We start from the raw sequence: 57,671 nt of genomic DNA, 5'->3' as shown, positions 1-57,671 counted from the left end.
GTGTACACCCAAAGCCTTTGCAACAGCCTGAGACGATTTATCCTGCAAATAATGATATTTTAGTATTTTCGTAAAGTACCCAGCCAACGACCCCATCACTACCACAAACGGATTAGACTTGGGATTCGCAGCGAAATAATCTACAATTTGAATCGCCTTCAGCGAATCCCGCTTGCCCAATGCAGCATTGAGTTCAAAAATATTAAAATCCTTACTAATTCCAATATTCCGTTCAATGTCGGCAGATGAAATTTCACTTTCTTTGGGCACATTAAGCATTAATTTCTCGAGCTCGTTCGCTATTTTGGACAAGTCGGTACCGAGGTATTCCGCCATCAAAGCAGCAGCTTGAGGATGTATACGCCACCCCTCCTGTTGCAATCGGTCAACAATCCAGGGAGCGACTTTATCATCATACAACTTAGCGGACTCCAACACCACYCCTCTTTTATCAATCGCTTTATAAAGTTTCGTACGTTTATCAAACTTACCATGTTTAAAAGCAATAACTAATATCGTAGACGGTGTTGGATTACCAACATACTTTGCAAATAGGTCGTCATCAGACTTCCACTTAAGCGCCTGCGCCTCTTTAACAATAATCAATTGGTATTCGCTCATCATCGGATAGCGTTTTGACGCGTTTACTATCGTCGAAAAATCAGTATCCTTTCCATAGAGGACAGTTTGATCAAACCCCTTCTGTGCGTCATTTAAGACCGAATTTTCTAACGCGTCGCTGATCAAATCTATGTAATACGCTTCCTCGCCATGCAATAAATACACCGGCTTATATTTCCTATTCTTGATATCGCTTAACGTACTATTAATATTCATGGATAGGCGAAATTAATGATTTATGTGCAATTATCGCACATTTCTTTTTGAATCTCAAATGATTTATACATTACTAAATTTTAGTAACTTTGTAGCATGTTTAAGCCGATTCCATTAAATTTGCCAGCTTATCCCCTTAAGTTAACTCGAAATGAAGAGAAGGTTTTCGTTTTTGATATACTTAGAAAGAAAAATCTTATTTTAACGCCAGAAGAATGGGTAAGACAGCATTGGATCCATTATTTACATCAGCATAAAAAATACCCAAAATCGCTGATGAAAATAGAGGGAGGTCTTCAGCTAAACAGTTTACAAAAAAGAAGTGATTTATTGATATACGACAATACTGGAGTTAAAATTCTTTTAGCAGAATTTAAAGCGCCTCATGTTAAAATTACGCAAGACACGTTTCAACAGATTGCGAATTACAACAGTATTCACAAAATTCCGTTATTAGTGGTAAGCAATGGATTAGAACACCATTATTGTAGGATAGATTTTGAAAAGGGGTCTTTTGAATTTATAGAAGAATTACCAAATTACATTGAATAGACAATAATAGTTGAATTATTGATAAAATAAAATATATATTAGTCTTTGAATTTACAAAAGTAAAATAGCAAAATGAATATAGATAAAAACGAATTCAGAAAGTATGCAATTAAGCATCATAGAATAGGCAGTCAGCACGTTGACGGTTTTATTTCTCGTTTAGAAACAAATATCCCGACGAATTTGACACCTTACATCGTCGAAGAAAGACAATTAAACGTAGCACAAATGGATGTCTTTTCCCGTTTGATGATGGATAGGATTATCTTTTTGGGAGACGGAGTGAATGACCAGGTAGCGAATATTATACAAGCACAATTGTTATTCTTACAATCCACCGATGCACAACGTGACATCCAAATCTACATCAACTCTCCTGGAGGAAGTGTATATGCAGGATTGGGTATATACGATACGATGCAATATATCGCACCCGATGTCGCGACGATCTGTACAGGTATGGCTGCATCCATGGGCGCGGTATTACTGGTTGCGGGAGCAAAAGGAAAACGCGCTGCATTAAAGCACTCACGTGTGATGATCCACCAACCTTCCGGCGGTGCCCAAGGCGTAGCGTCAGATATGGAAATCAACCTACGTGAGATGTTGAAATTGAAGGAAGAACTGTATACTATTATTGCGGAGCATTCCGGTCAATCCTACGAGTGGGTAGAGAAATCGTCAGATCGCGATTATTGGATGAGAGCTACCGAAGCAAAAGAATTTGGCATGATCGACGAGGTATTAGCACCTAAAAAAGAAAGTAAGTAAATTAAAATGAGTAAAAATAACAGAGATATACAATGCTCCTTTTGTGGTATTAACAAGAATGAAGCGCAGATGCTCATTGCTGGGGATGGAGCACATATCTGTGATCGATGTGTGACACAAGCAGGTGAGATTTTGGCTGAGGAGTTAAATCAGCGCAAAAACAAATCTTTGCAATCCACGCTGAAACTTATCCGTCCCTTAGAGATCAAACAGCATTTAGATCAATATGTAATCGGTCAGGATGATGCGAAGAAAGTCATTTCAGTAGCGGTATATAATCACTACAAACGACTAAATCAAAAGGTGACATCCGACGAGATAGAGATTGAAAAATCAAATTTAATCATTGTCGGAGAAACAGGAACGGGAAAAACATTACTGGCTAAAACAGTGGCCAAGATATTAAATGTACCTTTTTCTATCGTAGATGCCACCGTATTAACGGAAGCAGGATATGTAGGAGAAGATGTGGAGAGTATTTTGACTCGCCTTCTTCAATCCGCAGACTACGACGTCGCCGCCGCCGAAAGAGGCATCATCTACATCGATGAAATCGATAAGATTGCACGTAAAAGTGACAACCCGTCGATCACTAGAGATGTTTCCGGAGAAGGTGTACAACAGGCTTTGTTGAAGATCCTCGAAGGAACAAATGTTAACGTACCTCCTCAGGGCGGTCGCAAGCATCCCGATCAAAAGATGATTTCTGTCAACACCAGTAACATCTTATTTATTTGCGGAGGCGCATTCGACGGTATTCAAAAGAAAATCTCCAATCGTTTGAGAACCCAAACCGTCGGTTATAAAATGAAGGAAGAAGATGAAATCATAGATTTGAACAATCTTTACAAATACATTACTCCGCTTGATTTAAAGACCTTCGGTTTAATACCTGAATTAATAGGTCGTCTTCCGGTACTTACCTATCTTAATCCGCTGGATAAAGAAACCATGTTAAGTATTCTGACGAAACCGAAGAATGCATTAATTAAACAATATGTGAAATTATTTGAATACGAAGATGTTGAGTTAAAATTTGACGACGAAGTATTCGAATTTATTGTAGACAAAGCATGGGAATTCAAATTAGGAGCCCGTGGTCTTCGAAGTATTTGCGAAGCAATCATGTTGGATGCCATGTTTGAAATACCCACGTCAAAAGAAGAAAGTGAGGAGCATACACTGCATATTACGCTCGACTATGCGAAACAGAAATTTGCAAAGTCAGATATCAAAAAATTGCAAGTTGCTTAAAAAAATCCCTCACACAATGTGAGGGATTTTTTGTTATTAATAGAGTTAACCTTTTTATATTAAGATCTATGGCAAAGAAACAATTAGTCGATACCCCTATTACTCCCGGATTAAAATCCAAAAAAGATATTGTTAACAATTGGTTACCTCGATACACCGGAAGGCCGCTTGAAGAGTTTGGAGATTATATACTATTAACAAATTTTTCAAAGTATATTAAAATGTTTTCAGCGATGAACGAGGATGCCCCCATTTACGGTGAAGACAAAGTCATGCAGTCTTGTTCGTTTGGAGGCATCACCATCATTAATTTCGGCATGGGAAGCCCGATGGCTGCGACCGTCATGGATCTTCTTTCGGCAATCGCCCCAAAAGCTGTTCTATTTCTAGGCAAAACAGGTGGGTTAAAGAAAAAAATTGCCGTAGGCGAACTTATTATTCCAATTGCAGCGATCCGTGGAGAAGGAACCTCTACCGACTATTTCCCAGCAGAAGTACCATCCCTACCTGCATTTGCCTTACAAAAAGCTATTTCTACTACCATACGTGATCACTCAAGGGATTATTGGACTGGTACGGTTTACACGACAAACAGGCGAGTATGGGAGCATGACAAGGCATTCAAAAAATACTTAAAATCCATCCGTGCTATGGCGGTCGACATGGAAACTGCCACTATATTCAGTGTAGGATTTGCCAATAAAATACCTACTGGAGCATTGCTACTCGTTTCCGACCAGCCCATGATTCCAGAAGGTGTAAAGACGGCAGAGAGCGATGTAACCGTTACAGCCAAATATGTCGAAACGCATCTCACCATTGGCATTGATGCATTGAAACAATTAATCAACAATGGCTTAACCGTAAAACACCTAAAGTTCTAAAAATCTCATCGTGCCTGATACAAGACCAAAAGCCATAAAGGCTCTTGATGGCCAACAAAAAGACACTTTCAGAAAAAAAAGTACTTTTGTAATAGACAAACGAAACAGCGAAATACAATGTGGTATAATAACATTCTTGAAACGATCGGCAACACACCCTTGGTCAAGTTGAACAAGGTAACGAGACAGCTAAAAGGCACCATATTAGCCAAGATTGAAACCAGCAATCCCGGTAATTCCATTAAAGATCGTATGGCGATCAAGATGATTGAAGATGCCGAAAAAGCTGGCCTATTAAAACCAGGAGGTACTATTATAGAAGGTACTTCGGGAAACACCGGCATGGGACTGGCTATGGCTGCTGTCGTCAAAGGATATCGCTGTATTTTCACCACCACTGATAAACAATCCAAAGAAAAAATTGATGCTTTAAGGGCCTTTGGTGCAGAAGTGATCGTCTGTCCGACCAATGTAGACCCCGAAGATCCGCGTTCTTACTATTCAGTCTCCAGTCGGCTGCAAAAAGAAATACCAAACGCATGGAAAGCCAACCAATATGACAATCCATCCAATTCATTGGCCCACTACGAACAAACAGGTCCTGAAATATGGACGCAAACAGAAGGTAAAATCACCCATTTGGTTGCAGGCGTGGGTACAGGTGGTACCATTTCAGGTGTCGCAAAATATTTAAGAGAACAAAATCCAGAAATTAAAGTTTGGGGGATCGACACCTATGGTTCGGTTTTCAAAAAATACAAGGAAACCGGTATTTTCGACAAAAATGAAATTTATCCCTACATCACTGAAGGTATTGGAGAAGACTTCCTCCCTGAAAATGTAAACTTCAGTTTAATCGATATTTTTGAAAAAGTAACCGATCAAGACGCCGCATTAATGACTCGTGATCTTGCGCGCAAAGAAGGAATTTTTGCTGGGAACTCTGCGGGCGCTGCAGTAGCAGGTTTATTACAACTCGGATCATCCCTTAAAGAAGAAGACGTTGTGGTTATCATATTCCACGATCATGGCTCACGCTATATGGGGAAAATGTACAACGAAGACTGGTTGCGTGAGCGGGGCTTCCTCGAGGATGAAAAACTTACCGCAAAAAGTATATTGAAAAAAAGAGGTGAACAAGCTATTGTGACTGCCGACGTCGCGCAATCCGTAGTAGAAACCTTTAATTTAATGAAGACACTGAATATTTCTCAGATCCCTGTCACACAGCAGGGAATGGTGATCGGAAAAGTTACCGAATCCGACATTCTATCTTCCCTGTTGGAAAATCCCATGCTCAAATCTTCTCCTGTAGAAGCCATTATGAGTAAGCCTTTTCCTTTTGTCGATTTAAACACATCGATCGATAAGATCTCCTCTTTAATCAATAAAGATACACAAGCTGTACTCGTCGAAGATGCCTATGGAAAAATCAATATTATCACGCAATACGATATCATCAACGCAATATCCGAATTCTAACTTATCCCCAATTTGCCCATGAGTCCACGTTGAGTCCACATTGACTGCACATTGAGAGCACATCTTCGGCATAATAAGGTAGATTCATTGCGTTTCCAAGTTCCACACATTCGGCTTTCATAGGCCAGCTAGTCAGAGCTTGACATCAAACTAGTCTCCGGGATTGCCAAACGACAAGATTAGCAAAACTTTTGTCGTAACACTTGCATCTATTGATTTCAAAACATATATTTGCAAGGTACTTCGATAGTAGTACACCTAATCAACACCTCAATAAGTAGGTCTTGGTTTATAAAGAAGTGGCGAGAGACTGGCTCAATGACCCACTGGCAACCTACAAATAAAGATTTGAAAAGGTGCCAATTCCTGTCCAATGCAATACCGCTTTGGAGCATATAAATGAAATGAGACTATGACATTAACATTCAAGAATCAATTTACAATTGTTGCGTATAGTAATCCTAAACGCACACAACGTTCGTTAACTCCTGTCTATACGTTATGTTTTATGCGAATGCGCTAGTCGTCGCATCAGATTAATATCCTTATACAGTAAGCTTATTATCGAGGCAATACGACGACCAACACATCACATATAAATTCATAATATTTAGATAACATAAACCAAACATTAAAATGGCAGATAACAAAAACTTAAAATTCGAGACCCTACAGATTCATGCAGGACAAGAAGTTGACCCTACTACCGGCGCTAGGGCTTTACCCATTTATCAAACAACATCATATGTATTTGAGAATGCAGAACATGGGGCAAATCTCTTTGCATTAAAACAGTTCGGAAATATCTATACCCGCATCATGAATCCCACCACGGATGTATTCGAAAAACGCATCGCAGCGTTAGAAGGTGGAGCATATGCTGTGGCTGTAGCTTCCGGGCAAGCAGCTCAATTTATAGCATTGAATAATATATTAGAAAGTGGTCAAAACTTCGTAGCTGGCGCTAACCTATACGGAGGTACCTACAACCAATTTAAGGTAGCCTTTAAAAGATTAGGTATCGAAGCACGGTTTGCAGACGATAGCGATGCGGACAACATCGAAGCTTTGGTAGATGACAAAACCAAAGCGATCTTCGTTGAAACAATCGGCAATCCAAGTTATAATATTCCAGATTTCGAACGTATAGTAGCTGTCGCAAAAAAACATGACCTCCCGTTGATCGTCGATAATACATTCGGAGCGGGTGGATATCTATTCAAACCCTTAGAACATGGCGCACATGTAGTCGTAGAGTCAGCCACAAAATGGATCGGTGGACATGGTACCAGTATCGGTGGTGTTATCATCGATGGCGGAAATTACAATTGGGGTAATGGAAAATATCCTCAATTCTCCGAGCCTTCTGAGGGATACCATGGTTTAGTCTTTTCCGACGTATTCGGTGAGGGCGGTCCATTCGGCAATATCCAATTCGGTATTCGCGCCCGTGTAGAAGGATTAAGGGATTTTGGTCCAGCCCTATCTCCATTTAACTCTTTCTTATTGGTACAAGGACTGGAAACTTTATCACTCCGTGTTCAAAGACACGTGGACAACGCATTAGAAATAGCACAATGGCTTGATACACATCCTCAAGTCGAAAAAGTTAGCTATCCTGGCCTCAAACACCACCCATATCACCAAAATGCACAAAAGTATCTAAAAAATGGATATGGAGCAGTGCTATCCTTTACGGTGAAAGGCGGTGCGGAGAAAGCGAATGAATTTATTGATGCGCTAGAGCTTATTAGTCATTTGGCAAATGTTGGAGACGCTAAATCCTTGATCATTCACCCGGCAGCCACCACACATCAACAATTATCAGACGAGGCAAAACACAAAGCAGGTGTAATAGCAGGTCAATTACGTTTGTCAGTAGGGATCGAACATATCGATGATATCAAAGCTGATCTAGAACAAGCATTTGAAAAAATCAAGTAGTCCATTGGACTATTTGATTACCATATTTTGGAACAAAAATTAAAAACGGTATAAAATTAGAATGGGTAAAAAGCTAACTATTGGCATGTTTGGATTTGGTGTAGTAGGACAAGGACTATATGACATTATTAAAACCAAAAATTTAAATTTAGAAATTAAAAAATTTGTGATCAAAAATGCGGACAAAAAACGCACACTCCCAGCGGAATTGTTCACAACAGATGCGAATGCTGTTTTAGACGATCCAGAAATCAATACCGTAGTAGAATTAATTGACGATGCAGATGCCGCATTTGAATTAACTGTCCGAGCGCTTCGTTCTGGAAAAAATGTCGTTTCAGCAAATAAGAAAATGATCGCTTCACATCTAGAAGAACTAACGGAAATCCAACACGCAACCGGAACTTCTCTTTTATACGAAGGAGCCGTTTGTGGTAGTATTCCGATCATACGAAATTTAGAAGAATATTACGACAACGAGCTCTTACATTCCGTATCCGGCATATTCAATGGATCATCGAATTACATTCTGTCCAAAATCTTTAACGAAAATCAAAGCTATGACGAAGCACTTAAAAAAGCGCAGGAATTAGGCTTTGCGGAGACCGATCCAACATTGGATGTCGGAGGTTACGATGCGAAGTATAAACTCGCTATCGTTGCTTCACATGCCTATGGTATCTATATCGATCCGGCAAAAATTCTTAACCTAGGAATAGATAAATTAGATCACGTCGATATAAGGTATGCACGGGAAAAGAATTATAAAATCAAATTAGTCCCTTTAGCGAAAGAAATCAATTCAAAAGAAGTCGTATTATATGTATTGCCTAAATTCTTGACCAAAGAGAGTATTTTATACAATGTGGAAAATGAAAACAATGGCGTATTGGTTAAAGCCGCCTTTGCCGACGAACAATTTTTCTATGGAAAAGGAGCTGGAGGCCATCCGACGGGGTCTGCTGTCCTTTCAGACATCACCGCACTACGATATGATTACCGGTATGAGTACAAAAAACATCTTGAAGCCCAACAGGTTGAATATAGCACAAACTATGAACTTAAAGTATATTTTAGGTATGAAGACGAAGATACGCTGGAAAACATCGTATTCAATTCCATATCCGAAAGATTTTATGGCGAAGAGGCTAAATATGTTATTGGGTATATCAATCTCCAAGAAATTATCGACAAACGTGAACTCATAAACAAGGTGGGATATTTTATAGCAGAAATTGTATAAGATATAGACCGAATTGGCATCCTTGTTGCAGAGAAAGCGTATAGGTTGATAGCTGCGTAGCGCTCATTTATACGTTATGAGCTATACACTAATGAATAAATTTGCTTTATATTCAACGCAATTATAATTGCATATTAAAGCAAATTTATCTAAGTTTAAAGATTGACAAATTAATAAAGGAAAAATTATGAGTAAGTGGAAAAGTGTGTTACTCCTTACGCTTTTAGCGAATGCAGCTTGGGCAGAGTCCACGGAGGTAGAATCAACTAGTTCTCCTACCGGATTTTTAATTATTGGAGGATTGTTGTTGCTAGTGATTATTTTTATTCTATATAATAGACAGAAAAGAAAATTTAATGATTAAGAGAAAGGGTCAGCGGTTGCTGACCCTTTCTCCATACTAATCCCTTTTTAAATCAAATTTTTCCATTTTACTGTACAGATGAGATCGCTGGATCCCTATTTCGTCTGCTGTTTTAGACACATTCCAGGCGTTTTTATCGAGTTTGTGTGTAATGTACTGCTCCTCCGCATAGTCTTTAAATTCTTGAAAAGACCGAAAATTATCAAAATCCAACTGCATGTTTACCGTTGACGTATGTGCATTTGACACCGGTTTAGTCGCAGATGGATTTGCAAACGTATAAACCTCTTTTTCCGTAATTTTCTGATCACTTAAAATAATCAGACGTTCCACCATATTACGAAGTTCACGGATATTACCCGTCCAAGGCAACGCCTGTAAACTTTTCATCGCATCCACAGTGATTTCTTTAGTAGGAATATTGTAATCATTACATATCTCCTCACAAAATGACGAAGCAATCAGTGGAATATCATGCTTACGCTCGGTTAGAGAAGGTACGTGTATAAGAATCACACTCAAGCGATGATACAAGTCCATTCGGAAATTACCGTTATCAATTTCTTTTAATAAATCTTTATTCGTCGCTGCTATCACGCGTACATTCACGTCAATTTCCTTTTCACCCCCCACACGCGTAATCTTGCTTTCCTGCAATGCGCGTAATACTTTTGCCTGTGCAGACAAGCTCATGTCGCCTATCTCATCAAGGAAGAGTGTTCCTCCGTTAGCCTGTTCAAATTTCCCAATACGCTGCTTTACTGCCGAAGTAAAAGACCCTTTCTCATGACCGAACAACTCAGATTCAATTAACTCTGAAGGAATAGCCGCACAGTTTACTTCGACTAATGGAGAAGATACACGATTAGATTTCTCATGCAGCCAACGTGCTACCAATTCCTTACCCGATCCATTTTCTCCTGTAATCAATACACGTGCATCCGTGGGAGCTACTTTATCAATTGTATCTTTAATCAGTCCTATACCATCCGAATTTCCAAGTATCTCTTTCGTTTTTGAAACTTTACGTTTCAGAACTTTCGTTTCTTTGACTAGATTGCCTCTTTCAAGTGCATTACGTACCGTAATCAGTAACCTATTTAAATCAAGAGGTTTTTCTAGAAAATCATAAGCTCCTTTCCGAGCAGCTTCTACAGCTGTTTCGATCGTCCCATGACCTGAGATCATAATGAATGGCACATCAGTAATGGCATTTGCTGCAACCAGCACTTCCATACCGTCCATTTTATTCATCTTGATATCACATAACACCAGATCTATCTTCTCTTTCTTTAATATCTCTAATCCATCTATACCATTATCCACATCCAAAACTTTATATTCTTCATATTCAAGAATATCTCGTAATGAGCTTCTAATAGGTCTTTCGTCATCAATAATTAATACGGTAGTCATATATGATTATATATAGAATAAGCTTTAAAATAAACACGTATTAGGTGTAAAAACAAAAAAGAAGCAAACCTTGTAAGCCGGGTTCTGTAACCGAAATAAATCAGTTTTCTATCATTTATCTAGGCTTGCACTTGCGCACAAGCTCCATCAACCTACCCATTACGAATCCCGACAAATCGGGAGAAGACGAGCAGCCTTCGAATTTCGTAACCTATTTGGTTTTTCAACACACGAGGTTTACCGTAATGTATGTCACCATACAAGACCGTGAGCTCTTACCTCACGTTTTCACCCTTATCCACCAAGCTGGCAGACGGTATATTTTCTGTGGCACTTTCTGTATTCCACCGAAGTAGAATCCTTCCCGTTAGGAAGCGAGTCGCTCTACGTTGCCCGGACTTTCCTCTTTACCGTCTAAGACGATACAGCGATAGAACCAGTTTGCTTCAATTGCAAAATTACGTTTTTTAATTGAAAGTAGACAACTGATTTATATACAATTAGGCTTGGATATAAAAACAATTTTATTTAGGTTTGTTATCTAAGACGAATTGATTGAGCCCAATACACTATCTTGAGGAAAAAACACTGATCTCTTTATTGCAAAATAAGGATCAAAGGGCATTTAATTATCTTTATGACAACTATGCAGGTGCACTCTATGGCGTCATCATACGAATAGTACTCAGCAAAACCTATGCAGATGAAGTAATTCAGGATGTATTTGTCAAAATATGGAATCATGTAGACACTTTTGATGCGACCAAGGGGAGGCTTTATACCTGGATGATTCATATAGCGCGGAATGTCGCGATAGATTGTATCAAATCAAAAGGTGTTCAGAACGAGCAAAAAAACCAATCTCTTCCAAATGTCGTAGATGATAAAGAAAAACATAACTTTACTATTCCGGAGAATGTAGATTTTATCGGATTCAAAAATGTACTTAACGAGTTAAAAACAGACTGGAAGCAACTTATTGAGATGGCATATTTTGAAGGATATACACAACAAGAAATCGCCGTTAAACTTGATATACCTTTGGGGACTGTCAAGACGCGTACCCGAGGAGCGCTCTTAGAATTAAAAAAAATATTAAAAGAATACCAATAATAGTGGACATAAAAGAATACATATCGTCAGGCATTATTGAAGCTTATGTCATGGGACTCGCCACTGAAGAAGAGGTGAGTATCTTGGAATGCGTACGCAAAAATAATCTTGAAGTCGAGCAAGCTATCCTTGAAGCGCAAAAAACGCTTGAAGACTTTGCTAGTGTTCATGCTATACCACCTCCAACAGAAGTTAAAGATTTAATTTGGAGCAAAATCGCTCAGCAGCCCGGTTTAGCTATTTCCAAAGGGGCTACTTCGATTCTTTCGGAGGAGCGTAAACCGCCTATCGAAGATATACCCCTTCCAGTACGTTCTGTTACGTTCCGGAACTTAGCTATCGCTGCATCCCTGTTGTGTGCATTAAGTGTAGGTACTACTATTTATTTTCAACAAGAGAATAAACGTCGCGATAAGACGATTAGTAAATTAGCAGCAACAAATGAAACGAATCTGTTAGCACTTCAATCGCTTCAAAACAAATGGAAGTTGCTTCAGGATCCTGCTATCAAAACCATAACGCTGGCTGGAGTAGAACAACATCCAAACCTTAAGGCGCATGTATTCTGGAATACGAATACGACAGATGTCTATTTAAGCATGGAAAACCTACCCGTTGTCCCTGCAGGTATGCAATATCAATTGTGGGCTATTGTAGATGGCACACCGGTGGATGCCGGCGTCTTGCCCCTGGATAATCTTGATGAAATAAATACGATGCATCGAATTGCTACAGCAGAGGCTTTTGCCATCACCTTAGAAAAAGCAGGTGGAAATCCGACACCTACATTATCGCAACTTTATGTGATGGGAAATATCTAATCACATGAAAAAGAGGGTTCGCCAATTAAGACAAACCCTCCGGTACCACTACTTAGACTAATTTATTTTATAAACAGTTGCGCAATATCTAGTACTGCTGCTGCAGTTAATGGTTCATCAAATGATTGGGTTGCCGCATTAACAGAAACTTTCCCCCCTACGCCATTTAACGACGTAATATCTACACTCGCTTGCACCTTATTATCTTCCCCTGCATAGATCGGATCTACGACCGCACCTATTCCGCTATCATTTGCCCCCGTAATCCATGGCTTTTGATTTGCTGCCGCCCCACCTCGGGCCCTTCGCATCTGCCGTATATGTGAAGCATGTCTCGCCTCTACCGAGTGAATCTGCAATGCCGCAGTCAACACTACCTTGTTCCCTTTAAGGATCGCTGCTTGACCTTTATACGCTCGCACTCCTGTATCTTCAAAGGCCTGTGCCAGTGCTAAAAACGTATCATAGTCGCTGAATACATTTGCAAATGTACCCCCAGCCGTAAAATCAAATGTAGGTTTAGACACTGCTTTATCTCCCAAAACCTGTTTCAAGAAATTAACATGTGCGACCTCATGATCCCTGATCGTTGTGATCGCGCCCATAGGCCTACCCGAAGGTACAAGATTAGAGGCTGCAGCACCTAATGTATAATACTCGGCTTCCAGGTATTCCAACGTAAGTGCATAATTCAGCACGCCATTCACATCAGTTGGTGTCTGCCCATACGCTTTTTTGAATAAGTCGCTTATCATAAAAGGCATAGCCGCCAACGTCACTTTTTTACCAAAGGAAGCCATATTGCGAATTGCTTCCCGACGTGGGCTCACGCGTTCGTTGAATTCAGGATCAACTTGCGTTATTGTTTCGAAAACATTAAATAAATTCATCGTATGAGGGATTAATAGGTGGGTAAATCTTTTACATCAATTTTTGTTTTGATAAATGGAGCAGCGATCTGCAACACCTGGGTAGGGCTTTTAGAGACATCCAATCCATTACTATCGATTACTTCCTCGTTAGCAAATGTTCCATTGTCAATCAGATCACGTACCAAAGCAGCATGTCTTGCTTCAACAGATACGATCTTACCTGCGAGTAAGAGGTAATTTTCATCTTTAATCAACCAACCAGCGCCATTGTAGGCCGACACCCCAAGATCTTCAAAAGCTTTAGCCGTTGCCAAAACACTATTTCTACTAGAGAAGTTCACTGCAGAAAAATTAAATTCTAAATTTTTGATCGCGCTATTTCCTAGAGCAGTCTTAAAAAATTCACGATGAGCCACTTCATGATCGCGAAGATCAGTGAAAAGCATGCGTTCCCAATCCGTGATTCCTGTATAGAAAGAACTCGCAACTTGAATATAAAATGCCGCTTCTAATTGCTCCAACGCATAGGCATAATTGAGAATAGCAATATCGCCACTTCCAAAATAATAATCTTTACCACCCATGTCGATCGGGTCATTATCCTTCTTACAACTACTTACTCCAAGAACAGCAATTCCGGCTGCACTTGCGCCGGCAAATCGTAAGAAGTCGCGTCTTCTCAATCGACCATCAAGTGCTACACCTTCCTGGGTAGCGATAGATGGATTTTTAGTGTCTTGTCTTTTCATGGTATAATTTGTTTTTAGTTATCGTTCGATTACCTTTTTAATACCATATACGAGAAGATGAAGCAGTTGGATTTATTTTCTCATTTTTTTTAAAAAAAAATGAGCCCGGATAAATTATCCGGGCTCATTCACTACAAACGTATATTTTTTTTAAAAGGCTAATACCTCTACCTCTGTTCTTCTATTTTGCTGATGTTCCTGTTCCGTACATTTCACGCCATTCGAGCATTTATTAACCAATCGTGTCTCACCGTATCCTTTCGCCACCAACCGATCGACAGCAATTCCCTTACTTACGATATAATCCACCGCCGATTTTGCTCTTCTATCCGAAAGCTTCAGATTGTATGAATCACTTCCGCGGCTATCCGTATGACTTGAAAGTTCAATTCTAAGTGTTGGATTATTACGTAAGGTGGTCACCAACTTATCCAAAATTAACGCTGCATCCGGGCGGATATTATGCTTATCGAAATCATAGTAGATATTTTCAAGCACAAATTTTTCACCTACTTTATTAACAGGTTGCAAATTTAACACCACATGTATGGTCGTATCTTGTTGTGGTATCACGCCGGCTACAGAAACACTATCTTCCATATAGCCGGCTTTGTTTGCCAAAACAAGGTACGCTGTATTTCTATCGATATCAAACCCAAATACCCCTTTATCATCGCTACTACCTGTTGTCACCAATTTACCTGCCTTGTCTGATAAATTAATAGTGGTAAACGACAACGGCTCTCCAGTCTTCTTATCCCTTGTTATACCTTCCAACCGAACTGTAATTTTTGGTTTCGCATAACGGAACGAATAGATATCATCCGATCCAATACCATCTTGGCGATTCGACGAAAGGTAACCAAAGTTTTCGTCCAGATTATCTCCTACGACCACAAAGGCAAAATCATCCGACGGGGAGTTGACCGGATATCCCATATTTTGAGGTTTTTCAAAATTACCTTTTTGACCCTTTGCCTGAAAAATATCTAGGCCGCCCATACCCACATGACCTGTACTGGAAAAATACAATATATTATCGAATACCGAAGGGAATAATTCATCTCCATCCGTATTGATATTATTTCCCGCATTCACGGGTGTACCCCAGCTACCGTCAGCTTGCTTGGCACAAAACCAGATATCTACCCCACCTTTTCCGCCCGGCATATCCGACGCAAAGTAAAGTGTATTTTCATCTGCACTCAAAGCTGCATGTCCTACGGAGTATTCTTTTACATTGTTATAAATAAAATCCTCTTCGATCCAATCATTCCCTTGCTTTCTGTATATTTTAAGTTCAAGGTTTTGTTTTCTCCATTTTTGTCCATTAGCACGGTATTTTTCGACCTTCTTTCCTGGATAGGTACGCGTTACATACAGCACTTCTTCTTCTGAATCCGTAATCACAGGCCCCAAGTGAAACTCCGATGCATTAAACGCGTCCGGCATTACATTCGGATAGCTCAAAGAGCCGTCTTCGTTCCGGGTCGCCGAATAGATTTTAAGATAAGGTTGACCAGTCATACCGCTTTTGTCAGCCTCCAAGCTATTCGGTTCGGCGGCATACAATACGCCGCCGCTAGTCGGTATCAAACCAAATTCGGCTAATGAGGTATTGATGTCCTGTTGGTTCGCGATGACATGTTTAGAAGGGTTTTCCATCCAAAATGAGGCAGAGTCTGTCCCTGTAATGGCGCGTGATATTTCCGCTTTATGACCATACTTAGACTGATAATTCGCATAGGCCGCTTTTGCCTCGCTATATTTTCCCTGCAATTGTAAAACCCTCGCGTAATCCAAGAAAGATTGTTCATTAGCATTTTCATTTTGTACGATACGCGCATACCAGCTTTCGGCTAACGCATATTGATTGATATATAGGTAAGAAGAAGCGAGACGCTCCATATGCTCTACCTCTGGGTTATCTTTATTGACAATTAGCTCATAAGCCTTGGCTGCATTCGCATATTCCATATTATAGTAGAATTGCGCGGCCCTTTGTTGACGACTGGGTTGCTCTTGTGCATATCCGAATTGACTTACGCCCGCCCAAAGTCCTATAGCAAGCAAAGCTACCGTTATCTTATACGTTCTTGATAGTAATTGTTTCATAGCTGTTTTCAAAACGGATTAAAAATATCTTGGACTTAATACCTGGCGACCTACACGGCCGAAAGTAACTCCTAATGTCACCTCATGTGTACCGTTCTGCAGACCACTCAACCGATTCAACATGTGATCATAAGAGTATCCAATACGGAATTTAGGGGAAACATAGAATTGAGCAATTCCACTTACCGAGTTTAAGGAACTTAATTTATTCGCGGAATAATCCGTGTAATCTCTATTAAATATTCTGGAACGCGTCCGGTATCCCGCACCAATCCAAAATTTGTCATTAAAAATAAACATCGCATTCACATCCAATGAAGTTGGTCCTTTAAAATCATCTTTCACCAATATACTAGGCCGAAGCAATAGTCCCCTATCTAATTCAAACAATGCTCCTGCAATAAAGTAACCGTGGATACTGCGATATAAACTCTCTAAAGAATTTTGATTAAACTGATAATCTTCACCGCTTTCGCTTCCCGCAAATAAATCCTGCACAGACACCCCTGCATACCATCGTGGGTTACTGTAATAAGCACCTAAGCGAATATCCGGACGCCAAGTCCCAATCTTTCCTGGAGGCAGAATTGGGTCATCGTCGTCCGTAAATCTCAATTTATTACCATCAAGACTATATTGCGTTACACCTCCTGCAATACCCAAGCTCAAACGATGTTCATCTGCCCTATCCAATTGCAAGCGCAACGCATAGTTTGCATAGATACTCGTAGCCGTCTGCGCTCCCAACCCGTCAGCCGTGACCTGAAGCCCCACTCCATGCCTTCTTTCGTAAGGATCCAATACCCCATCAATTGAAATTGTCCCTGTCTGGGGAGCACCATCCCAACCTGTCCATTGACTTCTCAAACCCATTTGCCCAAACCATTCCTCTTTGTATCCTGCATAGGCCGGATTCACACTGATCGAATTAAAAATGTACTGGGTAAATTGGATGTTCTGTTGTCCATACCCTTTTATTCCTAAAAGAGTTATGGACAACAACAACATATATTTTTTAGCTAATCTGTTCATGGATTATTCGTTTAAGATCTATAGTCTAATTATTTGCTTTTGATTAACACCCAACCTTTATGCGATTCCTTCTTACCATCTTTCACCAATTGAAGCACGTAATAATACGTTCCGTCATTAAGCCCTAGGCCACCCCACGTATTGTCGTAATTTTCATTGAAATAGATTTCATTACCCCAACGGTTGATAATACTCAACGACACTTTATCATATCCTTCTAATCCTTTGATGACAAAGCGATCATTATATCCATCCCCATTTGGTGTAATCACGTTTGGAATTTCCAACGGATTCGGTAGTATGGTTACCGTTACGGTAGCCACATTACTGTATCTTCCTTTTTCATCTTTTACACGATACGTGAATGTTACTGGATCCAAATTACCATCAGAAGGTGCAGTGAACTCGATTTCTCCTGTTGGTAACACTACTACGCTACCTCTACTAGGTCCCTGAACAATCTCTACCGTTGACAGATCTATATCCCACTCTGTTACAATGTCATTGGCGGTTACCGGTATCTCTACCATGTGTCCTGCTTTCACCTCAGCAAAATCATCTACAGCTTCGATTAATGGGAACTCAACCGGAATCTCAGGTGTTTCGTCCTCATCATCAGGATCTTCTGTCGTTGGCTTATCTGGCCCCCATACTTTAATACCATTTGTGATTGTCGCCGGTGCTTCTTCATCCACATCTGCCGTCACTGTCACCGTAATCGTACCACCCACAGCAACTACGGCACTTGTAGTCACGGTAGCTGTATTACCCGTTCCAACTGCTTCCCCATTTCCTGAAGTCACTTCGTATTTAGTGATCGTAAGTCCAGCGCTTGGCATTTCGCCCAAGTTGATTACTTTTCCACTTGCAATATCCGAAGGACCATTATTGGTAATCGTCACCGTAAATGTTGTACTTTCTCCTGCTTTGACTACGGCTTCATCTGCCACTTTCGTAATGCTCAATGCAGATTCGCGATCTACTGGAATCTCAGGAGTTCCGTCCTCATCATCCGGTTCTTCTGTTGTTGGCTTATCTGGCCCCCATACTTTGATTGCATTGCTAATTGTTGCTGGTGCATCCGCTTCTACTAAAGCTGTAACTTTCACGATAATCATTCCGCCCACTGCAACGTTAGCATTCGTCGTGACTGTTGCCGTATTACCGGTTCCCACAGCCGCTCCGTTTCCGGATGTTACTTCATATCCGGTGATCGCAAGACCTTCACTTGGTATTTCCCCCAAGTTAATCAATTTTCCACTTGCAATATCCGAAGGCCCATTATTAGTGATTGTCACCGTAAATGTAGTATTCGTACCCGCTGTTACACGCGCTTGATCCGCTACTTTCGTAATACTTAAGTTCGACTCATTGTCTACCGGGATCGGTGGCGTCTCGTCATCATCGCCATCCACTTCGATACCGTTCTTAACCGTACCCGTAGCATTCGCAGGGACATGACCTGTAATATTCAGTTCGATCGTACCGCCTACATTAACCTCGTTGCTCACTTCGATCGTGAACACACCCGTAGCTGCATCGTATACACCGTCGAATGTAGCATTTCCGCTTGTTACCGTGATGTCGCCACCTGCGATAATCAATCCATCAGGTTTTTCAGTGATGATCACTTTATGTCCTGTTTTCGCAGTAGACGGACCGTTGTTGGTCAGTACCACTTTGAAATCAACGCTCTCTCCAGCAATAGCGACAGTAGCAGTCGTTGTTTTAACAACACCAAAGGCTACCTTATCTTCTACCGGGATCGGCGGCGTCTCGTCATCATCGCCATCCACTTCGATACCGTTCTTAACCGTACCCGTAGCATTCGCAGGGACATGACCTGTAACATTCAGTTCGATCGTACCACCTACATTAACCTCGTTGCTCACTTCGATCGTGAACACACCCGTAGCTGCATCGTACACACCGTCGAACGTCGCGTTGCCGCTTGTTACCGTGATGTCGCCACCTGCGATAATCAATCCATCAGGCTTTTCAGTGATGATCACTTTATGTCCTGTTTTCGCAGTAGACGGACCGTTGTTGGTCAGTACCACTTTGAAATCAACGCTCTCTCCAGCAATAGCGACAGTAGCAGTCGTTGTTTTAACAACACCAAAGGCTACCTTATCTTCTACCGGGATCGGCGGCGTCTCGTCATCATCGCCATCCACTTCGATACCGTTCTTAACCGTACCCGTAGCATTCGCAGGGACATGACCTGTAACATTCAGTTCGATCGTACCGCCTACATTAACCTCGTTGCTCACTTCGATCGTGAACACACCCGTAGCTGCATCGTATACACCGTCGAATGTAGCATTTCCGCTTGTTACCGTGATGTCGCCACCTGCGATAATCAATCCATCAGGCTTTTCAGTGATGATCACTTTATGTCCTGTTTTCGCAGTAGACGGACCGTTGTTGGTCAGTACCACTTTGAAATCAACGCTCTCTCCAGCAATAGCGACAGTAGCAGTCGTTGTCTTAACAACACCAAAGGCTACCTTATCTTCTACCGGGATCGGCGGCGTCTCGTCATCATCGCCATCCACTTCGATACCGTTCTTAACCGTACCCGTAGCATTCGCAGGAACATGACCTGTAACATTCAGTTCGATCGTACCACCTACATTAACCTCGTTGCTCACTTCGATCGTGAACACACCCGTAGCTGCATCGTATACACCGTCGAATGTAGCATTTCCACTTGTTACCGTGATGTCGCCACCTGCGATAATCAATCCATCAGGTTTTTCAGTGATGATCACTTTATGTCCTGTTTTCGCAGTAGACGGACCATTATTGGTCAGTACTACTTTAAAGTCAACACTCTCTCCAGCAATAGCGACAGTAGCAGTCGTTGTTTTCGAAACGCTAAAATTAGATACTCTATTTACATCAATATCAGGTGTAGTAGCCGTACCCTCAGGAGTCGTATAGTCACCCGCTGGATCTTCGCTCCAGATATTGATGGTATTATTGATAATGTCAGCTGTGATTGCCGCATCAACATCAACAGTAACCGTCAGGGTAATTGTAGACTCTGGTGCAACTGCTGTCGCCACGTCAAGCGTGAACGAACCGTCTGCTGCTACAGTACCTACTGTACCGTTGCTCGAAGTGATACCGCTGATCACCTGTCCGGCACTCACTGCATCCTGTAGATACAACGTAGTTGCTGGAAGGATCGTAGACGTACCTTTATTCGTCAACGTAACCGTATAGCTGTATGCTTCACCAGCAGTTGCTGTAGCTGCATCGCCAGTTTTCTCAACTGCATCAGGATCACCCCATCCGTAGTCGCGCTCCACTGGAATATCTGGAGTCACTGCTGTTCCCTCTGGTGTAGTATAGTCACCCGCTGGATCTGTGCTCCAAATCTTAATTGTATTATTGATAATATCAGCTGTGATTGCCGCATCAACATCGACAGTAACCGTCAAGCTGAACGTGCCATTAACAGCTATAGCAGCCGTAGGCGTAAAGGTGAACTCTCCAGCTGTGCCGATTGCACCCAATGTACCACCTGTTGAGGTAATGCCCGTAACAGTTTGTCCGGACGAAACAACATCCTGTAAGAAAAGTGCAGTGCCAGCCTGAATTACAGAAGGCCCTTTGTTCTCAACAGTAACCGTATAACTGTAAGATGTTCCAGCTGTAGCTGTAGGTGCATCGCCTACTTTAGCAACTGCATCGTCGTCGAAACCGTAGTCACGCTCCACTGGGATATCAGGCGTAGTAGCCGTACCCTCTGGTGTAGTATAGTCACCCGCTGGATCTGTGCTCCAAATCTTAATTGTATTATTGATAATATCAGCAGTAATTGCCGCATCAACATCGACAGTAACCGTCAGGGTAATCGTAGACTCTGGTGCAACTGCTGTCGCCACGTCAAGCGTGAACGAACCGTCTGCTGCTACAGTACCTACTGTACCGTTGCTCGAAGTGATACCGCTGATCACCTGTCCGGCACTCACTGCATCCTGTAGATACAACGTAGTTGCTGGAAGGATCGTAGACGTACCTTTATTAGTCAACGTAACCGTATAGCTGTATGCTTCACCAGCAGTTGCTGTAGCTGCATCGCCAGTTTTCTCAACTGCATCAGGATCACCCCATCCGTAGTCGCGCTCCACTGGAATATCTGGAGACATTGCTGTTCCCTCTGGTGTAGTATAGTCACCCGCTGGATCTGTGCTCCAAATCTTAATTGTATTATTGATAATGTCAGCTGTGATTGCTGCATCAACATCAACAGTAACCGTCAAGCTGAACGTGCCATTAACAGCTATAGCAGCCGTAGGCGTAAAGGTGAACTCTCCAGCCGTGCCGATTACCCCCAATGTACCACCTGTTGAGGTAATGCCAGTAACAGTTTGTCCGGACGAAACAACATCCTGTAAGAAAAGTGCAGTGCCAGCCTGAATTACAGAAGGCCCTTTGTTCTCAACAGTAACCGTATAACTGTAAGATGTTCCAGCTGTAGCTGTAGGTGCATCGCCTACTTTAGTAATTGCATCGTCGTCGAAACCGTAGTCCTTAACAACGTTAAGAACAGCAGGGGCTGATTCCACTATACATCCCGCATCAGAAGTAACTAGTACCCGGTAACTTCCAAAAACGCCTTCCGTTTGAGTCGCAGGAACTACAACATCTAATGAAGCAGTTGTAGCGCCGGCTACATCTAACCAAGTTGCACCACCGTCTATAGATGTTTGCCATTGGTAAGTAACAGGCAGTGCTGCATTACTTAATGCTACTGTAAATGTCGCTGTCGTACCCGCATCAACCGTTACACTTTGCGGTTGAGAGGAGATTGCAGGTAGTTCGTTTACGATAACATCGATTGGAGTTCTCTCACCAGTTTCACATGTACCGAAACGTACTGTTTGTACATATAATGTATGCGTTCCCTCTAGTAGCTCGGTAACATTTACTACATTACCACCCGTCGGAGCGTCGTAAATTATATATGTTGTACAATTGTCTGGAACTGGGATCGTAATGTCACCACCCGGACAAATTTCAAATTTATTATCGCCATTCGGCCCTGCGACTACCGCTGGAATCGTGCGTGTAATTTCATGTACCTGCAATTGATCCAGTACAGAAGCTACACCACCGTATAGAATCTTCACGCGATCAAATGGCGCGTTAGCGATGAATTTCACATCAGCTTGCTCGTTTCCGGCAAGAAGCGTGATCTTCAATAGCGTTCCATCGTTATGGATTGGTGCACCTACCGCTGTATTGCCTAGGTAAGGTTGGATCGTAAAGGACTCCAACAAACCTACTGTTAATAGTGACGATGGTTTTCCAACTCTGATACTCAACGTATCGCCAGCAAGTGCAGGTGTACTGTATAATACCTCTAATCGGGTATAGGCGTTAACACCAACCGCATTATTGAGCACTGCAAAAGTTCCATCATTACCATCTACTGCATTCGCAGCATCGATAACATTGACTAAACCATTCAATGCACCTACACCTCCGATTGGACGCTCGAGACCACTTAACACATCAACCACACCATTCGGATCGTCACAATCTGGCGTACCTGGAGTATGGTAATATGCTTCGTATAGATTTACAGACTGCGCTACAGTAGCTAAAGCAGATAAGTAAACTTTCACTCCGCTATAAGGTACTTGCTGTCCACTTGCATTTGTTGGAACGAAGGTGAAATCAAAAATATTCTCACCAGCAACGATGTTGACTAAGTCTCCATCCACAAGATGCGATACACCAACTGGATTTCCTGCAGCATTGATTGGCTGAACACGGATACCACCGGCAAGCTGTGCAACAGTCAAGGTCTTGCCTAATTTCACGGTTACAGGCGTACCAGCAGCAATCGGACTACCTGTCCATTTGATGTTCTGGTAAGTTTGTCCCAAAAGTCCAGCTACATTAGCCACCTCAGTCAGTGTACTGAATGTTGCCACATTTTGATCTGCTGCTTGGGTTGGATTATCGACTTCTCCCAGATTTATGAATAACAACTTAGTTACATCATATTGCGATGCATCATTTCCGTATACCCTCGTATACACTGGAGGACATTCACCCGGATTGAATACACGGATGGTTACATTCGCAGCTGTTTGACAGCCCGAAAGTGTATTTGTTGCGATCAAAGTATAGACATGCGTACCCGGAGAAGCAAATGGTCCGAAGGTCGTACCGTTAAAGTCCGCTCCTGATTGATCTTTCCACTGATAAGTAACGCCTGCCTCGGTATCGTATGTCGGCACAGCAACACTTTCATTTATTTCTATCGCATAAGAAGAAGCTTCATTAAACACAATTACCGGAGCAGGATTAACTGTAACGGTTACCGGAACGCGATCCGCAATTGCATTCTCACAAACACCGTCTCCCGATACAGCAACATAATAGGTTAACGTTGCGTTTGGCACCAAATTCAAGCTAGGTCCCGTAAATGCAGGTGTTGTTGCAGAAGCATTGTCGTACCAATAGAATATTGGATTCGTCAGCGTAGAACTTGCCGTTAAGGTTACCGCTGATCCTTCACATACCGGGTCATTACCTGTCACTGCGACATCGGCCGCAGTTGCTCTTGGCGTAACACCAATAGTTACCGGTGCAGAAACTGCACTTTCACAATTAGCCACATTAACAGCGATTACTGTATACTGTCCTGCATCTGATAAAGTAGCAGAAGCGATTGTCAATGTATTTGAGGTTTCTGTTAATAAATCAGCACCTCTGTACCATTTGTAACCATCTGCACCCGCTGTAGCAGTTAGTGTTACAGACTCACCTTCGCACACTGTAGAAACATCCGCATTGATTGTCGGCGTGATAGGTAATTCATTTACCGTCACTACCACCTGAGCTGGAGGATTATTAAAACAGAATCCTGTTCCTTCAATAACTGCGTAGTATGTTAAGGCGCCTGTTTGCGTCGGAGTTAAGAGAAGGGATGTTCCTTCATCCAAGTATCCACTTAACGCACCTGTACCACTGTTATATGCGCTATACCACTTAATCATATTTGCTGTCACACCTGGTGCACCTGCAATTGCTGCATTCAACGTAACAGGTTCCCCAGCACACAATTGACTTACTGAAGATGTAAGATCTAAATTTGCAGCGACAACCGGAGTACAGTTTGTCAGTATAGTATGTGTTGCCGTCTCACTCACCTCTGCATTACTAGCCGTTACACTATTATCAATAGACGTAACAAGATTCGGATCAATTGCATCTACCGTCACTGTAAACGTAAAGGTTTGTGTTTCACCCACAGCCAATGTCGGAATGGTTAACTCCACATTCGCACCATTCTGGGTAAAGTCACCCGCATCAAGCAATGTCGTATTAGCCGGAATAGCGTCAACAAGCTGAACGTTTGTTAAATCTTTATTTCCTGTATTTGTAATAGTAACTGTATAAGTTATTACATCATTCGCTTGCGCCTGCCCGGAGTTCGTACCATTACTCACACCTGCTAAGCTCAAGTCAATCGAATGATTTGCAGTTACCGGAATATCGGTAGGATCACCCGGAGTTGCAACTGGATCTGGGCCAGCCACTGGATCCGTTGGATCAGCAGGAGGTACGGTAGGTGTACCTGGATCCGATGGATCTGTTTTAATAAGTGCAACATTACTAATTGCATCGATACTAGTTAAGTCCACATCCACTTTGACCACGAAACTCACCAATACAGTTTGTCCAAAGGCCACGTCGATATCCGTAAACTCAACTGTATTACCGTTTAACGTACCACCTGAAACATAGGTCGTACCTGCAGGGATAGCGTCGGATACCGATAATCCCGTTAAATCCTGATTACTTTCATTTTTAATATAAATCGTGTACGTTACATCTTCCCCGCCACTTACCGTGGTAGTAGATGTACCGTTTGCGATACTGTATCCTTTCCAAGCGACAACATTATCCGTCGGATTAACCGGAATCAACGTAGGATCACCTGGATTCGTTCCCGGTGCAGGACCAGCCGTTGGATCAGTTGGATCAGCCGGTGCCGTCGAAGTCGATGTTCCCACAGCTATTACCACAGCGACGTTACTGATTTGTGTCACACCGGTCAAATTATCTTTAACCAAGACCTCAAAACTTCTAGACTCAGTACCTCCTACTGGAATGTCAATTCCAGCGAAATCAACAGATGTACCATTTAACGTACCACCGGACACATAGGTTGTTCCAATAGGTAAGGCATCCGAAATCGATACACCTGTTAAAGCTTGGTTACCTGTATTCTTTATATATATGGTATACGTTACCGTTTCACCACCACTAACTGACGTTGTGCTCGTACCGTTAGCGATACCAAATCCTTTCCAAGTAGAGACTGTAGAAATCGGATCCACTGGAATATCTGTTGGGGTACCTGGAGGAACATTCTCATCCGGCCCTGCTGTAGGGTCAGTCGGATCAGCCGGAGGTACCGTACCTGTACCCGGGTCATTTTCATTTTCTTTTACAAACGCTACATTACTGATGCTTGTCGCGCCTGTTAAGTCCGCATTGACGGTAACTTTAAAGGATACTCTTGCTGTGTCACCCACTGCAATTGTTACATTCTCAAAAACTACACTGTCTGCGACTAACACACCACCTGAACCCGCAACATACGTTGTATATTCCGGAATGGTATCTACCACACGGTAGTTTGTTAATGCTACCGCACCTGTATTCGCAATATGGATGGTGTATTCAATTTCCTCACCGCCTTTAACATCTGCTACCGCAGTTCCGCTGGTTGTTTCTTTGTAAGATTTCCATGCGTCAAACAGTGGCGTATTACAATCTTTCTCAACAGCAAACACGCGAAGTGCAGGTAATACACTCACATTCAATACGCCTTTTAAGCCTATGCTTATTTTATCATATTCCACGCCAGGAGCGAAAGGAATTACACCTGTCGTACCGTTATTAAGAATACCAAGTACATTTAAACCATTAATCAATTGGCTTTGTACATCTAAGGTTGCTACTGGAGTAGCGCCATTGTATGCAATGATTTCCAAGCCACCGATAAGGTTTGCATCCAAAGCACCTGAACCGTACCGTAAAGTCAGGTTTACGACTTCACTTGGTAAGGCGCTCTTACGGAAATCAAAATATTGTCTAACCGATTGTCCAACAGCCAAAGTTCCTAAGCTGATTTCTGAATAATCTGTTGTATTGTCGTTAATAGCATGATCTGCATTATCTACACCTGCGCCTGAGCCAGCCAGTCCAGCTGCAGTAAGATTTAAACCACTCGCATCGTAGGAAGTCGTGAATACCGGTTGACAATCTGTTAAAGGATTATCCACACAGGCACCGTAGACATTCATGGAGTTACCTTGCGCGGTCAACGGTAAAGCCGTATTTGTTCCATTTGTAATCCGAATCGCATCGAATTGTGCTGTCGGTGTTATGGCGATATAATAACGGCCTAATTTATCTTGTACGATACGGATACGATCGTTGTTACCACCAAAATTATTATTACTACCACCTTGCAATACAATCGCATTTCCATCTTTCGCCTGGATGTTAAAATAATGATTACCTAATAGCAAACCATCTACTAAATCAGCCACGGCACCACCAAGACTTCCTCCCAACAATTTATTCAATAATGTAGGTTCGAAGTCAATGCGTACATAGGCCGTTTTGTTCGCATCTACCGGCGTATCAAATCCCAATTCTACAAATCCAGTGTAATTATTCGGTTGTCCACCTAATAATTGTCCCAGTAAAGAATTAGAACCAGAGTTCAACGTCGCATACGAATCAAAATCATCATCGAAAAGATTAGCGATATTATCTGCGTTAGAAGAAGCCCTAATTGTTGTTACACAGACCGGATTCTCGAATGGCGATGGTGTTGTCGTTGTTGGACAACCGGCACCGATTCGTTTTACTTCATATAAACGGATAGAAGGTGTCACTGCAACATTCAGCAAAGATCCCGCTACCACATCCACACGATCATATGGTGTATTTGTCTGAAATGTCAATGTCTGAACTCCGCCAGAACTGAATAGATCCAACAAGTTTAGGTTATTAATCAGCCCGTCTTGCAACGTAAACGTTTCCCCTATTACACTTCCATTGTATGTTACAATGCTATAGCTTCCTAATAAATCTACCGTAGCCAAGCTCGACGGATCTAGTTGCAAACGTACGTTCAGCGTATCACCAGCTGCAGAAAGCTTGTTGAAGTAAATACGTTGAGATACTTGCGCCGCTACTGCCACCGTACCCGTACTGATTTCAGAATAATCGGAAGAGTTAAGACTGATTGCATGATCTGCATTCTGAACACCCGCACCATTCAATAAACCGAGTGAAAGTCCAGATTGGTCAAACGACGTAAATTGACCTGGCAGACAGTTGTCTGTACCGATCTCCATACACGCTTCAAAGATCTTCATCGAAGCTACATCTTGCGTCAAGCCAACTAGAGAAGGGAAGTGTTCCGTAATACGGATGTTTTTGTAATCCGCATTCGGTGTGATCGCAATATAGTATCTACCTATATTATCCTGTACGATACGAAGATCACCGCCCGTTACATCCACAAAGGCTGCTTGGCTAGATCCCGCTAATACGGTAGTACCACCCGTCTGTGCCGTTTTTGCTTCAATCGAAAAATAATGGTCACCCAATAGTAGGCCTCCTACCGTATTCACCAAATTTCCTAATGTACCGCTCAACAAGCGAGGCAATAAATTATCCTCCATGTCAATACGTACATAAGTTGTTTTATTCGCAGGAATAACGGTTGGGAACTCATATTCTAAGAAACCGCTATATGCTCCCATACCTAGCAATGTACCACTACTTGCCGTTAAGGTAGCAAATGATTCATTGTTACCATCTGCAGCAAGATAAGCGTAATCGGCATGTTCCCATGCTACGACGGTAGCCTCACAAGATGGAATTTCAAAAGGTGTAGGCGTCGCAGTTGGCAATACAAAATCCGGGTCTTCACATCCAGAACCTGTAGGGCCAAAACGTTTCACGTCGTAAACCTCAACTACAGATTCGAAAGCGCTTACGTTTAGTAGCGAATTGACACGTATTTCAATACGATCGAATGCTTTTCCGGGAGCGAAGGTTAATATACCCGGATTACCTGTTTCCAGCAGTCCCAGTACATTCGTACCATTTAATAGTCCACCGCCTAAAGATCTGTGGTAAACTTCTGTATTACCATTATAGGCAATTATTTCGTAGGCGCCAAGTAAGTCAACATTTAGCGTTTGACTTGCTTTGACCGCCAATTTTATTTTGAAAACCGATTGGGCATCACTTAAGGAATTAAAGTGGATGTATTGCGACATCGATCCCGCAACACTCAGAAGGCCCAGATTGATCTCCGAAAATGTATTTTCATCATCGTCAATCGCCCGTTCAGGATTTACCACCCCAGTTTTGCCCAGTTGCAATACCCCTAATGTAATACCACTTCCTTCATAAGAAGTAGAAAATGCAGGATCACATATTTCATCACTTGCATCGTAACATACGTTGTAGACATTTAAGTATTTATCAGCAGATAACAAGCCAACAACGGACGTTGTACGATCCGTTAATCTGATATTCGTAAACGGCTGGTCTGCTTTGACCGCAATATAGAATCTTCCAGCTTTGTCCTGTACAATTTTTACCTGACCATTTGACGATGAAAAGAGATTCGCACTTGAGGTATTTAGATTTTCAGCAGCACCATTCTTCAATTGTACCTCGAAGAAATGATTTCCCAGTACCAAACCATTTACCAACCCACCTACAACATCACCAAGACTACCTGCTAATAATGAATTCAGTACATCCTCATCATAATCAATACGGATATAGGTTGTTTTACCTGCAGGAACTTCAGATGGAAAATTCACTTCCAGATGACCAGCTCTACTTCCTAAACCAACAAGGATTCCGGCGTCAGAGCGTATCGTAGCATAACTATCAAAATTATCGTCGGTTGCAAACTGTGGATCATCCGCATTTAACGAAGAAACAACCGTTGTATTCGCGCACATCGGATCGAAAAGCGGATTTGCTGTCGGAGGTGGTTCAGGACAAGGTCCACTTGAACGCGTTACGCCGTAAATACGCAAATCTGCACCTATGCTAACACCTAGTGTATTCTCCAATACAACCTCTACCCGATCAAACGGTTGGCCCACATTCAGCGGAACCGTTAGGATACCGCCCGAATTCAGTGCACCCAACAAATCCAATCCATTGATTAGACCGCCTTGAATTTGCTGGTTTAAAACAGGCGTCGGATTCGTTCCATTATAAGCGCGGATATAATAGCCCCCCAGCAAACTAACATTGGCTATGGCCGAGCTCAATTGCAACCGTACTTTTAGAACCGAATTTGCCTCTGATGAAGACGGGAAATAAAAACTCTGGGAGAACGTTCCAGCAACAGATAATAAACTGGATTTTAAAACGGAATAATTTGATGTATTGTTGTCAATTACGTAAGATGGGTTTTCCACAATGCGATTGCTTGCCCCCAACAAACTCCCCAAGTTCAAACCTACGCCGCTTGCTTCTCCATCTCCTGCAAATGCCACTGGCGCACAGTCCGGTATATTCGATAATGCATAAGCATAATGAATATCTATTGTCCTGGCAGCTGCTACATTTACGTCAGATCCAAACGTCAATCTAATTCTAACCGAATTAAAAGCTTCCGCATTACCGGGTGATTGAACAGCGATATAGGTAAGTCCGTCATTACCTGTAACAAATTTAACATTGGTACTGCCCCCTAAAGCAGTCCCATGTCCAGAACTCCCTGCGTTTGCAGTTGCATTTTTATACAGTGTGGCCTGTATAAAATTAGAAGGAGCCCCAAGTAAGGAGCCCAATCCCAATGTTAAACCAGTCTGATTAATTCCCGAATACCGGATATAAACCCAGTCATTCGGCTGTAAATTATTTTCAAACTTCAACTGTAGCCAGCCATCTCCTGACCCAAGCAGTCCTGCCACAATTCTCGTTGACGTGATTGTAGCAAAGTTAGCCTCAGAACTGTTCGCCGCATTTCCAGCATTATCAACCCCCGAGCTACCGGTTCCAAGAAGTCCAACAGCTATAGCTCCACTACTTGGAGTGACAGTAGCATACTCTTTCGTCTGTCCGTAACTTGTGATCCCCAAAATCAGCAAGATAAACAATAGAACATACCGAACCGGGGACAGCGTCCCCGGTTGAAGGTCCACAGTGTTAATGTTTTTCATAGATAGTAAGTAGTATAAGTTAATATCAGATACCAAATAGCTTGGACACTGAGATTAATAGTATGTTTTTCATAACATGGTCAGGGATAGCCCTGACTCATTACAAATCTAACGAAGAAATAATGTAATAAAAAAATTTTTTTATAAAAATTAATAGGAATATAATATTAGAAATTCATGAAACTTAGAAGATAAAATACAATATCAGTGATTAAATAAATTTTAAATTTAACACTATTTAACACTTAAAATATCTTTAAAAGAAATACAATCGATTGCTTACTGATATATAATAAAAAATCGATTAAATATATTTTATAAAAATGGAACGAACATCACTTTTATCACTTTTAGGATTGCTTTTTTTTCATAATTCGAAAAACACAAGCATAGAGAGTAAATTTACAACTACAAAAAAACATGTGTTTCAACATCAATATTTCCATATATTATTCACCAAAAATGGAACAAAATTCATTTTTACGCGTACGACTACGAAACGATCAGCAATATTTCCAATAAATAAAACGAAAAAGTAAAAAATGAGCGGATGTATTCAACACCAAAATAATCACACCTTACCTTGTCCTCCTGATGTCCACCTCTTTATTTTTCTCTTTTTACAGCATATAATTACGTGTTCTTACGCATTATATATTAAATAGCTACCTTTTACCTATTTTTTAACCGCGGTAATAAACCATTATTCATTTTTAATCAACACCCAGCTCTTTCTAACCGTTTCCCTGCCCCCTCTCACCAATGTCATTACATAATAATAGGTTCCCGATTCTAAATTCGATCCACCCCATTTATTATCGTAATTTGTGGATCTAAATACTTCATTACCCCAACGATTCACCACAATCAACTCCACCCTATCATACACCTCGATACCTCGTATCTCAAAATAATCATTGACACCATCGCCATTAGGCGTAAAGACATTCGGTATAAATAGCGGTCTTGGCGCTAAGGTTACCCACACTTCCGCCTGCGATGTCAGTCCGTTTTCGTCTTCAATAAGGTAAACAAACTTATCCTGCCCAATTCTATTGACCGTCGACACATACAATATCTCACCCGTAGACAGAACGGTAACCATCCCCCATTGCGGCTGATCAACAATACGCATACGGTCCAACAAAATCGGACTGCTGCCTGCTTGATCATTTTCCAAGACCGCGATAAGAACTTCTTCTCCGATCTCTACCGAGACCGCATCATTCACTGCCACTGGCCCTCGTTTTTCTATAGAAACTTTAGTGAAATAATTCTTAAAAGCATCCGTCAACAAACCTACCGGTAGCTGCATCGCATGCATTCCTTCTTCTATCTGATCAGTTGACTGCGCAATCCAATTGTCGCCGCCCGTATATTGCCATATAGACGCATCTTGATCAATGTAGAGGATACCATTTGTACGCTGATTGTGCTGTAATGTGTAAACCGTATTGACTTGCCGATCGGAATAGATATACCACGCACGATCCATCCCTACCCTACTATCCAGCACTACATTTGCATTGGAATAATCCTGTACAGAGACAAATAGTGTCACCTCTCTTTGGGGCGATAAGATAGCCGGGGTATAATCCCCTTCTGCAATACCGATAGGAAACACCGCTGTACGGTTAGCTTCTGTGTGGATGTATAACTGGGACTCCACCTTATTGCCCGTAATAATCATGCGACGGGAAGAGTGTTGTAAAATATTGCTACCCTTACCCAAGCCCAGTTTATTACCATTCAATTCAACGCAGGCGCCATCTACTGCCAGATCAAGCGATGCGTTTAAGATAAGATCATTTGAAGTGTACGCTTCAAAGCCATTGGGTTGAAACTCGGCAAGCAGCAGGTTATTTGTATTGCGCAGTTCAATTGCAAGGGAGATATTCGGGTTACCATTTCCATCCAACAACGTCGCTGCTGCTGCTACATTATCGTAATAAATATGTTGCCCCGGATCATGTAACACCAAACGACCTGTACCGTGTAACTTGGCACTTGGGTGTATATAAATAAAGCGTGACCAGATCTCTACCGTCCCGTGGATCTCCCAATCGGCATCAGCATCGATAATCAATGTTTCTGAGAAAATAAGATTTGTCATACCCGGTTCCATAGATTGCCGGGAATTATCCGAAACATAGGAACCTACATAATCCGACTGCGCATACCCTTGCCCCCCGGTTAATATCCAACCGATCAACACCATAGCTATGTATTGTATGCGCATCATGCTTGCTTAGTTGCTTTTGAGTCGGCTACGGATCATAGGGTTGGAGATGGTTCGCGCTACAAAATCTGGATCAGGACAATCGGAATTAGGAGGTCCATAACGGTTCACGTCAAAAACTTGAAGAGTCACTCCCAGCGCACTTACTGCAACCACGCTATTCACGCGGATTTCAATTCGATCAAATTCGTTGTTTGGTCTAAAGGTTAAAGTTCCTGTATCACCATTTCCGAGCAATGACAAAATATTTGTTCCATTCAATAATCCACCCGCTAAAGACCTGCGATAGACTTCTGTTGAACCATTATAAGCAAAGAATTCGTAGTCCCCTAGTAAATCTACATTTAATATTTCATTACTTTCAATAGCCAATCTCACTTTAAAAGAAGAGTTTTTTGGACTCAATGAATTGAAATAAATAAATTGAGACATAGATGCGCCGACTCCCAAGACACCTAAGTTAATTTTAGATGAGGTATTTTCATTGTCATCTATAGCATGTTCCGCATTTTGAACGCCGTTGCTTCCTAGATTAAGCAGATCTAATGTAATACCGGTACCTTCGTACGAAGTGGAAAAAGTGGGATCACATATTTCGCTGCTTGCGTCGTAACATATACTATACACATTTAAAAACTGATCTGGAGCGAGAACACCCAAAACAGCATTTGTGTGATCCGTAATTCTTATATTTGTATATGGCACACCCGCTTTAATGGCGATATAATACCGACCTACTTTATCTTGTACAATTCTAACCTTTCCAGCTCCTGCAGTAAAACTATCTATACTAGATACATCTAGAATATTCGTACCTCCATTTGTAAGTTTAACATCAAAATAATGTTCTCCCAACAATAGTCCATTAACCAAACCTGCAACAGTATTTCCTAAACTTCCCGACAATAAGGTCTTCAATACAGTTTCATCATAGTCAATCCGAATATAGGTTGTTTTATCGACCGGCACCGTCTGATCGAATTTTACCTCTAAGTGTCCGGATTGACCACCAAGCCCCAACAAAATACCAGTTCCTGAACGTATGGATGCATAGCTATCAAAGTCGCCATCTGTTGCAAATGCCGCGTCGTCAACATACTCCGATGAAACAATATTTGTATTTACGCACACCGGATTAATTAACAGACCTGCTGTCGGCGGTGGTTCAGGACAAACGAAACTATTACGCGTTACATTATATATCCGCAAAGTTGAAGCCGCCAAATTAAGCCCCACTGTTGTATTCAAACCAATTTCTACCCGATCATATGCTCCATTGGTCACAGGGAAAGAGACAGTAGTCGCTCCTCCATTACCTAACAATCCAACCAAATCAAGTCCATTTACCAATCCAGCCTGTAGCGTGAAAGATTGAACCAGCACGCTTCCATTAAAAACTCGCACTCTATAAGCGCCCAACAGGTCTAAATTTAACCCACTGGAAGTGATACCTAACCTTAGTTTCAGCGTTGAAGTGGTTTCTGATAAAGCAGGAAAATAAATATTCTGAACTGCAGATGCAGTGACAGCTAAAGCACCAGTGGAAATCTCTGAATAACTTGACGTATTAACATCAATAGCATATAATGGGTTTTTCACCACATCCCCTAAATTGATGGAGATTCCCATAGTGCGACCTAAATCAGTAGACAAAGGAAGTGAACAAGCAGTTACTTCACTGTAATAAAATGCATCGTAAACAGTGGACGCCAAGTTAGACCCTAAATTAATACCAAGCAGTGTTGTTTGAAATCGCAATCTAAACCTCACTCTATTCAAAGCTGTCGACGATTTTACTAGAAAATAAAATTTATTATCAAGCCCCTTTAATATATCCTTATGTACATCACTAGTAATTTCATTGGAACCTGAATAAACAGCAACATTGACTATATTGCTTTCCACCAGTCCCAATAAACCTCCAACTAGATTTAAAAGGTCTAAATTCACACCAGTGCTGGTTGGCAAGTCGAAAGGTATATAAATTTGGGTATTAGCAGAAATACCTTCGGAAAAGGTAAACTCTACCCATCCCTCACCATTAGCTCCTATATTCAAAATAGGTATTGTCATTGTTGTTGCTTTCAAATCAGCTTTAAAATTTTGGCCAATTACTCCCGAAGTTACAACACTAGCAATACTACTAGGAGGATTACTAACTTCACCCGCACCTCCCAATATTTGTCTCCAAGCGCGTATCCCCCTTGAATTAGAGGAAGCATACTCTTTTACCTGTCCGCACACATCTTCTTTCCCCAATCCAAGCAGCAAAAGAAAAAACAGAACAAACCTTCCAGCCCAACCTAAGCTTCTATCTTTTACCTTCACGTTTCTCCTCCTATTTAACGACAAAAACAATATTTACAAAAGAGTAATCTGTCCCCGTACCAATCACATCATACGTCAGAACACCATTTGCATCAATACTTAGATTTGCAAGCGCCGTATGGTCATAATCGGTAACATAATAATACAAATCAGTAGCAGCAGGCACATTAGGTATTTCATCAGGAGCATCGGTACTTTTTACAAACGTAGGTCTAACGTCCATACCAATGGTTCCTCCTGTAACCGGATCCGCATTAAATACCTTATTTGTAAATTGTGCTTTATATTCTTCATAAAGATTTCTTTTTTGCGCTGTAGCACTATTTGTGGTATTGAACACAATCGAAGGCATATAGAAAAACTTCACTGCGCCGTAGTCCTGACTCACCAACTTCGTCCACTTCGTACCGTCATTTTGGTAAAGCCCCGGCGTGACATCATTTGTGGCAGCTGTATTATAAACAATCATACCCGCTACATGAGCTTGTAAAGGTGCGGGGTTAGTAGTCGCTACCAAACTCAACCGTGGCAATAAAAACCCCTTGCTTGCAGACTCAACCTCTAACATAGCATTAGTATTAGGAGTACCATCGGTACCCCCAATTTTTACCTGTGCCTGTATTGCTATTCCAATACACAACATCAATATGGTGAATATGCTCTTCTTCATTTTACAGGGTCACTACAAGTTTTTTGTCTCTCGGATTTTTACAATCCGTCAGGTGCTACAGAGGAAGCAAACTCAACGATTACTTTTGCTGAAATATCTGATGTTCCCAAAACCGAATACATTTTCCCAACACCAACATTAAAACCGACGACCAAATTATCTGAAGCCACTGTCAAATCTGTTAATGACGCTGTCATACCTCCATTATAACGCAAGGAAGCAGACAAAATCCCATCGGCAGCAACTACTTTATCTAAAGTAACACCAGTTGTCACCGCGGAATTTGCAGTTATAGTTGTTTCGAACTCTCCTCTATAAATATAATGCGTTATACCCCCAACTACATAGGTGTCCCCTGTAAACACAGAATCACCACCAGAAGTAATTACATCCCCAAGTATAATTTTCAATTCGTTTATATTAACAGGTTCTGTTATGTAAGTTGAAGTTGCTGCGTCAAAATAAACGAATTTGAATGACGCGGGTATTGCAGGATCTGAGCCCGATGCAGGCGTTCCTGGCGTATAGACAAGTCCGCCACCTGATTCCTTCCCATTACCTAACACACCATCATCTACAGCTGGATCACCTAAGTTATTTGAAGGAAAAGCAACATTTAACAACGCTTTTATTTTCTCTGTATCTGCGTTCAAATTATTAATCACCTCATCCAACTGCGCTTGATTAACAATTCTCTCCCAGTGAGCTGCAACAACAGGAGCCGTTACAGTAGCTGGTACCCAATAGTAAAAACCAGGATACACGCGCTCTTTTTCATCTGCCACAGCTGCAGGATCACTTGTTCCGGTATTGTAAACCAATAAACTCTCTATTTCCGTTCCTTCAACCGCTACTCCATCTGTCGTTGATGCAAGCTCAACTCGTGGTATCAAAATACCCTTGTTGTCGGCAAAAATTTCTAATTGCGCTGCATCCGCCGGCGTCGGTGTCCCAATACCCACCTGTGCATTTGCCTCGATGGTGCAGAAAAGAGCAGCCGCTGCTAATCCCGCTAATTTCAAAAATTTACTTTTCATAGTTAATAATGTTTATTAAAAAATTGATGTTATTATTTTATGTATTGCTTGTATTAAATTCTACTGATAATGACCCACTCGGTGCCGTTAGACTGGAACACCCAGCCCTGATAAGGTGTAAATCCACTAATCTGTGATAACCCTTCCACACGCTCGCCGGCTGTTGCTTTCACAGTCACGAGATTACCCGAGGCATCAAATTTTTTGATCGTCACTTTTCGACCGCGGTTCGCACCTGCTTCCGGCAATGTTATTTCAACCCTGCCCCCCTGTGTATTAACTACTACACTGATCTCCGCCGCGTAACTGATATCCATCCCCTGCTCCGTAAAGGCTTCCCGCAGGTTGGGTACATGGGAAGCCGTGGTCAATATGGGGTTTAACTGCGAAAAGTCTACGTCCACTATATAATCCGTTTGCCTCATATTCGTCGCGTTAACAGCCGAAGTCACCCGCACCGGCCCTGTTCCCTGCACATGCGTCAGCAACTGGTTATCCCGCACCATATCCACCACTTTCAGATACTGCTTCACACCATTAACATCGACATAGATAAACTGCTCGCCGTCAAACTGCACATGACCGATTTGATTTTGTATAAACTGCAGCAACAGATTTTGTACACCGTTATCATTCAAAACAGTTTCAAATTCTTGGATCACCTCGCCGGGGATATCAATATCGACACCAACCGCATCCGGTCTTAATGATCCATCGGGAAGATACTGTCCTTCATTAAAGTAGGTAAACCGTCCTCCACCCTTTTTACGGAGTTCGGTAACAACCTCCTTCAAGGCAAGACTCCGAAAGATGGCCAAGAAATCAATCACTTCTGTTTGTCCGCCGGCTCGTATAATGGTCAACTGATAAGTCGTGGCATCATAACGGATATCTAATTGTTCGCCACCACGTGCCAAGACCCACCTTGTACCATCATTGTAATAGATCCCGGGTACGACGTCATTCTGCTGAGCGGTATTATATACCATCATTCCCGCGACATGCGTCGACAAAGGTGCAGCTAAGGTGGTCGATGTTAATGCAACACGCACGTGCAACAGTCCCCGCGCGCTACTTTCCAATTCCAACAAGGCTGCTGGGTTAACCCTATAAGTTGCGGATACCGTTCCATCCCCTAGCTTTTGCTGCGCCGTAACGAGGTACACCATCAGCACGAAAGTGCAGGTCAGAATATATTTAAGCAGGCTCTTCATACTATTACACAGAAAAAACTATTCCTTGAATTGTTCGATAAGTTAATATTCTTTAATACATAGCAGTACACGCTACAAATATTTCTTAAATATTCATACTTAACCTCTTTCAATTCGAAAAAAAGGTGTAACTGTACTTAAAACTTACAAGCCAGCAATTGCAGACTTTATAATGTTTAAAAATGGATTAAAAAAATTACTCCGGTTAATAAATATTGTTTTTCATAAGGACAGTAGGCTCATTTATTCCTTGAATATATCGCGCTACATCCGAGGTAAAACTAAAAACATATTCTAACAAAAAAAAATTATATTTTTTTATTGATTAAATAGGATGGTAACAAAAAACACCAATAGTATGAGCATCTTAAAACAAGATCTTTTAACCCATTGATAGCTAAGCATAAATAGAAATAACTAAATAGCCGGTTTGCTGCTAATTTAGCATTACAAAAGAAGTAAATTATTTGTTACAGATTGTAACAAAGGGCTTTTTTAGCCTCAGCGGGCTGTTCTCTTGGTCTGATGACGGCAACAGACTTTTAAATACCAATATTCCCGAAAGCATCATAAAAGCGGCTGGCTTGAAAGAGGAATAATATGTAAAACCCACAATTCAGGATATTCAATATGGAACAATTCACGACGTTCACGAAAATAAGAATAATAGAGGGAGATCAAGGTAATTTATCAATATTATGGTACTTTACAGTAAAAATACTCTATTTAGTAGGTACTAAGTTAGTTTTGCTACATTATGATCGTTCCTCGACAAGATCACTATAATAATTATACAGAATATGCTGTTTTCCTACTTTCTTTGACTTTCAAATGAGTTACTGTTTTAAATGTACGTAAAAATAACGTACATTTGTATAATTAATTGATAGAGTTATGGCTACCTTAGTAAATGACAGGATTGATGTACGCATCAGCAAGGAACATAAAGAGCTTATAAAGTATGCCGCTGAAATCAGTGGTTTTAAGACAGTGTCAGAGTTTATCGTGACTTTGGCAAAAAATGAAGCTACTCGTATCATAGAAGAGGAAACCAAAATCCTAAAATCTATGGACGACAAGGTTCTTTTTGTCGAAACCTTACTAAACCCACCAGCACCAAATAAAGCACTAAAGACAGCATTAAAAGATTACAATCAATTTTCCAACTTATCATCCAATGACCTTAAAGGTTTTAGAAAAAAGGCATAACCGCAAAGGTTTTTCTTGTGGTGTTCTCGAGCTCGATAACTACATTAAACATTACGTTAGCCAAGATGTGAAACGCAAATTGTCTGTTTGCTACGTCCTAGACGATGAGGATGCAAATGTAATTGCCTACTTTACGCTATCCTCTGGCAGTGTTGATCTGAACGATATTCCTGACGATCTTAAGAGTTCATTAAAATACGCTGAAATTCCAGTTGTGATCATCGGCCGTCTTGCTATTCACGTGGACTATCAAGGCAACAAATTAGGGCAAATCTTATTAATTGATGCACTAAAGCGTATTATTGAGATAAGTGCCCTCGTTGGTAATCATGCCGTTATCGTAGACCCGATCAATGAATCTGCCGAAAAGTTTTACGCCAAATTTGGTTTTATCCAATTGAAAGACTCCAAGCGCATGTTTCTTCCCCTAAAGACAGTAGCCACATTATTTGAAATAGAATAAAGGCGGATGGTGCATTAAGCACGTTTGTTCCACTTTGTCATTTCTTTGGATAAATAGCTACCCTCTAATTTTACATATCGTCTGAAACTGCGCTCGCCTTTGTGGTTACCAATGTTTTTCACGGCCCGTTCATGAATACCAAGTTCCAGCGAGACGGAAATAAACGTTTTTCGCGCGACATGGCCTGTGATCAATTCATAACGACGAAATTCCTTTCTTATAGGTCTAGCACCACGATACCTCATTAGTACGACTCGTTCATCCCAGTCCAATATTTCTGCACATTTTTTTAGATTTTCATTGAGTTTCTGACTTGAATTAAAATGAATTAAAGCAGTTTAAAATATATTCACCAATCTGATTACAAATACATTAAAGTGTATTAAAATAACTTAAAAATGCAAATAAGAGCAGATGGACGCACAATAAAGTATACTATATTTAAGAATTGAAGAGGTAAACGACAGAAAGCTTTAACGCCCTAAAGATCCTGTGCAATAGCAAACCCCGCCGCCCAGGCCCATTGGAAGTTATAGCCCCCCAACCAACCGGTGACATCTACCGCTTCTCCGCCAACGTAGAGACCAGGAAAGTTTTTCGTTTCGAGTGTTTTAGGTTTCAACTCGTCCGTAGAGACACCTCCTCGCATCACCTCCGCTTTGTCGTACCCTTTATCACCTGCCGGTTTTACCTGAAAGCCATGTATGGTTTCGACGATACGTTTTGAATCCGCTTTGCCAAGCGAAGCAATCTTCGTATCGATGGGTAAAAACTTAGCTAAAGCTTCCACCATCTTCTTTGTAAAATAATCGTTTAACAGCTGCCCTATCGTTCGCTTCCCTCCCAGATCACGCTCCTGTTTGATTAACGTTTCCAATTTAAATTGCGGTAACAAGTCGATCGTAAAGACCTCCCCTGCGCGCCAGTACGACGAAATCTGCAAAATAGCGGGACCACTCAGTCCCCAATGCGTAAAAAGAATATTCTCCTCAAAAGAAATACGATCATTATATACCCGTGCAAATACCGAATTTCCTGATAAGGAAGCATACCATTCCGCATCTTTACCCGTAATAGTAAGCGGTACCAAAGCCGGAGCAGTACCTACCACCTGCATACCCAATTTTCGGGCCGTGCGCAAAGCAAAATCTGAAGCCCCCAATTTAGCGACGGGCAACCCTCCAGAAGCAAGGACGACCTTTTTGGCATGGAGCACCTGCTCTTTATTGGCCCTTTCGATGGTAACAGAATATCCGTCTCCCGACTGTTCAACCGACTTCACAAGGGTGTTCAACCAGAGATCCTGTCCTGTATCGTAAAGCAGTTTTGTAAATACGGCGACAATATCCCTGGCCTTGTTGGTTGTCGGAAAAAGCTGCCCCAAGGTTTTCTCTTCCCCCTTTATGTTTCCGAAATCTTCAAAAAAACGTACGGTATCCCCTACTGTCCACTGTGCAAAAACAGCGTTTAAAAATTGTGGATTTTCCGACACGAAATTATCGACGGAAGTATATAGGTTAGTGAAATTGCAGCGACCACCACCCGAGATCAAAATCTTGGCGCCCGGTTTGTCATTGCGTTCCAGCAGGAGTGTCTTTTTCCCCAACAGGCCCGCTTGTGCAGCGCACATGAGTCCGCAGGCCCCTGCTCCTATAATAATTGCGTCGTAGTTTTCCAAAGTATATTTTATTTTTTTCTATCGTCATCGCGATGAGCACAGCGAAGAAGCGATCTTATTCATCTTGCCAAAGACTGCCGCGTCGTTCCTCCTCGCAGTGACGAAACTTGTACTACTAACTTGTCATCGCGATGAGCACAGCGAAAAGCGATCTTATTCACTATTAACCAAAGACTGCCGCGTCGTTCCTCCTCGCAGTGACGAAACTTGTACTACTAACTCGCCATCACGATGAGCACAGTGAAGAAGCTATCTAATTCATCTTGCCAAAGACTGCCGCGTCGTTCCTCTTCGCAGTGACGAAACTTGTACTACTAACTCGTCATCACGATGAGCACAGTGAAGAAGCGATCTTATTCATCTTGCCAAAGACTGCCGCGTCGTTCCTCCTCGCAGTGACGACATAGTTTACTTTTTAGGCTACCACGTCGTAAATTTTTTGCCCTCTCTTCCGCTACGCTTCAATCGGGATGACGAGAAAAGAGCATGCTTTCCAACCTAACAGCAGATCCTGATATACCCTAGGAAATCAACTCCCCTTTCAGCGAAATGATTCGTTGCTCAACTGCCGATCGTTCTGCCAGCTCCAGGATGCGGATGACATCACGTGCCTGTTCAGGTTTTACCAAAAGCTCTTCTTCTCCGTTTAAAACGGCAGCAATATTCGCATAAAAATCCTGACCAGATCCCACTTCACTCGGCACCAACTCTGCTACCTCTGCACCGTTTTCAAGCAAAGACAACTTTCCGAATGACGTTTCATCTTCCTGTCCCCAATTACCAATACGATGCGGCATAGCACCATCCCGAAGGAGTGCTTCCTGCGGATCGACTCCTTCTTTGATGAATGTCCCATTCATGCCAAACAGGCTATACCGCGGAGTTGCTGCTTTTGCCAGCATTTGCCCTTTGAGGGAAACCTTCAAGCGAGGATAAGACAGGATAAGTTCAAAATCATCAATGGCCTTTGCACCGTCACGCTGTACTCTTAGGTCAGCAAATACCGTCTCAGGTTGTCCGAATAACTGTAATGCCTGATCAATCAGGTGTGCGCCTAAGTCATAATGGATCCCAGAGCCAGGTAGGTCTTCCTCGCGCCATGCGCCCGGTCGAAGGAAGTTCCGAAAGCGGTCATACCGTGCTTCGTAGTTGACCAGTCTACCTAAACGGCCTGAAGAAACAACCTTTTTAACCGTCTTAAAATCCGAATGAAAACGAGCGTTGTGGTGCACAGACAGCAGCAGTCCTTTCGACTGTGCGAGTACAATCAGCTCGTCTGCTTCCATTGTGGTGTTGGTAAAAGGTTTTTCGACAACCACATGTTTACCGGCTTCCAATGCGCTTTTCGCTAACGAAAAATGCACATCGTTCGACGTTGCTACGACGACCAGGTCCACTTCAGGATCGGCAATAATTTCCTCTGCAGACAAAACACCAATGGCTTCGGGATACCGCTCGGCCAGTAGCAACTGTTGCTCGGGTTTCCGTGCTGTTACTTTATATAATTCCAAATCGGGATTCCCATTGATAAAAGGAGCATGAAATACATGTCCTCCAATAGAAAATCCGATTAGTCCTACTTTGATTTTGTTCATCGTTTACAACTTTTTTCGCTGATTTGCGTATTCGCAGATTTGCAAATTTGCTGATTCGCTTCGCTCTACATCTGTTCCGGAACGGCGATCCCTAACATCCGCATACTCTCCGATATAACCTTAGCCGCAGTAGCGGACAGGTTTAGGCGAAATGCTTTAACATCTGGATCTTCTGCTTTCAAAATCGTCTCTTCGTGATAAAACTTATTATACAATTTAGCCACGTCGTACACATAATTTGCCAGCTGTGCCGGACTAAATTCTTGCGCAGATGCTTCAATGATAGTTGGATAATTGGCCAACGACTGAATCAGATCTCGTTCAAAAACGGATAATGCGGGAGGCACCACAGAAGAACCCGAAGCATATGCTGCCTTGCGCAATACCGATTTAATACGCGCATGGGTATACTGAATAAACGGACCAGTATGTCCTTGAAAATCCACCGATTCATTTGGATCAAACAACAATCTTTTTTTAGGATCCACCTTTAGCAAGAAATATTTCAATGCCCCCATACCAATGGTATTATACAATTCCGCTTTGGCTTCTTCCGTCAGTCCTTCGGTCTTCCCCAATTCTTCGGTACGGGTCTGTGCCGTTTCGATCATTTCCGCCATTAGATCATCCGCATCCACAACTGTTCCTTCCCGGGATTTCATTTTTCCCGACGGAAGATCCACCATCCCATACGACAAATGAAACAAACCTTCCGCCCAGGACTTACCTAGTTTTTTTAAGATCAGAAACAATACCTTGAAATGATAATCCTGTTCATTTCCGACTACATAAATAGACTCATTCATACCAAATTCGTCATACTTAAGCTGAGCGGTTCCCAAGTCTTGTGTAATGTATACCGAAGTACCATCACCGCGGAGTACCAACTTCTGATCCAAACCTTCATCACTTAAATCGATCCATACCGAATTATCTTCTTTTTTAAAGAAAACGCCCGAATCCAAGCCTTCTTGAATGATATCTTTACCCAGCAAATAGGTATTCGATTCGTAATAATATTTATCAAAATCAACCCCGAGCTGCTTGTATGTCTTTTCGAAACCTGCATAAACCCAGGTATTCATCGTCTTCCACAGTGCGATCACCTCTTCATCACCGGCTTCCCATTTTTGAAGCATCGCCTGCGCTTCTTTGATCAACGGTGCGTTTTTCTTCGCCTCTTCCTCCGTTAGTCCTGCAACCACCAACCCTTCTATCTCCTTTTTGTATTCCTTATCAAATATCACATAATATTTTCCGACCAGGTGATCTCCTTTAAGGTTAGCCGATTCCGGGGTCTCTCCATGGCCGAACTTCTGCCATGCCAGCATGGATTTACAGATGTGGATCCCGCGATCGTTCACTAAGTTAGCTTTTACCACATCATAACCGTAGGCCTTCAGTATCTCCGCTACAGCATAACCTAATAGGTTGTTGCGGATGTGTCCCAAGTGCAGGGGCTTATTGGTGTTCGGAGAAGAATACTCCACCATCAAACGTTTCCCGTTCGACGGAAATTGACCATAATCAGCCCTGAGCAAGGTATTGTTCAATAAATCGATCCAATAACGGTCGGCGAAGCTGATATTCAAAAAACCTTTAATAATATTAAAGCCAGCAATTTCTGCAATATTTCCCTGCAAATATTCACCGATCTCCGTTCCAGTCTGTTCCGGGGATTTTTTTGAAAAGCGGGTAACAGGAAACGTTACAATGGTGATCTGCCCCTCAAATTCCTTGCGTGTCTCCTGCAAAGTAATCTGTGAAGCCGGAATTTCCGCGTTATAAAGTTCTTTTACAGCCCGAACGGTCTGTTCGATGAGCGTCTGTTGAATGGAAGTAGCCATGTAATTATTTCGTAATTTTTACAACTCTCTGATAATGAATGAGAAATTTATCAACCTAAGTGTTTAGGTATTCATCCTGAAAGTATATCTTTGCCAAAAATAATAAAAAATGCAGAGCTATCAGGAATTTCTTGACCTAAGTGTTGGTTTTCCGCAAGACGGATTCGAAATTATCGACGACGAATTGTACTTCCACGACCTGAATTTGATGGAGATGATAGAAACGTATGGCACGCCATTACGTTTTACGTATTTACCCATTGTCAGCAAAAAGATCCAACAGGCGAAGATCTTGTTTCAAACCGCGATCCTGAAACACGATTACCGCGGATCCTATAAATATTGTTACTGTACAAAATCCTCACATTTCAAGCATATTGTAGAAGAGGCGTTGAAGAATGACATCCACTTGGAGACATCCTCTGCATTTGATATGCCCATGATCGATTCTTTGGAGCGCCAAGGGAAAGTTACTAAGGATATCACCGTTATTTGTAACGGTTTTAAAACCTATCAGTACAAGCAATATATCATTGATATGATACATGATGGCTTCAAAAATATTATCCCTGTGTTGGACAACAAAGAAGAATTCAATCTGTATGATGATGAGATCGAGCTTGACGACCCCTGTTCCCTGGGTATTCGTATCGCGGCGGAGGAACAACCTGATTCACAATTCTACACCTCCCGTTTAGGAATTCGTATGGAAGATGTGATTGACTTCTATAACAACAAGATCGTAGATAATCCAAATTTTAAGGTTAAGTTATTACACTTTTTCATCAATTCAGGGATCTCCGATACCCCCTATTACTGGAACGAATTGGAGAAATACGTGACCTTATACTGTAAATTTAAAAAGATCAACCCCGATCTAGACACCCTGGATATCGGTGGCGGCATGCCGTTTAAAGACTCCTTGGTACATGATTTCGATTACGAATACATGGTGAATGAAATCGTGAACCGCATCAAGCAGATCTGTGCACACCATGAGGTAATTGAACCCGATATTATTACCGAATTTGGAAAATACACTGTGGCTGAAGCTTCGGGTATCCTCTATAAAGTACTGGGTCGGAAATTACAGAATGACCGGGAAAAATGGTTTATGATCGACGGATCATTTATCACCAACCTACCTGATGTATGGGCTTTGAACCAAAAATATATCCTCCTACCCATTAATAATTGGGATTCGGAATACGAACGGGTGAATTTGGGGGGGATTACCTGCGACGGGCAGGATTATTATAACCAGGAGGCACATACCAGCTCTGTCTTTATGCCGAAGACGCGTAAACTACAGTATTTAGGCTTCTTCCATACAGGCGCCTATCAGGACGTATTGAGTGGATACGGCGGGATACACCATTGCCTGCTTCCTTCACCGAAGCATGTATTGATCCGTCGTAATCGCGATGAGACCTTCAATTACGAAGTATTTGGCGAGGAACAAAATTCGAAACAAGTCATGAAGTTATTGGGATATCAATAGTTAAATTAGAGTGGCTGTCTCAAAAGTAAACTATGTCGTCATTTCGACGAGGAACGAGGAGAACCCCGAAGGGCTCATCGAAGATAAATCTAAAAGCATGAATAATTAAAGTTTATCTGATTTTAAGAACTTTATATATGTCGTTAGATTTGCCTACGGCGAGCTCGCAGGCTCGGTTCTCCCTTTGGTCGAAATGACGTTTTCACGCTTTGATAAGACCTTTTGAGACGCCCTCTTCTAATTTAAACCACAAAAAGTCGAACATGTTTTTGTATATAAAGTTCATTAAAAGCAACTTAAAAATCAGCTTTTAACATGACTCAAAGATTGTGAATTGACTCATCAAGTTCATAATATCACCAAACCCGCAATACCATTAAAAGCCTACGAAGATTTCACTCCACTCAAATTATTCGTTCTAGACATTGGGAAAGTAAGAAAATTCTTTTATTTAAGAATCATAATTCGTATCTTAAAAAATCAATTATAATGATTGTATAGTCAATATATAAATAAACCCATATTATAAATCATGAAAAAAAACGAAGACCCAAAATTAAGATTGAAAAAAAAATATCTGGATCAGATGGAAGCTGAAAATCTATCAATAGAAGAATTTTTTGAGAAAAGACACCGAGAGAAGGAGGAATCGAAAAGGATAGCTATTGCGGAATACCTTCTAAATAATCCTATACCGCCAGCATTAACCGAGACTATAGACATTCCTAAAAACCGTGAAAACCTCGGATTCGAAAAACGTTTCTTTAACCGGTCAGATGCAGAATTTCTATTCCAACAGATTGCCGATTGGGAAGAGGAACATTCGCTTCTCGAAATAGAGCCGCATCCGGAAGATGAAAAAGAAAGTATCCTGCAAACTTATGAAGAAACGGGTATTATATACCATTTCAAAAACATAGGAATTACAGTTTATAGTGTTTGGTTATTTTATCAAACCAATTATAGTGACGAATCAACTCTATTAAATTACGGCAACAGCTGCTACCTATACAACCATTTCAACAACGAATTCAGAGATATCGAAAAAGAAGATTTTCACAATATCTTATCTAATTTTTCGGTATTCTAATGGCATAGTCAAATCAATCAAATCACTGGTATATAGAACTACCGGCCAAAGAGCACCAAATATATACGGCAACCTATCTCCTCACCACTAGCCTATTATTGAATATTTGGTGCTCTTATATCGTTACGTAACATGATCCTAAACCTAAACACTTCGAGCTTAAACCATACCTCTTTCCAGCTAGTTTGTATTTAGTCTACGCTCATCGAAAACAATGATCGAGCTATAGTCCCTGATTAACTGAATTTTATAAAAAAGTAATAAGAAATCACAAACCGTCTTCTGATCATCCAGGATAGTTTCAGGCCATCGCTGTTACCATTAGTAGTGTCCAGTACTGCACTCCGGTCAACTACATTTAACTTTAGATTATATTATTTACGATTGAATTCCTAACCAACGTTTCCGTGATATGAATTAACTTGCTCTGATCGGCACAAAAATCATTATCGTGCACTGACAACTCCACATTGTCGCTGTACCATTGATACAAATGCAACTATATTACTTTTTTGGTTAAAAACAATAACAAACAAAGAAAACACCACCACTTTATAACCCAACTATTTGAGGATATAACTTCACTATACTTAAAAAATACGCATCCTTGTTGGAAGTGTTTTCAGGGTAAATTTCTTTAAAAGCATGTTACGTAACATATCCGCCAACCCAAACGCCTTTAACGTCAACGTAGCTTGACTGAAACCCGAACCATTAGGGAACCCGCTGATTCATGGACGATCTTTATACTAGCACATCGAGTGCACAACAGAATAGGATTCTTCTACCTTTCAATGGTTCAAGAGCTGCGTTGCATCTTCTTTGCCGAGTCAATTTGTTATTGGTATCGCTGCGTTATCAATAACGTTTATTATCTTTACGATATGCTTTTCAGCATTTTATTTCGCTATAACGCCACAACATATATGAATTTACTAAATCACGATAGGTAACGGTATGAAGTATATAAGAGCTAAAGCAGGATTTATCCGGTATGCGGACGATGCGCTGGTTGTAGCTGCATTGCGGATCATCAGATGCCTGAAAGATTCCCCTTATTTCACGAATCCAACTCCTTCGTTGGCGGAACTGGAAGAATCTTATGCAGACTATTACGACAAAGTGCTGCAGGCAAAAGGCGGCGGTCTCATCCATAACTCGGCTAAGCGGGAAAGTAAACGTAGATTGGCGGCACAGTTACAGAAATTGGTTTTTTACATCAACATGGTCAGCGATGGCGATCTAGTGAAGTTACATAGCTCCGGTTTTCCAGTTCTGGAAAAAAAACGCAAAGGACATCTTCCAGCCACACCCGAAGGCCCCTATCTTTTGGATGGCAGAGGGAGTGGCGAAGTCGCGTTTGGTTTTAAACCCGTAGGACGGGATATGTTATACGATTACTGCTTTGCTTCGACACTAGATAAGAACGGAAATCCAATTTGGGGAGATATCCAGACAACTAGCCGCTCTTTCCGAAGCTATGCCGGCGGCTTCGAGCCTGGCAAATATGTATATTTTAAAGTACGCGCAAAAAACAAACACGGGATCAGTGATTGGTCGATCGTTGTCATGCTGATGGTGCGGTAATGTGAACACGGCATTACATGAGAAATTATCGAAGATCACCAATATGGCGGTAAAAATTATTATATTTACGTATGAAATCAGAGATCCTTTCGGGTAAAAGGAAACTGAACCCTTCATGATCCGTATACTGACCGAAAAAACTCGAGATAATTGAAATCAATGACAAAAACTGAATTACCACATAACATAAAATGGATAAATGCCATCGTATTGATCGTGATGGCATTGCTCACCATACATGCAGTGACACCATGGAATGCATGGAACGTAGATCCCAGTTCCCCTAGCTATGGATGGAACAGATTCAGTTTTTTTACTGTACAGAGCAACTTTATCGCTGCCACTACTTATCTTATTGCTGCAATAGCAATTGTGCGAAAGAAAAGGTTGGGAGAATGGTTCCGATATCTCCGCGGGGCGGCCGTTCTCTATATGATGGTAACAGGAATTGTATATGCGCTTTTGCTGCAGGATACAGATGTAAACCCAGACCCCGGTAGCTTTAACTGGAGTAATTTTATGCTGCACCAATTGGGACCATTCTTTATTTCAATATGGTGGTTGCTATGGCCATCCAGACTTGCGATTACATCCCGTGGATCATTGCGCTGGCTTGTATTTCCGTTCCTGTGGCTCATTTATACGTTTATCCGCGCATCGTTTACCGGATGGTATCCTTATCCTTTTCTTGATCCTGATGTGACTGGGGGGATAATTGGGGTTTGTGTATACGTATTAGGGATTACTGTTTTCTTTTTAATACTTAGCCAGCTGCTGGTCTGGATAAGCCGTGCTAGGGCAAACAATCATACCCTCTACTAACGGTAGTTAAGATTTTCGAAATCTCAAGTTAGTTACCCTGCTAATGAAGTATCCAATAATTTCACCTTGTATACCGGACACGGCAGTTCACCTAGGCTTTCTATATTCTTTCCAGGTAATCGCTAAGCGACGTTTCCGGTTCGATGTTCATTTTTTTTCGTAATCTATAGCGATGTATCTCTACTCCCCGCACAGAAATACTTTGCAACTGTGCAATCTGCTTGGTCGAAAAATTAAGTCTTAAGTAAGCACACACCTTCAAATCATTGCGGGATAAGGAAGGATGTATACTTTTCAATCGATGAAAGAAACCGTCATTCAATTCGTCAAAATGTGAAGCAAATTGATCCCAATGCGCTGTATTGTTCTCAACATCTTTAAGTAAAGAGGTGATACGTTTCAATTCCGCCCCCTCTTCTATTGTTTCCAATTTTGCCAGTTCTACCCGAAGTTTTGTGAGGGCGCCTGAATTTTCCATGAGCTGCATACTTGTACTCGCCAGCTCTTTAGTTTTGGACAGCACCTCATTTTCCAACTTTTCATTCTGCAATTTCACAATTTCCTTTTCATTTTTTTCCACCTCCAGCTGGTGGATATACCGCAACTGTTCCATCTCCTTTTCAAATTTAAGTTGCTGTCTTATCCATGCTTTTTTTTGTATGATCACCGTCCAATACATGGCGAGCAATGCCAGGAGTATATATACCACGTAGGCCCAGATCGTTCTGTACCATGGTGGCCGTATTTCAAAGGTATATACCGCTACTTCCGATTCTTCGTTGAGGTTATTCTTTGCTTTTACTTTAAATGAATAGTGACCGCTCGACAAATTGGTATAGTCTTTTTCATTATTCGTGGTCCATGGAGACCAATCTGTATCATACCCCTCCAGCCTGTACCTGTACGAAACGTGTTCGTGCACGCCGTAGCTTGGTGATGCATATTCAAAATGGAACGAATCGAAAGATGCATTCAAGATCGGAGGGTAAGTTTGGGAATAACCGTTGAAAATAACACTGTCCCGCGCACCTACCGTACTGACTGACGACATCAGCACCGTTGGCCTGACTTTGCCCGCCTGGTATTTCCTGTAGTTAATATGTATGATACCTTTTTCCGACCCTATATACACATTTTGCGCATTGTACGGATATATATTTTCAAATCCTGAGGTATTCATTCCCTCGATTTCCGGGAAATAAGTAATCGCATAATCATCACTTTCCTTTTTATAATGCGCTACACCGACTTTCTTCCCGCTGCAGAACCATACATTGCCCGCTGCATCATCTATTAAATACCGGATAGGCAGCCCTCGGAACACGGCAAAAAAGCGAGAGGGGAAAAAGCGTCCAGTCGATTGATCGTATTCATAAACCCCATTCTCGGTAGCGAAAACCACACGGTTCCTAACCCTGAAGACATAATTTTGAAAAGAAGATGGGAGTCCTTCTTGTTTTGTGAGCAGCTTTGTTTCGTATGCTGTCAAGGCCGCATTTAACTGCATTCGGTAGATTCCCCGGTAGGGATGGGATGCCCAGATGATTCCATTGTCATCTTTTGCAAGAAATCGGTAGGAATCAGATGTCCCTTGCAATGTTCTTTCGATCGAAAATGTGCGACCGTCAAATCCAAGCAGATTCAAGCCCCGATAGGTACCTATCAAGCTATGGCTTATGGGGTACACAGAAGACAAGGGCAATGCGAGCCAGGAACCGGCTCCTAGCGCAACGGGACGTACATTATTACCTTCAATGGTATATAAGCCTTTATTATGGGCCAGCAATAGCCTATCGTTTACTATATCCAGACGCCAGGCTTCCCCGCCATCACTGCCTTTCAGCAACGAAAAGGTACCCGGTGACTGGCTGTGGTCTTCCGTTACTTTATCCAGAGGAGCCATATATACGCCGTTGGAAGAAGAAAGGTAGAGCTTATTTTCAAAAACCCGCGTAGAATAACCCGTCACTTCATGATCTATATTGGGTCGTAAATAACGGATCCCGCCACCAAAACTGATCACCGCAATGGCATTGTCTATAGCCGCCCAAATATTCGCTTGTCTATCTACGAATACCGCTGAAACATTTTTGTTTTGTAAGCCTTCAGTCACCGCTATTCGTTCCAACAAACGCCCGCCCGCTGTACGAATCAGACAGCCCTCAGTGGCTGTCGCCATTACGTAGCGTTTGTCGTCTATTTTTGCGATCGACGGTGTATACATATCATGCGAGGTGGCTGTGTTTAGCGCAGTCAGTTTTTTATCGTGGAGAACAAAAGTTCGATTGTTCAGCATACTTACCAATACGCTATCCTTACCCATCTCCAGCATACCGGAAATTTTGCGTCCCGCAAAAGGTGCAGCTTGCGAGACAACGTTCCATTGGTTATTGTTAAACGCAAGCAATCCATTAGCTTTATCCTGGCCGAAAAGCTTTCCGGTGGCCTGTCCCAGAAACTCCCACTCCGATGAGGCAGGATATACAGTAACCTTATCCGCTTTATAGCCAAATAGCAGATTAGAGGCCATGAAAAAGACGCCCTGCTCAAAACCTACCGTATGCCACACGTCCGCAAACTGCCGATATGCCGCCGGCACCTTGTCCTGCAACGAAACGTAACGCAGACCGGATTTAGCAGATTTTTCAAAGTACCCGAATTCCCCTTGCCCGCCTACAAATATCTTATCGTCGGCACTAATGTAAATGGACCTTACAATGGTTTGATTGGGCAGTTTATACTGTTTCCAATATTTACCATCAAAAGTAATCAGACCTTCATTATTGCCAAAATACATAATCCCCTTGCTATCCTGTTGAATATCCCAGGTACGGCTCCCTCCCTGGAAAACTGTCTTCCCATAATTGACGACCAACGGTCCACCCAGCGGATTCTGTCCCCACCCTCCGAAGGAAATAAGCATTAACCATACCCATAAAAACAAGCTGAAATAATTCATGACAAAGGCAATAATTGATTCTTGATGTACTTATGATGTACCCCAAATATATAAAAAAAACCAAATAATCCGATATCTGTTGTACAAATGATGTAGTACATCCTTAGGAAATATAAGCACATCACATCTAACTTTGAGTAACTATATTATAAACAAATTTTCTTCACCAAAACTTATCGTGCATGAAAAACAAATTACTGACTTTCGCCGTGGTTGCCATCATGTCTTGTATGTCGGGCATCGTCCGTGCCCAAAACAGGACCGTAACTGGCAAAATCACCAATGAACAAGGAACTCCACTCGTGGCCACTGTTACTGCAAAAACTACGTCCAACGTAGCAACCAGTAGTGATGAATCAGGACTTTATAGTCTATCCGTACCTGAAACAGCGGATTCCTTAATTGTAAATTCTATCGGTTATATGACAAAAACCGTCGTCATTCGCAACAATGTAGCCAACATACAACTACAGGTCGACGGCAATTACAATCTGGACGAAGTAGTCGTTATCGGATACGGTACGCAACGCAAGGGCGATCTGACGGCACCTGTTGCTACTGTAAATATGGAAAACGCCCTTAAACGAACCGTTTCCACACCCATGGATGCGCTACAGGGTGCTGTCACCGGTGTACAGGTCGTCAGCTCTGGTGCTCCCGGCTCTACACCTACCGTCCGTATCCGTGGCGTAGGTTCATTCAACAACGAAAGCCCATTGTATGTGGTCGATGGTATGTTTATGGACAACATTGATTTCCTAAACCCAAACGACATCGCGGATATGTCGGTGCTCAAAGATGCATCTGGTGCAGCTATCTATGGTGTTCGGGCTGCTAACGGCGTTATCATCGTAACCACGAAGAAAGGAAGCCTCAATATGAAGGCACGTGTAACGTATAATGGATACGCCGGCTTACAGACGCCTACCAATGTACTTAAGATGGCTAACGGTCAGCAATATGCGGATTACGCTATTGCCGTAGGTAATAAAAACATTGTAGACAATTCAATCAGCAAGTTTGATCCACCTGGAGCCACTAGTCCATCCACCAATACCGACTGGTACGGTGAACTACTTCGATCAAACGCCCTCATTCACAACCATAATCTGGATGTACAGGGAGGAAGCGAAAAAATCAGCTACTCATTTGGTATCAACTACCTGGATCAGGATGGGATAATGGACGCAGAGAACTATCACCGCAAGTATAATATCCGTTCGCAGACTGAAGCGCGGGTAGCTTCTTGGCTGAAAATCGGCTTTACCGCGCACTTAAACAATTTCAATGCGTTCGCACCCAACAATGCTGCTTTTCGTCAAGCCTATTTTGCGCCTCCATTGTATCCTTCATACGACCCCGACCTAGAACTAGCGGATCCCGTTAAGTTTGGATCCAGCACTACCCTGGGAATGTCGTCAAGCTTTTGGTTCAACAATCCCTTAGCTACAGCCTACTATAACCACAATGAAACAAAAGGTTTTCAGGTATTGCCAAGCGCCTATGTTGAGGCCGAATTTTGGCAAAAGAAGCTAACCTTCCGTTCGCAGCTGAGTCAACGCTATCAGTCTACCCATAACATACAGTATACACCCGTATATTACATTGACAATGACCAGCGCAGCCAACGCTCGTATTTGCGCTCTGCACAGGCCAGGAACAACAATTATGTCCTGGACAATCTATTGACCTACCGGGATGAAGCGGGCAAACACCACTGGAGTGTATTGCTTGGTCAGTCCACCCGTGAGGAACGCTGGCGGGAGACCTGGGTCTCCGCTAATGATGTACCGCAATCGGAAGAATTTTGGTATGTAGGCCAGGGTGCTCAAGGTACCGGTTCGGCAACGGGCTATGGCGAAGATGGATTCCGCAACGCAGGCATATCGTTCTTCACTAGAGGTACCTATGATTTTGACAATAAGTACCTGTTGACCGCCACCTTCCGTGCCGATGGAAGCTCCAAGTACCAAACGAAATGGGGATACTTTCCATCCCTAGGTGTCGGATGGGTATTGAGCCGTGAAAAATTCATGGAAAATCAGTCGGTATTCAATCTGTTAAAACTACGTGGTAGCTGGGGACTTTTGGGTAACGACGGCATACAGCCCAACGCGGGCTATGCCATTGTCAATTCAGGAAATAACTTTTCGGGTATTTTCGGCAGCGTCGGTGAGAACGACGGCGTACGTGTACCAGGTTATCGGGTTGGCCGCTTCTTTACGCAGATACGCTGGGAAGTCGTTGAAGAATGGGACGCCGGATTGGACTTCGCCTTGTTGAATAACCGCCTGAACGGTACGGTAGATTATTACTACCGTAAAACCAAGGATCTCGCCTTTGACCGTCCGATTCCTTTTATGTGGGACCGTGTATACGGTAATTGGGGAAGTGTAGCCAACAGCGGTTGGGAGATTGGTTTAGACTGGAAAGACCAAGTTGGTCAGCTGGGTTATAATATTGGAGCGAATATCACGACATTAAAAAACAAGGTGACCGATATCGGTGCATTGGCCAATATCATGAATGGATTTCCCGAATGGTCTGCTGAGTTCCCGGCACGTATAGAGGCCAACCAACCGATCAACTACTACTATGGTTACGAAGTGGCAGGTGTATACCAAACCCAGGCTGAGATCAATGCCGACCCGATCGCCAGCCGGTACAATCAGCAAAATCCAGGTTCGCCTATCCTTCCGGGGTATCTCAAATATAAAGATCAAAATGAAAATGGTGAATTGGACGAAGCGGATCGCGTCAATCTCGGAAATTACTTACCCAAGCTAACCTACGGCTTCAACGTGGGGCTGAATTACAAAAAGCTTGACTTCAGTATAGCTTTTCAAGGTGTCGCAGGCAATAAAATCCATAACCTGAATCGTGCGATGAGACGTAGGTACGCGCAAATGAATATGGACGCAGCCTTTATGGAAAGTCTGTGGAATGGCGAAGGGTCGAGTAATACACATCCTTCGGCAGCCGGATCTGTCGCTTCGTGGAATCTACAGGCAAGTTCCTTCTTCGTGGAAAGCGGTGCCTATCTACGCATCCAGAACATTCAGCTCGGCTATAATTTTAAGATCCGTGAATCCATACCTGTGCGCATATTTGCTACGGCAGATAGACCGGCCATCTTTACGCGCTACAATGGTTTCACACCAGAAGTGGCCGGAATGGGATTTGATAACAACGTGTATCCGATATCATCGACATACAGTCTTGGCCTTAACGTAACGTTCTAAATTACCTATTACTTTTAAAAAGCAATTTATAGCATATGAAAACTTTCAAATACATCCTCATAAGTAGTTTTATAGGAGTCGCCGCCTTAAACAGCAGCTGCGAAAAGTTTCTGGATAAACCGTTGGAAAACCAACAACGCTCTGAAGAAATCGATTACAGCAACCTCTCTCTGATGTATGCGCCTGTATCCGGTGTATACCGCGCTGCTGCAGACGACAACCTTACGCACTGGATAGACCTTTCCATCCGCTGTATGCGTGATGACGATTTTCAACAAGCAGCACCAAATCCGAATGATAATCCCGAACTAATGGGGATCAAAAACTTTCAAAATGATGTTACCATACAGTCTTACTGGGGGTTAAATCAATCCTGGATCAGCTATTACAGCTTAGCCATTTCGGCTAATAATGCGTTAATGGAACTCGATGAGTTTGAAAAAAACATTCCTTCTGACAATACGCAAATGCTGGCACGTAACAAGCAGTACAAAGCCGAGGTACGATTCCTACGCGCCTATGCCCATTTACTGGCTTCCCGAATTTTTGGAGACGTTCCCATCTTATTTGATAGCGGCGATATCGCCCGCCTTACGACTATTGAAAAAAGCACAGAGGTAGAAGTGCGCGAGTTTATTATTGATGAAATGAATGCTTGCATAGCAGATCTGGAAGACAAACGTCCGAATGAGTCTGAACATAAAGGTGCCGTAACCAAATACTCAGCATTACTTCTGAAGGCGAAAGCAGCCTCAGATCTAGCCGGAAATGACAATTCCAGTCCGTACTGGGATCAGGTGCTGGAAGCCACCGATCTGATTATTGGAAGTGAAAAATTCTCTCTGCACGGTGATTTTTACAATTTGTTCAAACGCCCTGGAAAGATGAGCGACGAATCACTTTTTGAGTTACAATATTCCGACTTCGGGCTGCCTACGGGCGACATTGTACGCCCTGGTGTAGACTGGGGCACCTTTTTTAGATGGCAAGGCCCTGCAGGAGATCAACGCGGCAGTGCAATCTCGGGAGCAGGTTGGATTCCGCCTTCTCAGGATATCGTTGATTTTCTAAGCAGCCGCGGTGATGCACTTAGACTGAAGACGACGATACTTGAGTACGGTGCGACGGAAAACACCTATGTCGAAACACCCGATGGCGATCGTGTGTATGGCAACCCCTTTGGTATAAAGTATTTCAATGGCAAGACCTATCTTCCCGTTAATCAAATGACTGAGGGCCGAATTGAATACGGTGCGAACAATAATGTGCGGATTCTGCGCTACGCCGATGCGCTACTTCTCAATGCCGAAGCCAAAGTCCGCAAAGGTCAGGATGGGGATGCCCCATTTAATGAGGTACGCGACCGTGCAAATATGGGCCTAATTACGGGCGTAACGTTAAATCAGATCTTGGACGAGCGTAGAGCTGAATTTGCCTGTGAGTGGTGGGGCGAGCGCTTCAATGATCTGGTACGTACCGGAAGAG

At 42.1% G+C, this 57,671-nt stretch carries 35 protein-coding genes, 1 other RNA gene and 1 riboswitch (2 of these 37 cut by a window edge); of the genes, 18 read left to right on the top strand and 18 right to left on the bottom strand.

Annotated features, from left to right (window positions below; translation table 11 throughout):
* Nucleotides 1–837 carry the 5' portion of a DNA polymerase III subunit delta gene (gene holA / locus C4F40_RS16495; RefSeq protein WP_196940526.1) on the bottom strand. The gene continues 174 nt to the left of window position 1, outside the view, so 837 of the gene's 1,011 nt are visible here — the first part of the coding sequence; the start codon lies at nucleotides 835–837; its stop codon lies off the left edge, out of view.
* Between the two features lie 96 nt (nucleotides 838–933).
* Here holA and C4F40_RS16490 point away from each other — a divergent pair, with 96 nt between their 5' ends.
* The 8 genes from C4F40_RS16490 to C4F40_RS16455 all read left to right on the top strand — a co-directional run bounded on the left by C4F40_RS16490 (nucleotide 934) and on the right by C4F40_RS16455 (nucleotide 9,331).
* Nucleotides 934–1,389, top strand: coding sequence for a type I restriction enzyme HsdR N-terminal domain-containing protein (locus tag C4F40_RS16490; RefSeq protein ID WP_196940525.1), 456 nt, complete (start codon nucleotides 934–936; stop codon nucleotides 1,387–1,389).
* A gap of 72 nt (nucleotides 1,390–1,461) precedes the next feature.
* Nucleotides 1,462–2,160, top strand: a complete 699-nt coding sequence (gene clpP, locus C4F40_RS16485) for an ATP-dependent Clp endopeptidase proteolytic subunit ClpP (RefSeq protein ID WP_196940524.1) — start codon at nucleotides 1,462–1,464, stop codon at nucleotides 2,158–2,160.
* Between the two features lie 6 nt (nucleotides 2,161–2,166).
* On the top strand, nucleotides 2,167–3,414 hold the full coding sequence (gene clpX, locus C4F40_RS16480) for an ATP-dependent Clp protease ATP-binding subunit ClpX (RefSeq protein WP_196940523.1): 1,248 nt from the start codon (nucleotides 2,167–2,169) through the stop codon (nucleotides 3,412–3,414).
* A gap of 68 nt (nucleotides 3,415–3,482) precedes the next feature.
* Nucleotides 3,483–4,298, top strand: coding sequence for an AMP nucleosidase (locus C4F40_RS16475; RefSeq protein ID WP_196940522.1), 816 nt, complete (start codon nucleotides 3,483–3,485; stop codon nucleotides 4,296–4,298).
* A 117-nt stretch (nucleotides 4,299–4,415) separates the two neighbouring features.
* Nucleotides 4,416–5,780 (top strand): pyridoxal-phosphate dependent enzyme, encoded by a 1,365-nt coding sequence (locus C4F40_RS16470; protein WP_196940521.1) that lies wholly within the window; start codon nucleotides 4,416–4,418, stop codon nucleotides 5,778–5,780.
* Between the two features lie 286 nt (nucleotides 5,781–6,066).
* A riboswitch (SAM riboswitch) is annotated at nucleotides 6,067–6,182 on the top strand.
* 234 nt (nucleotides 6,183–6,416) lie between these two features.
* Nucleotides 6,417–7,724 carry an O-acetylhomoserine aminocarboxypropyltransferase/cysteine synthase family protein gene (locus C4F40_RS16465; RefSeq protein WP_196940520.1) on the top strand — a complete coding sequence of 436 codons (1,308 nt, stop codon included), beginning with the start codon at nucleotides 6,417–6,419 and terminating at the stop codon, nucleotides 7,722–7,724.
* A 61-nt stretch (nucleotides 7,725–7,785) separates the two neighbouring features.
* Nucleotides 7,786–8,967, top strand: a complete 1,182-nt coding sequence (locus C4F40_RS16460; RefSeq protein WP_196940519.1) for a homoserine dehydrogenase — start codon at nucleotides 7,786–7,788, stop codon at nucleotides 8,965–8,967.
* A gap of 187 nt (nucleotides 8,968–9,154) precedes the next feature.
* The gene (locus tag C4F40_RS16455) at nucleotides 9,155–9,331 is read left to right on the top strand and encodes an LPXTG cell wall anchor domain-containing protein (RefSeq protein ID WP_196940518.1); all 177 of its coding nucleotides are present in this window, start codon (nucleotides 9,155–9,157) and stop codon (nucleotides 9,329–9,331) included.
* Nucleotides 9,332–9,367: 36 nt separating this feature from the next.
* On the opposite strand, the gene C4F40_RS16450 is transcribed toward C4F40_RS16455, so the two are convergent.
* Entirely contained in the window at nucleotides 9,368–10,747 is a 1,380-nt protein-coding gene (locus C4F40_RS16450) for a sigma-54-dependent transcriptional regulator (protein WP_196940517.1), read from the bottom strand.
* A 57-nt stretch (nucleotides 10,748–10,804) separates the two neighbouring features.
* Nucleotides 10,805–11,194, bottom strand: an RNA gene (rnpB, locus tag C4F40_RS16445) — RNase P RNA component class A.
* 108 nt (nucleotides 11,195–11,302) lie between these two features.
* Here rnpB and C4F40_RS16440 point away from each other — a divergent pair.
* Complete coding sequence (locus C4F40_RS16440; RefSeq protein ID WP_196940516.1) at nucleotides 11,303–11,860, top strand: RNA polymerase sigma factor; 558 nt, start codon at nucleotides 11,303–11,305, stop codon at nucleotides 11,858–11,860.
* A gap of 2 nt (nucleotides 11,861–11,862) precedes the next feature.
* Complete coding sequence (locus C4F40_RS16435; protein WP_231390099.1) at nucleotides 11,863–12,681, top strand: anti-sigma factor; 819 nt, start codon at nucleotides 11,863–11,865, stop codon at nucleotides 12,679–12,681.
* Nucleotides 12,682–12,743: 62 nt separating this feature from the next.
* On the opposite strand, the gene C4F40_RS16430 is transcribed toward C4F40_RS16435, so the two are convergent.
* From C4F40_RS16430 to C4F40_RS16385, 10 genes are all read right to left on the bottom strand, one after another.
* Nucleotides 12,744–13,571: a ferritin-like domain-containing protein gene (locus C4F40_RS16430; RefSeq protein WP_196940515.1), complete on the bottom strand. Its 828-nt coding sequence runs from the start codon at nucleotides 13,569–13,571 to the stop codon at nucleotides 12,744–12,746.
* Nucleotides 13,572–13,582: 11 nt separating this feature from the next.
* Nucleotides 13,583–14,302 (bottom strand): ferritin-like domain-containing protein, encoded by a 720-nt coding sequence (locus C4F40_RS16425; RefSeq protein ID WP_196940514.1) that lies wholly within the window; start codon nucleotides 14,300–14,302, stop codon nucleotides 13,583–13,585.
* A gap of 150 nt (nucleotides 14,303–14,452) precedes the next feature.
* A complete protein-coding gene (locus C4F40_RS16420) occupies nucleotides 14,453–16,417 on the bottom strand; it encodes an OmpA family protein (RefSeq protein ID WP_196940513.1) in 1,965 nt (654 codons plus the stop codon).
* A gap of 18 nt (nucleotides 16,418–16,435) precedes the next feature.
* A complete protein-coding gene (locus C4F40_RS16415; protein WP_196940512.1) occupies nucleotides 16,436–17,449 on the bottom strand; it encodes a PorP/SprF family type IX secretion system membrane protein in 1,014 nt (337 codons plus the stop codon).
* A 29-nt stretch (nucleotides 17,450–17,478) separates the two neighbouring features.
* The gene (locus C4F40_RS16410) at nucleotides 17,479–30,705 is read right to left on the bottom strand and encodes an Ig-like domain-containing protein (RefSeq protein ID WP_196940511.1); all 13,227 of its coding nucleotides are present in this window, start codon (nucleotides 30,703–30,705) and stop codon (nucleotides 17,479–17,481) included.
* A gap of 703 nt (nucleotides 30,706–31,408) precedes the next feature.
* Nucleotides 31,409–32,947: a T9SS type B sorting domain-containing protein gene (locus tag C4F40_RS16405; protein ID WP_196940510.1), complete on the bottom strand. Its 1,539-nt coding sequence runs from the start codon at nucleotides 32,945–32,947 to the stop codon at nucleotides 31,409–31,411.
* Nucleotides 32,948–32,953: 6 nt separating this feature from the next.
* A complete protein-coding gene (locus tag C4F40_RS16400) occupies nucleotides 32,954–35,272 on the bottom strand; it encodes a hypothetical protein (protein ID WP_196940509.1) in 2,319 nt (772 codons plus the stop codon).
* A 10-nt stretch (nucleotides 35,273–35,282) separates the two neighbouring features.
* On the bottom strand, nucleotides 35,283–35,942 hold the full coding sequence (locus tag C4F40_RS16395) for a hypothetical protein (RefSeq protein ID WP_196940508.1): 660 nt from the start codon (nucleotides 35,940–35,942) through the stop codon (nucleotides 35,283–35,285).
* A gap of 38 nt (nucleotides 35,943–35,980) precedes the next feature.
* Nucleotides 35,981–36,979, bottom strand: coding sequence for a hypothetical protein (locus tag C4F40_RS16390; protein ID WP_196940507.1), 999 nt, complete (start codon nucleotides 36,977–36,979; stop codon nucleotides 35,981–35,983).
* Nucleotides 36,980–37,032: 53 nt separating this feature from the next.
* A complete protein-coding gene (locus C4F40_RS16385; protein ID WP_196940506.1) occupies nucleotides 37,033–38,193 on the bottom strand; it encodes a hypothetical protein in 1,161 nt (386 codons plus the stop codon).
* Between the two features lie 894 nt (nucleotides 38,194–39,087).
* Here C4F40_RS16385 and C4F40_RS16380 point away from each other — a divergent pair.
* Nucleotides 39,088–39,402: a type II toxin-antitoxin system TacA family antitoxin gene (locus C4F40_RS16380; RefSeq protein WP_196940505.1), complete on the top strand. Its 315-nt coding sequence runs from the start codon at nucleotides 39,088–39,090 to the stop codon at nucleotides 39,400–39,402.
* Nucleotides 39,371–39,865 (top strand): GNAT family N-acetyltransferase, encoded by a 495-nt coding sequence (locus C4F40_RS16375; protein WP_196940504.1) that lies wholly within the window; start codon nucleotides 39,371–39,373, stop codon nucleotides 39,863–39,865. Before C4F40_RS16380 ends, C4F40_RS16375 begins: the two co-directional genes overlap by 32 nt.
* A gap of 14 nt (nucleotides 39,866–39,879) precedes the next feature.
* Here C4F40_RS16375 and C4F40_RS16370 read toward each other — a convergent pair whose 3' ends face one another.
* The 4 genes from C4F40_RS16370 to argS all read right to left on the bottom strand — a co-directional run bounded on the left by C4F40_RS16370 (nucleotide 39,880) and on the right by argS (nucleotide 44,985).
* Nucleotides 39,880–40,110: a hypothetical protein gene (locus tag C4F40_RS16370; RefSeq protein ID WP_196940503.1), complete on the bottom strand. Its 231-nt coding sequence runs from the start codon at nucleotides 40,108–40,110 to the stop codon at nucleotides 39,880–39,882.
* Nucleotides 40,111–40,346: 236 nt separating this feature from the next.
* Complete coding sequence (locus C4F40_RS16365; protein WP_262894828.1) at nucleotides 40,347–41,543, bottom strand: BaiN/RdsA family NAD(P)/FAD-dependent oxidoreductase; 1,197 nt, start codon at nucleotides 41,541–41,543, stop codon at nucleotides 40,347–40,349.
* A gap of 521 nt (nucleotides 41,544–42,064) precedes the next feature.
* A complete protein-coding gene (locus C4F40_RS16360) occupies nucleotides 42,065–43,138 on the bottom strand; it encodes a Gfo/Idh/MocA family oxidoreductase (RefSeq protein ID WP_196940502.1) in 1,074 nt (357 codons plus the stop codon).
* Between the two features lie 65 nt (nucleotides 43,139–43,203).
* Nucleotides 43,204–44,985: an arginine--tRNA ligase gene (gene argS / locus C4F40_RS16355; protein ID WP_196940501.1), complete on the bottom strand. Its 1,782-nt coding sequence runs from the start codon at nucleotides 44,983–44,985 to the stop codon at nucleotides 43,204–43,206.
* A gap of 109 nt (nucleotides 44,986–45,094) precedes the next feature.
* Here argS and C4F40_RS16350 point away from each other — a divergent pair, with 109 nt between their 5' ends.
* The 4 genes from C4F40_RS16350 (at nucleotide 45,095) to C4F40_RS16335 (ending at nucleotide 49,985) form a co-directional block, all read left to right on the top strand.
* A complete protein-coding gene (locus C4F40_RS16350) occupies nucleotides 45,095–46,486 on the top strand; it encodes an arginine decarboxylase (RefSeq protein WP_196940500.1) in 1,392 nt (463 codons plus the stop codon).
* A 532-nt stretch (nucleotides 46,487–47,018) separates the two neighbouring features.
* Entirely contained in the window at nucleotides 47,019–47,576 is a 558-nt protein-coding gene (locus C4F40_RS16345; protein WP_196940499.1) for a hypothetical protein, read from the top strand.
* Nucleotides 47,577–48,533: 957 nt separating this feature from the next.
* Nucleotides 48,534–49,163 (top strand): hypothetical protein, encoded by a 630-nt coding sequence (locus C4F40_RS16340; RefSeq protein ID WP_196940498.1) that lies wholly within the window; start codon nucleotides 48,534–48,536, stop codon nucleotides 49,161–49,163.
* Between the two features lie 159 nt (nucleotides 49,164–49,322).
* A complete protein-coding gene (locus C4F40_RS16335; RefSeq protein WP_196940497.1) occupies nucleotides 49,323–49,985 on the top strand; it encodes a Pr6Pr family membrane protein in 663 nt (220 codons plus the stop codon).
* A 100-nt stretch (nucleotides 49,986–50,085) separates the two neighbouring features.
* On the opposite strand, the gene C4F40_RS16330 is transcribed toward C4F40_RS16335, so the two are convergent.
* Nucleotides 50,086–52,944 (bottom strand): ligand-binding sensor domain-containing protein, encoded by a 2,859-nt coding sequence (locus C4F40_RS16330; RefSeq protein WP_196940496.1) that lies wholly within the window; start codon nucleotides 52,942–52,944, stop codon nucleotides 50,086–50,088.
* 182 nt (nucleotides 52,945–53,126) lie between these two features.
* Between C4F40_RS16330 and C4F40_RS16325 the strand changes: the two genes are divergently transcribed.
* Nucleotides 53,127–56,186 carry a SusC/RagA family TonB-linked outer membrane protein gene (locus C4F40_RS16325; protein WP_196940495.1) on the top strand — a complete coding sequence of 1,020 codons (3,060 nt, stop codon included), beginning with the start codon at nucleotides 53,127–53,129 and terminating at the stop codon, nucleotides 56,184–56,186.
* Between the two features lie 35 nt (nucleotides 56,187–56,221).
* A protein-coding gene (locus tag C4F40_RS16320) for a RagB/SusD family nutrient uptake outer membrane protein (protein ID WP_196940494.1) crosses the window boundary here: on the top strand, nucleotides 56,222–57,671 show its 5' portion. The gene runs 95 nt beyond the window's last position; 1,450 of the gene's 1,545 nt are visible here — the first part of the coding sequence; it begins with the start codon at nucleotides 56,222–56,224; its stop codon lies beyond the right edge, outside the window.

The sequence above is a fragment of the Sphingobacterium pedocola genome, assembly GCF_015209965.1.
Classification (GTDB): Bacteria; Bacteroidota; Bacteroidia; order Sphingobacteriales; family Sphingobacteriaceae; genus Sphingobacterium; species Sphingobacterium pedocola.
This window is presented reverse-complemented; position numbering and strand designations above follow the sequence as displayed.

Bases quoted from the DNA above. Each gene is read 5' to 3' on its own strand.
- clpX (WP_196940523.1), top strand. From the start codon at position 2,167: ATGAGTAAAAATAACAGAGATATACAATGCTCCTTTTGTGGTATTAAC.
- C4F40_RS16345 (WP_196940499.1), top strand. From the start codon at position 47,019: ATGAAAAAAAACGAAGACCCAAAATTAAGATTGAAAAAAAAATATCTG.
- C4F40_RS16335 (WP_196940497.1), top strand. From the start codon at position 49,323: ATGACAAAAACTGAATTACCACATAACATAAAATGGATAAATGCCATC.
- C4F40_RS16375 (WP_196940504.1), top strand. From the start codon at position 39,371: ATGACCTTAAAGGTTTTAGAAAAAAGGCATAACCGCAAAGGTTTTTCT.
- C4F40_RS16470 (WP_196940521.1), top strand. From the start codon at position 4,416: ATGTGGTATAATAACATTCTTGAAACGATCGGCAACACACCCTTGGTC.
- C4F40_RS16420 (WP_196940513.1), bottom strand. From the start codon at position 16,417: ATGAAACAATTACTATCAAGAACGTATAAGATAACGGTAGCTTTGCTT.
- clpP (WP_196940524.1), top strand. From the start codon at position 1,462: ATGAATATAGATAAAAACGAATTCAGAAAGTATGCAATTAAGCATCAT.
- C4F40_RS16405 (WP_196940510.1), bottom strand. From the start codon at position 32,947: ATGATGCGCATACAATACATAGCTATGGTGTTGATCGGTTGGATATTA.
- C4F40_RS16330 (WP_196940496.1), bottom strand. From the start codon at position 52,944: ATGAATTATTTCAGCTTGTTTTTATGGGTATGGTTAATGCTTATTTCC.
- C4F40_RS16360 (WP_196940502.1), bottom strand. From the start codon at position 43,138: ATGAACAAAATCAAAGTAGGACTAATCGGATTTTCTATTGGAGGACAT.
- C4F40_RS16350 (WP_196940500.1), top strand. From the start codon at position 45,095: ATGCAGAGCTATCAGGAATTTCTTGACCTAAGTGTTGGTTTTCCGCAA.
- C4F40_RS16425 (WP_196940514.1), bottom strand. From the start codon at position 14,302: ATGAAAAGACAAGACACTAAAAATCCATCTATCGCTACCCAGGAAGGT.
- C4F40_RS16430 (WP_196940515.1), bottom strand. From the start codon at position 13,571: ATGAATTTATTTAATGTTTTCGAAACAATAACGCAAGTTGATCCTGAA.
- C4F40_RS16370 (WP_196940503.1), bottom strand. From the start codon at position 40,110: ATGAGGTATCGTGGTGCTAGACCTATAAGAAAGGAATTTCGTCGTTAT.
- C4F40_RS16395 (WP_196940508.1), bottom strand. From the start codon at position 35,942: ATGAAGAAGAGCATATTCACCATATTGATGTTGTGTATTGGAATAGCA.
- C4F40_RS16385 (WP_196940506.1), bottom strand. From the start codon at position 38,193: ATGAAGAGCCTGCTTAAATATATTCTGACCTGCACTTTCGTGCTGATG.
- C4F40_RS16390 (WP_196940507.1), bottom strand. From the start codon at position 36,979: ATGAAAAGTAAATTTTTGAAATTAGCGGGATTAGCAGCGGCTGCTCTT.
- argS (WP_196940501.1), bottom strand. From the start codon at position 44,985: ATGGCTACTTCCATTCAACAGACGCTCATCGAACAGACCGTTCGGGCT.
- C4F40_RS16450 (WP_196940517.1), bottom strand. From the start codon at position 10,747: ATGACTACCGTATTAATTATTGATGACGAAAGACCTATTAGAAGCTCA.
- C4F40_RS16490 (WP_196940525.1), top strand. From the start codon at position 934: ATGTTTAAGCCGATTCCATTAAATTTGCCAGCTTATCCCCTTAAGTTA.
- C4F40_RS16475 (WP_196940522.1), top strand. From the start codon at position 3,483: ATGGCAAAGAAACAATTAGTCGATACCCCTATTACTCCCGGATTAAAA.
- C4F40_RS16325 (WP_196940495.1), top strand. From the start codon at position 53,127: ATGAAAAACAAATTACTGACTTTCGCCGTGGTTGCCATCATGTCTTGT.
- C4F40_RS16465 (WP_196940520.1), top strand. From the start codon at position 6,417: ATGGCAGATAACAAAAACTTAAAATTCGAGACCCTACAGATTCATGCA.
- C4F40_RS16455 (WP_196940518.1), top strand. From the start codon at position 9,155: ATGAGTAAGTGGAAAAGTGTGTTACTCCTTACGCTTTTAGCGAATGCA.
- C4F40_RS16410 (WP_196940511.1), bottom strand. From the start codon at position 30,705: ATGAAAAACATTAACACTGTGGACCTTCAACCGGGGACGCTGTCCCCG.
- C4F40_RS16415 (WP_196940512.1), bottom strand. From the start codon at position 17,449: ATGAACAGATTAGCTAAAAAATATATGTTGTTGTTGTCCATAACTCTT.
- C4F40_RS16460 (WP_196940519.1), top strand. From the start codon at position 7,786: ATGGGTAAAAAGCTAACTATTGGCATGTTTGGATTTGGTGTAGTAGGA.
- C4F40_RS16340 (WP_196940498.1), top strand. From the start codon at position 48,534: ATGAAGTATATAAGAGCTAAAGCAGGATTTATCCGGTATGCGGACGAT.
- C4F40_RS16380 (WP_196940505.1), top strand. From the start codon at position 39,088: ATGGCTACCTTAGTAAATGACAGGATTGATGTACGCATCAGCAAGGAA.